This window comes from Streptomyces sp. NPDC001348 (genome assembly GCF_053597535.1).
In genome coordinates this window covers 14,900-72,295 of sequence record NZ_JBSFIK010000048.1, presented here as the reverse complement: position 1 = coordinate 72,295, position 57,396 = coordinate 14,900, and the positions used below count along the sequence as shown (strand labels likewise).

The 57,396-nt window shown below is 71.9% G+C and carries 47 protein-coding genes and 1 pseudogene; 27 read left to right on the top strand and 21 right to left on the bottom strand.

The annotated features are described in order from the left end of the window. Positions 1-130 precede the first annotated feature (130 nt). Complete coding sequence (locus ACWC21_RS35380; RefSeq protein ID WP_450888023.1) at positions 131-991, bottom strand: GntR family transcriptional regulator; 861 nt, start codon at positions 989-991, stop codon at positions 131-133. Positions 992-1,541: 550 nt separating this feature from the next. Between ACWC21_RS35380 and ACWC21_RS35375 the strand changes: the two genes are divergently transcribed. Continuing rightward, a complete protein-coding gene (locus tag ACWC21_RS35375) occupies positions 1,542-2,588 on the top strand; it encodes a DUF2637 domain-containing protein (protein ID WP_450888013.1) in 1,047 nt (348 codons plus the stop codon). 78 nt (positions 2,589-2,666) lie between these two features. Here ACWC21_RS35375 and ACWC21_RS35370 read toward each other — a convergent pair whose 3' ends face one another. The 3 genes from ACWC21_RS35370 to ACWC21_RS35360 form a co-directional block, all read right to left on the bottom strand. Further along, complete coding sequence (locus tag ACWC21_RS35370; protein WP_450888011.1) at positions 2,667-3,116, bottom strand: ATP-binding protein; 450 nt, start codon at positions 3,114-3,116, stop codon at positions 2,667-2,669. A gap of 345 nt (positions 3,117-3,461) precedes the next feature. Next, positions 3,462-4,979 carry a protein phosphatase 2C domain-containing protein gene (locus ACWC21_RS35365; RefSeq protein WP_450888009.1) on the bottom strand — a complete coding sequence of 506 codons (1,518 nt, stop codon included), beginning with the start codon at positions 4,977-4,979 and terminating at the stop codon, positions 3,462-3,464. A 169-nt stretch (positions 4,980-5,148) separates the two neighbouring features. Further along, entirely contained in the window at positions 5,149-6,402 is a 1,254-nt protein-coding gene (locus ACWC21_RS35360) for an SGNH/GDSL hydrolase family protein (RefSeq protein WP_450888007.1), read from the bottom strand. Between the two features lie 171 nt (positions 6,403-6,573). On the opposite strand from ACWC21_RS35360, the pseudogene ACWC21_RS35355 reads away from it, so the two are divergent. Beyond that, positions 6,574-6,939 (top strand): annotated as a pseudogene (locus ACWC21_RS35355) (PPOX class F420-dependent oxidoreductase); the annotation flags it as partial. Positions 6,940-6,999: 60 nt separating this feature from the next. Here the strand turns inward: ACWC21_RS35355 and ACWC21_RS35350 are convergent. Next, entirely contained in the window at positions 7,000-8,403 is a 1,404-nt protein-coding gene (locus ACWC21_RS35350) for a DNA-3-methyladenine glycosylase 2 family protein (protein ID WP_450888005.1), read from the bottom strand. Between the two features lie 174 nt (positions 8,404-8,577). Beyond that, a complete protein-coding gene (gene rsgA, locus ACWC21_RS35345; RefSeq protein ID WP_450888003.1) occupies positions 8,578-9,669 on the bottom strand; it encodes a ribosome small subunit-dependent GTPase A in 1,092 nt (363 codons plus the stop codon). 485 nt (positions 9,670-10,154) lie between these two features. Here rsgA and ACWC21_RS35340 point away from each other — a divergent pair, with 485 nt between their 5' ends. The 7 genes from ACWC21_RS35340 (at position 10,155) to ACWC21_RS35310 (ending at position 17,081) form a co-directional block, all read left to right on the top strand. Beyond that, a complete protein-coding gene (locus ACWC21_RS35340; protein WP_450888001.1) occupies positions 10,155-11,474 on the top strand; it encodes an acyltransferase family protein in 1,320 nt (439 codons plus the stop codon). Between the two features lie 216 nt (positions 11,475-11,690). Beyond that, a complete protein-coding gene (locus tag ACWC21_RS35335; protein WP_450887999.1) occupies positions 11,691-11,894 on the top strand; it encodes a hypothetical protein in 204 nt (67 codons plus the stop codon). Beyond that, entirely contained in the window at positions 11,894-13,618 is a 1,725-nt protein-coding gene (locus tag ACWC21_RS35330; protein WP_450887997.1) for a SulP family inorganic anion transporter, read from the top strand. Before ACWC21_RS35335 ends, ACWC21_RS35330 begins: the two co-directional genes overlap by 1 nt. Further along, positions 13,615-13,806: a hypothetical protein gene (locus ACWC21_RS35325; RefSeq protein WP_450887995.1), complete on the top strand. Its 192-nt coding sequence runs from the start codon at positions 13,615-13,617 to the stop codon at positions 13,804-13,806. Before ACWC21_RS35330 ends, ACWC21_RS35325 begins: the two co-directional genes overlap by 4 nt. Then, entirely contained in the window at positions 13,806-14,231 is a 426-nt protein-coding gene (locus ACWC21_RS35320; protein WP_450887993.1) for an ATP-binding protein, read from the top strand. The genes ACWC21_RS35325 and ACWC21_RS35320 overlap by 1 nt, the downstream gene beginning before the upstream one ends. Before the next feature lie 195 nt (positions 14,232-14,426). Then, a complete protein-coding gene (locus ACWC21_RS35315; RefSeq protein WP_450887991.1) occupies positions 14,427-14,777 on the top strand; it encodes an ArsR/SmtB family transcription factor in 351 nt (116 codons plus the stop codon). Positions 14,778-14,912: 135 nt separating this feature from the next. Continuing rightward, positions 14,913-17,081: a SpoIIE family protein phosphatase gene (locus tag ACWC21_RS35310; protein ID WP_450887989.1), complete on the top strand. Its 2,169-nt coding sequence runs from the start codon at positions 14,913-14,915 to the stop codon at positions 17,079-17,081. Positions 17,082-17,153: 72 nt separating this feature from the next. Here the strand turns inward: ACWC21_RS35310 and ACWC21_RS35305 are convergent, their stop codons facing one another. The 4 genes from ACWC21_RS35305 to ACWC21_RS35290 all read right to left on the bottom strand — a co-directional run bounded on the left by ACWC21_RS35305 (position 17,154) and on the right by ACWC21_RS35290 (position 22,573). After that, positions 17,154-18,635, bottom strand: coding sequence for a cellulose-binding domain-containing protein (locus ACWC21_RS35305; RefSeq protein WP_450887987.1), 1,482 nt, complete (start codon positions 18,633-18,635; stop codon positions 17,154-17,156). 393 nt (positions 18,636-19,028) lie between these two features. Beyond that, positions 19,029-20,348, bottom strand: coding sequence for a radical SAM protein (locus tag ACWC21_RS35300; RefSeq protein ID WP_450887986.1), 1,320 nt, complete (start codon positions 20,346-20,348; stop codon positions 19,029-19,031). 159 nt (positions 20,349-20,507) lie between these two features. After that, a complete protein-coding gene (locus ACWC21_RS35295; RefSeq protein ID WP_450887985.1) occupies positions 20,508-21,569 on the bottom strand; it encodes a LacI family DNA-binding transcriptional regulator in 1,062 nt (353 codons plus the stop codon). Next, positions 21,566-22,573: a hydroxyacid dehydrogenase gene (locus ACWC21_RS35290; protein ID WP_450887984.1), complete on the bottom strand. Its 1,008-nt coding sequence runs from the start codon at positions 22,571-22,573 to the stop codon at positions 21,566-21,568. The genes ACWC21_RS35295 and ACWC21_RS35290 overlap by 4 nt, the downstream gene beginning before the upstream one ends. A 106-nt stretch (positions 22,574-22,679) precedes the next feature. Between ACWC21_RS35290 and ACWC21_RS35285 the strand changes: the two genes are divergently transcribed. The 14 genes from ACWC21_RS35285 (at position 22,680) to ACWC21_RS35220 (ending at position 39,521) form a co-directional block, all read left to right on the top strand. Further along, positions 22,680-23,924: an FAD-binding protein gene (locus ACWC21_RS35285; RefSeq protein WP_450887982.1), complete on the top strand. Its 1,245-nt coding sequence runs from the start codon at positions 22,680-22,682 to the stop codon at positions 23,922-23,924. 114 nt (positions 23,925-24,038) lie between these two features. Next, positions 24,039-25,304 (top strand): ROK family transcriptional regulator, encoded by a 1,266-nt coding sequence (locus ACWC21_RS35280; protein ID WP_450887980.1) that lies wholly within the window; start codon positions 24,039-24,041, stop codon positions 25,302-25,304. Between the two features lie 11 nt (positions 25,305-25,315). Continuing rightward, positions 25,316-27,175: a glycoside hydrolase gene (locus tag ACWC21_RS35275; protein WP_450887978.1), complete on the top strand. Its 1,860-nt coding sequence runs from the start codon at positions 25,316-25,318 to the stop codon at positions 27,173-27,175. A 247-nt stretch (positions 27,176-27,422) separates the two neighbouring features. Next, entirely contained in the window at positions 27,423-28,688 is a 1,266-nt protein-coding gene (locus tag ACWC21_RS35270) for an ABC transporter substrate-binding protein (protein WP_450887976.1), read from the top strand. Positions 28,689-28,708: 20 nt separating this feature from the next. Continuing rightward, positions 28,709-29,677, top strand: a complete 969-nt coding sequence (locus tag ACWC21_RS35265) for a carbohydrate ABC transporter permease (RefSeq protein WP_450887974.1) — start codon at positions 28,709-28,711, stop codon at positions 29,675-29,677. Continuing rightward, on the top strand, positions 29,674-30,540 hold the full coding sequence (locus tag ACWC21_RS35260) for a carbohydrate ABC transporter permease (RefSeq protein ID WP_450887972.1): 867 nt from the start codon (positions 29,674-29,676) through the stop codon (positions 30,538-30,540). Before ACWC21_RS35265 ends, ACWC21_RS35260 begins: the two co-directional genes overlap by 4 nt. Positions 30,541-30,552: 12 nt before the next feature. Then, complete coding sequence (locus ACWC21_RS35255; RefSeq protein ID WP_450887970.1) at positions 30,553-33,432, top strand: glycoside hydrolase family 2 TIM barrel-domain containing protein; 2,880 nt, start codon at positions 30,553-30,555, stop codon at positions 33,430-33,432. Between the two features lie 150 nt (positions 33,433-33,582). Beyond that, positions 33,583-34,587, top strand: a complete 1,005-nt coding sequence (locus ACWC21_RS35250) for an ABC transporter ATP-binding protein (protein ID WP_450888021.1) — start codon at positions 33,583-33,585, stop codon at positions 34,585-34,587. 1 nt (position 34,588) lies between these two features. Further along, entirely contained in the window at positions 34,589-35,392 is an 804-nt protein-coding gene (locus ACWC21_RS35245; protein WP_450887968.1) for an ABC transporter permease, read from the top strand. Then, complete coding sequence (locus ACWC21_RS35240) at positions 35,392-36,198, top strand: ABC transporter permease (RefSeq protein WP_450887966.1); 807 nt, start codon at positions 35,392-35,394, stop codon at positions 36,196-36,198. Before ACWC21_RS35245 ends, ACWC21_RS35240 begins: the two co-directional genes overlap by 1 nt. After that, positions 36,195-36,836 carry a hypothetical protein gene (locus ACWC21_RS35235; RefSeq protein WP_450887964.1) on the top strand — a complete coding sequence of 214 codons (642 nt, stop codon included), beginning with the start codon at positions 36,195-36,197 and terminating at the stop codon, positions 36,834-36,836. The genes ACWC21_RS35240 and ACWC21_RS35235 overlap by 4 nt, the downstream gene beginning before the upstream one ends. A 20-nt stretch (positions 36,837-36,856) precedes the next feature. Further along, positions 36,857-38,182 carry a jacalin-like lectin gene (locus tag ACWC21_RS35230; protein WP_450887962.1) on the top strand — a complete coding sequence of 442 codons (1,326 nt, stop codon included), beginning with the start codon at positions 36,857-36,859 and terminating at the stop codon, positions 38,180-38,182. A 75-nt stretch (positions 38,183-38,257) separates the two neighbouring features. Further along, positions 38,258-38,842, top strand: coding sequence for a TetR/AcrR family transcriptional regulator (locus tag ACWC21_RS35225; RefSeq protein WP_450887960.1), 585 nt, complete (start codon positions 38,258-38,260; stop codon positions 38,840-38,842). Continuing rightward, the gene (locus ACWC21_RS35220; protein WP_450887958.1) at positions 38,835-39,521 is read left to right on the top strand and encodes an alpha/beta fold hydrolase; all 687 of its coding nucleotides are present in this window, start codon (positions 38,835-38,837) and stop codon (positions 39,519-39,521) included. The genes ACWC21_RS35225 and ACWC21_RS35220 overlap by 8 nt, the downstream gene beginning before the upstream one ends. A gap of 8 nt (positions 39,522-39,529) precedes the next feature. On the opposite strand, the gene ACWC21_RS35215 is transcribed toward ACWC21_RS35220, so the two are convergent. From ACWC21_RS35215 to ACWC21_RS35195, 5 genes are all read right to left on the bottom strand, one after another. Then, the gene (locus ACWC21_RS35215; RefSeq protein WP_450887956.1) at positions 39,530-40,285 is read right to left on the bottom strand and encodes an isocitrate lyase/PEP mutase family protein; all 756 of its coding nucleotides are present in this window, start codon (positions 40,283-40,285) and stop codon (positions 39,530-39,532) included. Then, complete coding sequence (locus tag ACWC21_RS35210; protein ID WP_450887954.1) at positions 40,282-40,764, bottom strand: hypothetical protein; 483 nt, start codon at positions 40,762-40,764, stop codon at positions 40,282-40,284. Before ACWC21_RS35210 ends, ACWC21_RS35215 begins: the two co-directional genes overlap by 4 nt. Positions 40,765-40,824: 60 nt before the next feature. After that, entirely contained in the window at positions 40,825-41,193 is a 369-nt protein-coding gene (locus ACWC21_RS35205; RefSeq protein ID WP_450887952.1) for a VOC family protein, read from the bottom strand. 103 nt (positions 41,194-41,296) lie between these two features. Next, positions 41,297-43,006, bottom strand: coding sequence for a DUF2264 domain-containing protein (locus ACWC21_RS35200; RefSeq protein ID WP_450887951.1), 1,710 nt, complete (start codon positions 43,004-43,006; stop codon positions 41,297-41,299). A gap of 68 nt (positions 43,007-43,074) precedes the next feature. Continuing rightward, complete coding sequence (locus tag ACWC21_RS35195; RefSeq protein WP_450887949.1) at positions 43,075-44,130, bottom strand: rhamnogalacturonan acetylesterase; 1,056 nt, start codon at positions 44,128-44,130, stop codon at positions 43,075-43,077. A gap of 189 nt (positions 44,131-44,319) precedes the next feature. On the opposite strand from ACWC21_RS35195, the gene ACWC21_RS35190 reads away from it, so the two are divergent. Next, positions 44,320-46,008: a rhamnogalacturonan lyase B N-terminal domain-containing protein gene (locus ACWC21_RS35190; protein ID WP_450887947.1), complete on the top strand. Its 1,689-nt coding sequence runs from the start codon at positions 44,320-44,322 to the stop codon at positions 46,006-46,008. A gap of 10 nt (positions 46,009-46,018) precedes the next feature. Here the strand turns inward: ACWC21_RS35190 and ACWC21_RS35185 are convergent, their stop codons facing one another. Both ACWC21_RS35185 and ACWC21_RS35180 read right to left on the bottom strand, forming a co-directional pair. Beyond that, complete coding sequence (locus ACWC21_RS35185) at positions 46,019-47,431, bottom strand: RICIN domain-containing protein (RefSeq protein ID WP_450887945.1); 1,413 nt, start codon at positions 47,429-47,431, stop codon at positions 46,019-46,021. A gap of 7 nt (positions 47,432-47,438) precedes the next feature. Then, positions 47,439-48,506, bottom strand: a complete 1,068-nt coding sequence (locus ACWC21_RS35180; protein WP_450887943.1) for a glycoside hydrolase family 43 protein — start codon at positions 48,504-48,506, stop codon at positions 47,439-47,441. 268 nt (positions 48,507-48,774) lie between these two features. Here ACWC21_RS35180 and ACWC21_RS35175 point away from each other — a divergent pair, with 268 nt between their 5' ends. After that, positions 48,775-50,814, top strand: coding sequence for an autotransporter (locus ACWC21_RS35175; protein WP_450888019.1), 2,040 nt, complete (start codon positions 48,775-48,777; stop codon positions 50,812-50,814). Between the two features lie 60 nt (positions 50,815-50,874). On the opposite strand, the gene ACWC21_RS35170 is transcribed toward ACWC21_RS35175, so the two are convergent. Further along, a complete protein-coding gene (locus tag ACWC21_RS35170) occupies positions 50,875-52,245 on the bottom strand; it encodes an amino acid permease (RefSeq protein WP_450887941.1) in 1,371 nt (456 codons plus the stop codon). 125 nt (positions 52,246-52,370) lie between these two features. Here ACWC21_RS35170 and mmuM point away from each other — a divergent pair, with 125 nt between their 5' ends. Continuing rightward, positions 52,371-53,297: a homocysteine S-methyltransferase gene (gene mmuM / locus ACWC21_RS35165; RefSeq protein ID WP_450887939.1), complete on the top strand. Its 927-nt coding sequence runs from the start codon at positions 52,371-52,373 to the stop codon at positions 53,295-53,297. Positions 53,298-53,418: 121 nt separating this feature from the next. On the opposite strand, the gene ACWC21_RS35160 is transcribed toward mmuM, so the two are convergent. Next, positions 53,419-54,984, bottom strand: coding sequence for a carboxylesterase/lipase family protein (locus tag ACWC21_RS35160; RefSeq protein WP_450887937.1), 1,566 nt, complete (start codon positions 54,982-54,984; stop codon positions 53,419-53,421). 335 nt (positions 54,985-55,319) lie between these two features. Between ACWC21_RS35160 and ACWC21_RS35155 the strand changes: the two genes are divergently transcribed. After that, positions 55,320-56,369, top strand: coding sequence for a LacI family DNA-binding transcriptional regulator (locus ACWC21_RS35155; protein WP_450888017.1), 1,050 nt, complete (start codon positions 55,320-55,322; stop codon positions 56,367-56,369). A gap of 66 nt (positions 56,370-56,435) precedes the next feature. Here ACWC21_RS35155 and ACWC21_RS35150 read toward each other — a convergent pair whose 3' ends face one another. Then, positions 56,436-56,693, bottom strand: coding sequence for a hypothetical protein (locus ACWC21_RS35150; protein ID WP_450887935.1), 258 nt, complete (start codon positions 56,691-56,693; stop codon positions 56,436-56,438). Beyond that, positions 56,690-57,396, bottom strand: a 707-nt coding sequence (locus ACWC21_RS35145; RefSeq protein ID WP_450887934.1) for an isocitrate lyase/PEP mutase family protein, incomplete at its 5' end; no start/stop codon positions are given. The genes ACWC21_RS35150 and ACWC21_RS35145, both read right to left, overlap by 4 nt.

The following is a 57,396-nucleotide window of genomic DNA, read 5'->3' as shown; positions in this document are numbered from 1 at the left end:
CGAGTACATCCAGTACGCGGGTGATGCTCCGCCTTGCGAGGCACCGCACCGGACGCCGCGAGCTTCCCGGCAAACCTTTCCGGTCGCAGCACTAGGCCGAGCCCCTGGACCCCCGCGGGGCTCCGCCCCCTCACCCCGCCGGGGGCTGCGCCGCTTGACCCCGCTCGGCCCCGAACGGGCCATGTGCTCCTCGGGTCGCGCCCGCGAAGTGCTCCCCCACCAGGGCCCGCACCGTCGCCAGGTCCTCCGCGATCAGCGCGTCCAGCAAGGCCGTGTGCTCGGCCGCGTCCGCGACGAGGTCGGCGGGGCCCTGCCGCACGGGACCGCCGACGAGGGGCCACTGCGCCCGCCGGTGCAGGTCCTCCGCGATCTGCACGAGCTGCTCGTTCCCGGACAGGCCCAGTACCGCCCGGTGGAAGGCCCGGTCGGACTCGGCGTACGTCGCCGGGCACCCCGAGGAGGCCGCGCGGGCCGTCTCCTCGGCCAGCGGCCTGAGCTCGGCCCAGCGTTCGGCGGGCACCGTGCGGGCGAGCCGCATCATCACCGGCACCTCGATCAGTGCCCGTACCTCGGCCAGTTCGGCCAGTTCCCGCGCGCCCCGCACCGCCACCCGGAAACCGCGGTTGGGCACGACCTCCACCGCGCCCTCCAGGGTCAGCTGCTGCATGGCCTCCCGCACGGGCGTCGCGGAGACCCCGAACCGCTCCCCGAGCGCCGGCGCGGAGTACACCTCGCCGGGCTTCAGGTCTCCCGCCACCAGCGCGTGGCGCAGGGCGTCGAGGATCTGGCCGCGCACCGAGGACCGCTGCACCACCGAGCGGGACCGCGGGAGGGACGGTTCACCTTGCGTGTGCCCGCCGCGCGCGACCGGGGGACGCGGGTTCTCGCGCTGCCGGTCCACGTCCCGCGCCCGGGGCTGCCGGGGCACCCGGGCCCCGGACCGAAGGTCGGGCACGCCCGGGTCGCCGGAGCCCTGCGCGCCCTGCTCCACGGGGTCCTCCTCCGGCTTGTCGGCACTTGTGGTCATTACGGCGGGTTGTTACTCGTCCGTCAAGCACCTTAGGCGCACGGAGCGACAGTTCAAACTTCCACACCGACCCGGTGAGGTGAGCCTTCCCTGACGGCGGCGCTGCGACTGCGGTACGTCGCCCACCTGCTCGGCGAGGGAGCGGGCCGTGCGGGAGCCGGAACCGCCGCTGCCCGGCGTCACCGCTCGAGGCACCCTCGGAGCGGGGGCGGCAGCGCTCTGCACTAGGATCACCGCGGTCGGAGCACCCACCGGGATCCGGCGCACGCCCCGCACACGGACAGGTGATTCACACATTCCTCACCCGTCGCGGGAACTTTCCGCGGAACCATCCGTACGGGTACTCTTATTCGAACTCAACTCCCGCCCCTCAAGCGGCAGTTCGAGCAGAACGCCGTCCTGGGCATCCCCTTGCGCTTCCTTGGCGGCCTCTTGCCCCGAAACCCCCTGAGGGCCGGTGGGGTTGGGCCACTATGGCGGGCGTTACGCCCTATCCCAATGCAAGGGACCCCAGATGAGACTGACCGACATATCGCTGAACTGGCTGCTACCCGGCGCCGTACTGCTCCTGGGCATGCTGGCGGCGGTGGCGGTGCTCGCGCGCGGCAAGCGCTCCTCCGGGGAGAACGCGAGCGCGGACGACTCGTGGGAGCGCAGCGAGGAGCGCCGCAGGCGCAAGGAAGCCATATACGGCACGGCTTCCTACGTCCTTCTGTTCTGCTGTGCGGCGGTCGCCGCCGCCCTCTCCTTCCACGGCCTGGTGGGCTTCGGCCAGCAGAACCTCGGCCTGACCGGCGGCTGGGAGTACCTGGTCCCGTTCGGCCTGGACGGCGCGGCGATGTTCTGCTCCGTGCTCGCGGTGCGCGAGGCCAGCCACGGTGACGCGGCACTCGGCTCCCGCATACTCGTATGGACCTTCGCCGGCGCCGCCGCCTGGTTCAACTGGGTGCACGCCCCCAGGGGCGTCGGCCACGCGGGCGCCCCGCAGTTCTTCTCCGGTATGTCGCTGTCGGCGGCGGTGCTCTTCGACCGCGCCCTGAAGCAGACCCGCCGGGCCGCGCTGCGCGAGCAGGGTCTCGTGCCCCGTCCGCTGCCGCAGATCCGTGTCGTCCGCTGGATGCGGGCACCCCGTGAGACCTACAGGGCCTGGTCGCTGATGCTCCTGGAGGGCGTGCGCAGCCTGGACGAGGCGGTCGAGGAGGTGCGCGAGGACAAGCGCCAGAAGGAGGAGACGCGCCGTCGCCGCCGCGACCAGCAGCGGGTCGAGCGCGCCCAGCTCAAGGCGATCAGCCGCGGCCACCGGGGCTTCGCCGGCCGCGGGGGCGGCCGTCAGGTGGAGACCCAGGCCACGCTGGAGCGCACCGACGTCCAGGTCACCGCGGAGCCTGCCATATCCACGCCGGAGCCGCTGCCCGTACGCTCACGGCCGTCCCTCCAGCCGGTCCGCAAAGGGGCTGACGCCCTGACGGTGGACCTGACCGCGGAGGACGACACCATGGCCCTGCCCCGCCTCGACTCCCTGGAGCGCAAGCTCAAGGACCTCGAGCAGCAGTTCGGCTAGCCACCAGGAGCCGGACACCCGGGGCGGGGGCGTGACCTTCAGGGTCACGCCCCCGCCCCGTTCAGGACCCGGTGCCGTTCACGCGGCCTCCGCGTCGAGTTCGAACCACACCGCCTTCCCCACCCCGTGGGCCCGTACGCCCCACGCGTCCGCGAGGGACTGCACCAGGAGCAGGCCCCGGCCATGCGTGCCGTCGTCGGCGTCCGGCATGCACAGGCGGGGCCTGCGGGCGACGAAGTCCCGTACCTCCACACGCAGTCCGTGCGGTCCGACCACGGCCGTCAGCACGGCCTCGTGGTCGGTGTGCACGAGCGCGTTGGTGACGAGTTCGCTGGTGAGCAGTTCGGCCACCTCGGAGCGCCCCGGCTTCCCCCAGTGGGTGAGGAGTTCGCGCAACGCCCTGCGGACCTCGGGCACCGCCCGCAGATCCGCCCGTCCCAGTCTCCGCCTCAGTTGGGGCGGTCGCGTCCGTTCCGTGTCGTCGGCATCTTCCCCCGCCTGCCTCGCCGAGGAGGCCCCGATGGTCACGGGACCGCCCCCTCGTGCCTGACTCTTCATGTCCCCCGCCCGCACGCCGTTGCCGTTGCCCCTCCTGGTCGAACACGTTCACGGGGATCCATGCCCCATGAGCGGATGGGCAGTCATGTCGTGTCCCTGACGACCAGCGGTTCAGCCACGGGTGCACCGCGGCTCAGGCGCGGCTCGAGCACCGGGGCGAACGCGTTCCGGGCGAACGTGCCCCTCCAGTACGTCACGGGCGCCCCGGCACGCCGGAGTCGGGCACCCGCTTCCCGTCCCGGTGACCGCGGCCGGCCCGCCGAATCTGGCCGGAATCCACCGCTCGCCGGGGTGCCCGGTCCGGGACGGCGCCGGTCACGCCTCCCACACCGCGGCCACCGTGCGGTCGTCGGCGTAGCCCTTCACCCGTACCTGGGTGTCCGCGAGGAACGCCGCGAGGCCGGGCGCGGCGTTCCCGGACCAGCGTCGTGCCAGATAGGCGCAGAGGGCGGCCTCGCCGCGCAGTGGGTCGGCGAGGCCCTCGGTGCACATCAGCAGCGCGTCACCCGGCCGGGCGACGGAGGCGCGGAACCGGAAGGGTTCGCGGGGCGGCTGCGGGGCCGGTTCGAAGGGGCTCGGCGGTGTCGGTATGCCGAGGTCCATGGTGAGCCGGTCGCCCTCCGGCGTCTCGGCCGGTGGCGAGCCGAAACCGACGACGGGCTCGCCGGCCTCGGCGGCGGCGGAGACCTGCGGCTCCATGTCCTGCCATTGGCCGTCGCGCAGCCGGAACAGGCCGCCCCCGCCGACGCCGAAGAACACGCGCGTACAGCAGTCGGGATGGGCGGGCAGCAGCAGACAGCGCAGCGTGGCCGCGTACTCCTCCGGGTCGACGCCCTGCTCCGTGGCGCTGGCGCGGAGTCTGCCGAGACTGCGGTCGGTGAGCCGGTGCAGACCGGACTTGAGGTCACCGCGCCGGCCGGCCCGGATGTCCTCGGCCAGCCGTGCGTGACTGCGTCCCACGGCCCGCCCGATCCACCGGCAGACCTCGGCCGCCGCCCGGTGCGCGCCCGGCGTGGCGCGTGCCCCGGTCGCCATCGCCACCAGGACCAGGGCCTGTTCCCCACTGCCGAAGCGCGCGGTCAGCAGCGAGTCGCGGCGCGGCTCGCCCCGGAAGCGCGCGGAGTCCCCGCGCACGGACGCGGCCCGCAGCGTGCAGGCCCCGTGGCGCGCACCGTCCAGCACGGTGTCCGCGACCAGTTCGGCCAGTTCCTCCGGGTCGGCGGCGGGCAGCGCGGTGGGTTCCGGGTCGTAGGTCGGCGGCCCCGAGCCGACGTAGTCGACGCCGGCGGGGGGCGGCGGCTGGGCGGGGAGACCGACGGGGGTCGCGGGGTGAAGGCCCCCGGGGACTTCCACTGTGCCCCCCGGGGCGGAGGGGAGCACGGCGGGCTCCGGTGGCGCCGAGGGCGGTGGCGGCGGTTCGACGGGGGCGCGGGACCCGGTCGCCGCCGGGCCTTCCTCGTGCGGTGCCTCCGTGAACCCGGGAGGCTTCGGGCCGGGCGGCGGACTCGCGGGGGCGGGTGGTGCGGCGGGGGGCGGGTCCCACGAGGGGCGCTGCGGTGGGACCGCGTTCTCGTGGAGTGCCTCCGGTGGCGCGGTCGCCGCCGCGGGCCGGGCACCGGGGTTCTCGTCGAGTCCGCCGGGACCTCCGTCCGTGCGCTCCCCCTGGAGACCGGTTCCGCCCGGCGGGCCGCCGACCGTTCCGGCCGCCGAGGCGAACCGGTCGTCCAGGGAATCGGCCGCGGCCGTGGGACCCGTGTCCGGGGTGGACTCGTCGTACAACTGCCGCCACCAGTCGTCCTCGTGACGGATCGGCCTGCCCCCCTGCTGGTTCATGCCCCCAATTGTCCACCGCCCGGCCCGTATGAAAACGGGGCATCCGGAAAATCCGGTACGGCTTCCAGCCTTGAACGATGCCTCGGGTGAACCATCGAACGGCCGTACGCGGGGCGGGAGTTGATGAAGGGAGGGGCGATGGACCGCCGGCGCCGGAAGCGCCGTGCGACTACGAACGGGACCTGCTCGCGGGCCGTCGCACCAGGCCCGCGAGGTCGACCGTGCCGGCCAGCACCCGTGCGCCCGCGTCGTCGAAGTGGAGGTGGTCCCCGGAGTCGTAGGCGGGCAGGATCCGATGCGGCCGGCCCGGATCGCGGACGGCCGCGTCGAAGTCGGCCACGGCGTCGAAGGCGCCGCTCGTCCGGATGAAGGCGTTGACCTGCTCCCGTACCGCCTCCCGCGCCGCGCTGAAGGCCGGATGACCGCCGTACGGAGTGAGGGTGGCCCCCACCACCCGGATCCCGCGGGCGTGCGCGCGGGCCACGATCGTCCGGTAGGCCTCCTCGAAGGCCCGGACGTCACCGGCGCCGGGGGTGCCTCTGATGATGTCGTTGATGCCCTCCAGCAGGATCAGCGTCCGCGCCCCGGCCCGCGACAGGGCATCGGCGTCCAGCCGGGCCAGGGCGCTCGGCCCCGTGCCGTCGAGCAGCAGCCGGTTGCCGGCGATCCCGGCGTTGAGGACTCCCGGGCGGCGGGACGGGGGCAGCGCGCGGAGGCGCCCGGCGAGCAGGTCGGGCCAGCGGTGGTTGGTGTCGGGGGTGGTGCCGGTGCCGTCGGTGAGGGAGTCGCCGAACGCGACGACGCTGCCGGCGGCCGGGCCGCGGACGTCGACGCCGGTGACGTAGTACCAGTGGCCGGTGGTGACGGTGTACGCGCTGCCGTCCTCGTCGGCGGCCACGCCGTCGTCGTCGCCGTCACCGCCGGGAGCGATGTAGCCGGTCTGCAGGGCGGTGCGGTGGTAGGTGGCGGGGCCCGTGGCGGTGGGGCGGACGGTGACGAGCAGGTCGGCGGCGGCCGGTACGGTCAGCCGTACCGGGTCGGTGACCAGGTCCAGGCCCGGCGGGACGGTGACCGCGCGGGCGCCGTGGAAGGTGGCGGTGCGCATCGAGCCGGGTACGGCGTCCGGGCCCTCCGCCCGCCGCAGGGCGACCGTGACCGCGCCGAGCGTCAGCGCGGCGGTGCCGAGCCGGTTGCTCACCCGGACCCGCAGAACCCGCCCGCCGACGCTGACGTGCACCACGTTGCGGATCGCGGCACCGGGCAGCGCGGCCCCGGTGCCGGTGGGCGCCGCCTCCCAGCTGCCGGTCCAGGCGCGCCGGACGGCGAGGTCCCGGGGAGGGACGGAACCGGTCCCGGCCGCCGCGCTCGCCGTGCCCATCAGCGTGACGACAGCCGCCGCGAGGACCCGCCCGCCCTTGACCATGCCCGCGCCCGCCCTTCCCACCGTTGTGCCGGAGGCGACCGTGCCACACGCGGTACACGTACTGACGGAGCATCACCGCGACCCCACCCGCACGGCCGAGCGCCGAGGGGCACCGCGGTCCTGGGCCGGAGAACCGGTGCGACGGGCCGGCCGGCGTGTTCGGCCGGCGGCATGACCGGATTCAGCGCGGCCGAGCGCGCCTGTCTCCGATCACGGCGGCTGGGGCGGCCGGCCACCGTCGACCCCCACGGTCAACCGCAGGCGAACCCCGTGGGCTTCTTCCCGCAGGACGACGGCACGATCCTGATCGGCGCTCACGCGACGGGCCGCAGCAACACGTGGCGCGACCTGCAGCGGAACCCCGAGGTCGCCCTCGTCGTCGACATCGTCAGCCTCGGCCCCTGGCGGGTCCGCGGCGTCGACATCCGCGGCGAAGCCGAACTCCTCAGCCGCCCCCACGACTTGGGCCCTCGGTTCAGCGAGGAGGTGATCCGCATCCATCCGCTGCGGATCCACGGCCGGGGGCTGGAGGAGCAGACGTGTCGTCCGGTCCCACCGGATGATCCAGATGAACCGGATGAGAACGGCGGTGCCTGTCTAGGGCCCCCGCTCCCCCGCCACGGCCAGGTGCCGGACGGCGTACGACCGCCAGGGCCGCCAGTCGTCGGGGAGGGCGGTGCCGGGCGGGGACACGTCGGGGTCGCCCAGCGCGCGGGCGCGGATGGTGGCGACGACCGCCGGGTCCATGCCGGGCAGGGCGAGCAGCGCTGCCGCGGTGGCCTCCCGGTCGGCGCCCGGGTCCAGCCGCAGGCTGCCGTCGGCGAGCGCGGCGGTCAGCGCGCCCAGGGTGCCGCGCGGCTCGGCCTCGGCGAGTACGCCGGGCTCGGGGAAGAGATGGGTGAGGCTGCCGCAGGGGGCGTCCAGCGCCTTGCCGTACCGCAGGACCAGACGCTCGGCCTCCGCCCGCCCGACCAGCGCCCGCACGGCGAGCTCGGCCGGGTCGGCGGTGCCGGGCGAGCGCAGGCCCGGCCGGGCGGCGACCAGCGGGGCGAGCCCCGGGTCGGCGCCGAGCCGCTCGTCGACCGCGTACGGGTCGGCGTCCAGGTCGAACAGCCGCCGCAGCCGCTGCACGGCGGTCGTCAGGTCCCGCAGGTCGGTGAGGTGCAGCCGGACGTCGAGCCAGCCGCCCGGGTGGGCGGCCGGTGCCGTCCTCGGTGCGCCGGTGCGCTCCTCCACGGCGGCGATGCCGGTGCCGTACGGCAGCCGCAGCGTGCGCCGGTGGGTGCGGCGGCCGGGCGGGCCGCTCACCTCCTCGACACCGGGTACGGCCTCGCTCTGCAGCAGGTCGAAGACGGCACCGGACCGGTACGGCCCCCGGTAGGCGAGCCGCAGCGGGATCCCGGCGCCGGGGGTGGCGGTCCGGCGGCCCCGGGCCGGTCCCCCGGGCGCGGCGGCCCGCAGTTCGCTCGGTGTGGCGGCGTACACCGCGCGGATCGTGTCGTTGAACTGCCGCACACTGGCGAAACCGGCCGCGAACGCGATCTCGGTGACCGGCAGCCCGGTGGTCTGCAGCAGCACGCGCGCGGTGTGCGCCCGTTGGGCGCGGGCCAGGGCGACCGGGCCGGCGCCCAGCTCGGCGGTGAGTTGCCGTTGGACCTGCCGGGCGCTGTACCCCAGCCGCGCGGCGAGCCCTGCGACGCCCTCCCGGTCGACGACTCCGTCACCGATCAGCCGCACCGCCCGGCCCACGACGTCGGCGCGCACGTTCCACTCGGCGGACCCGGGCACGGCGTCCGGCCGACACCGCCGGCAGGCCCGGAACCCGGCTCCCTGCGCGGCGGCGGCCGTGGCGAAGAACCGCACGTTGCGCCGTTTCGGCGTCACCGCCGGGCAGCTGGGACGGCAGTAGATCCCGGTCGTCTCGACGGCGAAGAAGAACTCGCCGTCGAACCGCGCGTCCCGGCTGCGGACGGCTTCGTACCTGGTGTCCTCGTCCCTCATGCCGTTCAGTGTGGGCGAGGTCCGGGGCCGCGGCTGGCGGAAAACGGACATGAGCCTGACGCCCCCGGCCGGACGAGGCTCGGCCCGTCCGGAGATCGAGGGCGAGACCGTTCAGGCCGAAGCGCGGGCCCGGGGGCGGCAGCCCTCAGGCCCGGCGACGACAGCTCCGGCCCCTTACCGCCACCCCCTCCGCTTGGCCTCCATCGCGGCCTTGCCGGCGGCGCCCTTCAGTTTCCAGTCCCGCCGAAGCTCCGCACGGACCCGCGCATCGCTCTTGGCGACGATCCACTGGTTCTCCCGCATCAGCTTGCGGTAGCTCTCCAGCCGACGCACCGGCAGTTCCCCGGAGTCGACGGCGGCCAGCACCGCACACCCCGGTTCGCTCTCGTGCGCGCAGTCCTGGAACCGGCATCCCCCGGCCAGGTCCTGGATCTCGGTGAACACCTGTCCGACGCCCGCCTCGGCGTCGAACAGCCCCACTCCCCGCAGTCCCGGGGTGTCGATCAGCACGCCCCCGCCGGGCAGCGCGAGCAGGTTGCGCGTGGTGGTGGTGTGGCGCCCCTTGCCGTCCACGTCCCGCGCGGCCCGGACGTCCATGACGTCCTCGCCGAGCAGCGCGTTGGCCAGCGTCGACTTGCCGGCGCCGGACTGGCCGAGCAGCACGGACGTACCGCCGCCGACCGTGGCGACGAGTACGTCGAGCCCCTCGCCGTGCAGCGCGCTGACGGTGAGCACCGGTACGCCCGGCGCCGTCGTCTCCACGTCCTGCACGAGATACGACAGCGCCACCGGATCCGGCACCAGATCGGCCTTGGTCAGCACGACCACGGGCTGGGCGCCGGACTCCCAGGCGAGGGCCAGGAACCGCTCGACGCGGCCGAGGTCGAGTTCGACGGCCAGTGAGACGGCGATCACCGCGTGGTCGACGTTGGCGGCGAGGATCTGCCCCTCGGACCGCTTGGAGCTGGTGGAGCGTACGAAGGCGGTGCGGCGCGGCAGATACGTCCGTACGTAACGCGGGTTGCCGCCGGGGTCGACGGCGACCCAGTCGCCGGTGCACACGACCCGCAGCGGGTCGTGCGGGGTGACGAAGGCGGTGTCGGCCCGCACCGGCCCGTCGGCGGTGACGACGTCGCACTGGCCGCGGTCGACCCGGATGACGCGGCCGGGCAGCAGGCCCTCGGACGCGTGGGGCGCGAAATCGTCGGACCAGGCCTCGTCCCAGCCGTAGGGAACGAGGGAGGCGAAAGCTGAGCTGGAGATCAAGGGTGACCCTTCACAAGGGTGGCCCCGGCTTCCGCGTACGCGCGCGGAGAAGAAAGGTGTCGGATCAGCCGTGGACCACGGAGGTGTACTTGACGAACGTCCGGATGCGGGCAGCGCCCATCACAGAGACAGCCATCGGTCACACCTCCTCGACCATGCCGAACACCCGCGACAACTCGACCAGTTGCCGCGCGAACACTGATGACCTTAGACGTGACGGGCAGCCTTCGCCAGCGAATTACTTCCCGAGCGCCGCCTCGCGCGGGGATCGCTCCGCGATCCGGGCAGCCGCTGCCGCGGGCGACGGGCGCACGGGCGTACGGGCGGGCCCACGCCTGACCGGCCCCCACCGGCCTCCGCCGGCCTCCGGCTCACGGTGCCGTGCGGACGGTGCCGGTGCGGACGGTGCCGTACCGGGCACGGAATGGTTGCGGCATGGGCTTCTCGCCGCGACGGCGCCGGGAGCCGGGGCAGCATGGTGGCCCATGAGCAGAGACCGCTACGTCGACTTCCTGCGCGCATGGGCGATCGTGCTGGTGGTGCTCGGCCACTGGATGATCACCGCCCTGGTCCGGGAGCCCGGTGGGCGGATCACCGCTCCGGAGCTGCTGGCGACCGTTCCCTGGACCCAGTGGTTGACCCTCCTCTTCCAGATCATGCCGCTGTTCTTCCTGGCCGGGGGCCATGCCGCGAGCGGTTCCTGGTCGCGTGCCCGGGCTGCGGGGGCCACGGCCTCCGGGTGGCTGGGACGGCGGGCGCTACGGCTGCTGCTTCCGACGGGTGTCTACAGCGGCTCGGTGCTGCTCGCCACCGGTGTGTGTTCGGTGGCCGGCGTCGACGCGGACACGCTTGCGCTGGTGGGGTGGGCGATGGCGATGCAGTTCTGGTTCCTGCCCGTGTATCTGCTGCTCAGCGCCCTGACGCCGGCCCTGCACGCGGCCCACCGACGCCGGGGGCTCCTCGTCCCCGTGACGGTGGGGGGTGTCGCCCTGGCGGTCGACGCACTCGTGGTGACGGTGCACGCGCCGTACGTCGGACTGCTCGACCACGTGCTCGTGTGGGGTGTGGCCTACCAGTTGGGCTTCTGCTGGCGTGACGGACTGCTCACCGGGCGGCGGCTCGTGCCGCTCACCATGGCGGCGGGCGGCGGACTGGCCTTCGCCGCGCTCGTGACCCTCGGGCCGTTCCCGGTCAGCCTGATCCTGGTGACCGGGCAGAACCCCAGCAACACCAACCCGCCGTCGGCGGCGATGCTGGCGTGGGTGGTGGCCCAGGTCGGCCTGTGCCTCCTCGTGGCCCCGCCGGTACGACGGCTGCTCGGCCGGGAGCGGGTGTGGCGGCTGGTGCGCCCCGTGGGGGTGGCCAGCATGACGCTGTACCTGTGGCACATGCTGCCCGTGCCGGCGGTCGCCGCCGCGTTCTACCTGACCGGCCTCGCACCCGAGCCGACGCTCGGTTCCGCGGCCTGGTGGGGGTTGCGGGTGCCGTGGCTGATGGTGCTCGGCGTCGTGCTGGCCGGTGTCGTGTACGCGCTGAGGCCGTTGGAACGCGGGCTGGCCATGCTGTACGAGCGGACCAGCCCGGATGCCGGTCTGCGCCGTGCCTGGCCGCTGTGGCTCGGCCTCGCCATGAACACCGCCGCTCTGGGCCGCTTCGCCGTGCGCGGCTTCGCACCCGACGGCCGGTTCCCCGTACTGCCGGCCACCGGCCTGGCGCTGGGCACGGCACTGGTGATGCTCACCCGGTGGGAGGCGGCACGCCGGCTCGGGCAGCCCGGGGCGGAGCAGGCTCCGAGCCGTGTGTGAGAGCGGCGGCCGGTGCGAACCTCACGATCGTCGAGAGGCCCTGCGGGCCCCGGCAAGAAGGCTGACGAAGGAGGACCGGGGGCCCGGTCACATCGCCTGCGGAATTGCCAAATTTAGCAATTGCATGGATGCTTTGCACGTTGCGTCTGCGGTCGGCCGCGGCCACAGCCTTGCGCGCCCGCCCCGAAGGGGGCTTGCAGAAGAAGTCGAGGGATCGTGTCCGTTCCGCCGTACCAGGCCGTAGGGATCGCCACGTCGGCCCGCGACGGCTGCGCCGCCGTCCACGAACCGGCCGGCGATGTCGCCGACGTCAGCGACGTCACCGACGTCATCGAGGCCGCTCGGCGCATCCCGACCGGGATGCCCGCGGGACGCAGTGAGCCGCCGTCCGAACCACGGGAAGCCGAGGCCGTCACGTGATGACCACACCGTCCAGCCGGGTGTGGGCCCGGATCGCGTCGCTGCTGCCAGGTCGCGCCGACCTGGCCGCGGCCCGGTGCGCCCCGCGCCGGGACCTGCTCGCCGGTCTCACCGTGGCGGTCGTCGCTCTGCCGCTCGCCCTCGGCTTCGGCGTCTCCTCCGGCCTCGGGGCCGAAGCGGGACTGGCGACCGCGGTGGTCGCGGGTGCGCTCGCCGCGGTGTTCGGCGGGTCCGAGCTGCAGGTGTCCGGCCCGACCGGCGCCATGACCGTCGTCCTGGTCCCGATCGTCGGCCGTTACGGGCCCACCGGGGTGCTCACCGTGGGACTGATGGCAGGCGTCATGCTCGTCGGCCTGGCCGCGCTGCGGGCCGGCACGTACGTGCGGTACCTGCCCGCCCCCGTCGTCGAGGGCTTCACCCTCGGCATCGCCTGTGTGATCGGCCTGCAGCAGATCCCGAACGCGCTCGGCGTCCCCAAGCCCGAGGGCGACCGCGTGCTGGTGGTGACCTGGCGTGCCGTCCAGGAGTTCACGAAGCACCCGAACTGGACGGCGGTCGGCTTCGCGGTGGCAGTGGCCGCGGTCATGCTGCTGGGCGCCCGGTGGCGGCCAGCCGTGCCGTCCTCGATCCTCGCCGTGATCGCGGCGACGGTCGTCGCCAGGTCCGCCCACCTGGACGCGGCGAAGCCGATCGGCGACCTGCCGACGGGGCTGCCCGCGCCGTCGCTGTCCTTCCTCGACCCCGGTTCGCTCGACACCCTCCTCGCCCCCGCCGTGGCGGTCGCGGCGCTGGCCGCGCTGGAGTCCCTGCTGTCCGCCTCGGTCGCCGACGGCATGACGGTCGGGCGCAGGCACGACCCCGACCGGGAGCTGTTCGGCCAGGGCCTCGCGAACATCGCCGCCCCGCTGTTCGGAGGGGTGCCGGCCACCGGCGCGATCGCCCGCACCGCGGTCAACGTCCGCACCGGCGCCGGTTCCCGGCTCGCCGCCCTCACCCACTCCGCCGTCCTCGCCGTGATCGTCTTCGCGGCGGCACCCCTCGTCTCGAAGATCCCGCTGGCCGCCCTCGCCGGCGTTCTGCTGGCCACCGCGATCCGCATGGTGGAGGTCGGCTCGCTGAGGGCCATGGCGAAGGCCACCCGTTCCGACACCCTCATACTCGGCCTCACCGCCGCGGCGACGCTGGCCCTGGATCTCGTGTACGCCGTGCTCCTCGGTCTCCTCGTCGCGGGCGCCCTGGCCCTGCGCGCCGTCGCCAAGCAGGCCCGTTTCGACCAGGTCCCCCTCGACGACGGTGACCACAGCGCCGAGGAACACGCACTGCTCGCCGAGCACATCGTCGCCTACCGCATCGACGGACCGGTGTTCTTCGCCGCCGCCCACCGCTTCCTGCTGGAACTGACCGGCGTCGCCGACGTACGCGTCGTCATCCTGCGGATGTCGCGTGTGTCGATGATGGACTCCACCGGCGCGCTCATGCTGAAAGACGCGGTGGAGAAGCTGCGGCGTCGCGGCATCGTCGTCGTCGCCTCCGGGATACGCCCCGACCAGCGCAAGATGCTGGACTCCGTAGGCGCGCTGGACCTGCTGCGCCAGGAAGGCGGGGAGTACGCCACCACCCCGGAGGCGATCCGCGCCGCCCGCGATCATCTGGAGGCGGCCGGCCTCCTGAGCGCCCTTCCCGCGCAGAAACCCCGGAGCTCCAGCGAGGAAGCACTGCGATGAGCGACCCCTCCGCCTCCCCGCCCGTGCCCTGGATCCCCGGCGCGGAAGCCCGGTGGCTGCCGGAAGCCGGCCCGCCCGGCCGGCCGGCGCCGACGCGGCGGGGCCTGGCCCTGCCCCGTCCCGCCCGGCACCTGCGGGAGCAGGTACATGCGGTCGTCGGTTTCCGCGTCGCCGGACGGGAGACGTGATGTCCGCACGGCTCTCGGCCCTGCCCCACCGGCACGTGCTCACCCTGCCCGCCGAACCGGCTGCCGTACGCGTCGCCCGCGAGACGGCCGAGCAGGCCTGGGCCGAGTGGGGCGTCGCTCTGCGTCACCCGGCGGTGGACCCGGCCCTGCTGATCCTCGCCGAACTGATCACCAACAGCGTCCGGCATGCCGCCGTCAGCTCCCCCACGGTGACCGTGATCTACGCGGCCGGCCCGGACTGCCTGGTCCTCGGCGTCCATGACCGCCATCCCTACCAGCCGATGCTGTACGGGGCGGTCACCGGCACCGGGAAAGGCGGCCTGGCCACCGTCATGGAACTCACGCTCGCCCGGGGCGGCACAGCGGTGGTCCGCGGCGACGCCGACGGCGGCGGCAAGGGCATCTGGATCACCCTTCCCCTCTGAAACGGGACGACCGGGGCCGACCCCCGTCCCGCGGGCCGGCCGGCGCGCTCGCCGCCCGGGGTGCGGAGGTGTGGATTCGGCGTGGCCGGTGCGACACGCGAGGATGGGGCACATGTTGTCGATGAGTGGGCGCACGCGAGGGGCACAGGCCCGGCCGGTGGGGCCGTGCTGCTGCGCCGGGGAGGGGACGGCACGGTGAGTACGCCGCTGTACCGGTTGAAGGCCGAGTTCTTCAAGACCCTCGGTCACCCGGCCCGCATCCGCGTCCTGGAGTTGCTGAGCGAGCGCGAGCACGCGGTGGCGGAGATGCTCCCCGAGGTGGGCATCGAGCCGGCGCACCTGTCCCAGCAACTGGCCGTGCTGCGGCGGGCGAACCTGGTGCGGACGCGGAAGGAGGGGTCGAACGTGTACTACTCGCTGGCCAGCCCGGAAGTGGCAGAGCTGCTGCGGGTGGCGCGCTCGATCCTGTCGGGCGTGCTGGCCGGGCAGGCGGAGTTGCTCGCCGACCTGAAGGCGGCCCAGTCGGAGGGGAAGCCGCCGTCGTAGCGACGCCCATCGGGCGGTGATCGCACGCCGGGCGACGGGACACCGCACACTCCCCGCACCGGAACGCATCCGAAAGGTCAAAACAACTGAAATATGTGTCAAAGTGGATGAATGAGACAGGAGAGGGTGCCTGTCATGTCCTCACGTTCCGAAGCCCGCATTTCCGCCACGGCCGACTCCCTCACCATCCACCTGGGGAGCGAGGAGTACGCGGACCTGTTCGACCAGGCCCCGGTGATCTTCGCTGCCCTGCGTGGCCCCGGACACCTGCTGGAGGCGGCGAACCCGGCGTTCTTCGAGACCGTCGGCTGCGACCGCGACCGCGTCGGCGAGCCGATCGCGGAGGTGGCTCCGGAACTCGCCGCGCAGGGCGTCATCGACCGGCTCGACGAGGTCTACCGCAGCGGTGTCGTCCACCGGGCCCGAGACGGGCGGCTGCTGCTGGGCGGACCGGGCAGGCGGCGGGAAGGGTTCTTCGACTGCACCTACGAGCCCCGCCGGGACGCGACGGGCCGCACGGACGGGGTGGTGGTGATCGGGGTCGAGACCACCGCGTACCACCACGCGCGCCTGCTGGCCGCCGAGCAACGTGTACTGCTGGAGCAGATCGCGGGCGACGCCCCGCTGGACGAGACCCTCTCCCGCATGGCCACGGCGATCGAGGCGCTCTCCCCGGACCTGATCGTCTCGGTACTGCTCGTCGACCCGGACGGACAGCGGCTGCGGCACGGCACCGCCCCGCGCCTGCCCGACTTCTACAACGAGGCGATCGACGGGACACCCATCGCCGAAGGCGCCGGCTCGTGCGGCACGGCCGCCCACCGGCGCCGACCGGTGATCGTCACCGACATCGCCACCGATCCGCTGTGGCAGGACTACCGCGAACTGGCGTCGCGGGCCGGGGTCGCGGCGTGCTGGTCCACCCCGATCCAGGGCACGGACGGCCGGCTGCTGGGCACTTTCGCGATGTACCACCGCACTCCCAAGGTGCCCGCGGACAAGGACGTGGCGCTCAGCGCGGCGTTCGCCCGCATCGCCGCGCTGGCCGTCGAACGCCACTCCGCGCTGGAGGCGAGCCGGGCCGCCCAGGAGCGCGAGAGGGAAGCCCGGGAGGATCTGGCCTTCCTGCTGGAAGCCAGCACCGCCATCGCGAGCGAGACGCACTATTCCGACAGTCTGCAGCGCATGGCGCGGCTGACCGTCCCGGCTCTGGCGCCGCTGTGCTGCGTCCATGTGGTCGAACGCGCCCAGCCGCAGCGCATCGCCGTCGCCACGTCGACCCGGGGCGGGGAAGAGCTGCTCACGTCCCCCGCACTGGGTGCCGAGGTGGACGCCGCGGTCGCCCGTGTGCTGGCCTCGGGCGCCACCGAGACCGTGCGCACCGGGGACCGCTGCGCCCAGCTCGGCGTCACGGGTTACGTGTGCGTGCCCCTGGCCACCCGGGGCCGCGCCTTCGGAGTGCTGACTCTCCTGGCCACCGGCCCGCCCCTGGACCGTCGCACGATCGCCCTGGCGCAGGAGCTCGCCCGCCGGACCGCGTCGAGCGCCGACAACGCCCACCAGTTCACCGACCGCGTCCGGCTGGCACGCGATCTGCAGGCGGGCCTGTTGCCTCCCGAGCTGCCCGCGATTCCGGGCGCCGCCCTGGCGGCCTCGTACCATCCGGCGGGTGAAGGGCTCGACGTCGGCGGCGACTTCTACGACGTCTTCCCGCTGCCCGGCGACCGGTGGGCGCTCATGATCGGCGATGTGTCCGGGCGCGGCGCGCTGGCCGCCGCGACCACCGGAATCGTCCGCCACACCGCACGCGCCGCCGCTCGTCTCCTGGACGACCCGGTGGCCGTGGTCGCCGCCATCAACGACGCGTTGGCCCAGACCACCGATGAGGACCAGTTCGTCACACTGGTGTACGGCGAGTTGCGGCGCACCGCCTCCCACCTCGCGCTACGGCTGATCCGCGCGGGTCACGTCCCGCCGCTCGTGCGCCGCGCCGACGGTACGGTCGTGGAGTTCGCCGAACCGGGCCGGCTGCTGGGCATCGGTCCCGACACCGGCTTCCGTCCGTGCGACGTCGAACTGCACCAGGGCGACAGCCTGGTCCTGGTCACCGACGGCCTCACCGAGGCACGCGCGGCCGGTGGCGAGTTCTTCGGCGAGGAGCGTCTGGCCGATGCGCTCGCCGGCGTCCGGGCCGGCAGGCCCACCGCCGCCGACCTCATCGAGTCCGTCACCGCCGCGGTCACCGCTTTCGCGGGCAGTCCCACCGTCGATGACCAGGCCATACTCGTCGTCACCGCGACCTGACGGTCCGGGGCGGTCACCGCGGCCGGGTGGACCCCGTTCCCCGGCCCGTCCGGCGGGGTCCGCCCCAGCAGGTCAGTCCGCGCAACTGCTCCCGTTGAGCGTGAAGTTGTACGGTGCCGCGTTCTTGCCGTGCCAGGAGGCGAGGAAACCGAAGGACAGGCTGCCGTCCGCGGCGACGGACTTGTTGTAGTCGGCGGCCTCGGCGGTGACGCGTGAGCCGTGCTGGCTGAAGCTCGCATCCCACATCTGACCGACCGTCTGGCCGTTGTGGAAGGACCACGCGACGCGCCAGCCGGACAGGGCCTCGCTGGTGGTGATGGTGACGGTGGCCTGGAAACCGTCGGGCCACTGGTTGACGAGGTCGTACTGGACCCGGCAGACGGGCGCGGCGCCGGAGGGGTGCGCGCTGGGAGTGGCGTGGGCGGTGGAGGAGGAGGTGCCCTGCGGTTCCGGGTCGGAGTCGGCGGGGTCGGATTTCGTGGCCGGGCCGCGTGTGGTGGGGGCGGCGGAGTGGGATGCGGAGGCCGAGGGCAACGGGCCGGCGGTCGGCAGGGAGGGGCCGGGGTCGGCGACCGGCTGACGGTCGTCGTGGCCGGCCGCGCTCGTGTCGTCGGAGGAGCCGAACGGCATCATCGACACGCCGAGCGCCAGCAGCGACAGCAGCACCGCGGCGCCGAGCAGGCCGTGGCGCATCACCCGGCTGCGCTCGGTGCCGTCGGCGGGCTCCCTGGCCGCCCGGTCCTGCTTCTTGGGGCGGTCCGCGCCCTGGCGCACCTCCGCCGCGCGACGCCTGCGCTCCAGATAGGCGAGGCCGCCCCAGCCGATCACCCCGCCGGCCAGGGCCGCGGGCGCGCCGCCGCCGTGCAGCCGCAGGCAGGCGGCGGCCTCCGCGCACTGGACGCAGGTGGCGAGGTGCCGGGAGAGGTCGCCCGGCGTCTCGGCGGCGGGTGAACGGGTGACCGCGTCGAGGAGACGCGCGTAGCTGCGGCACTGCGCGTCCATCGGCGAGTCGACGTGGGCGCGGTGGCAGCGGTCCCGGAACAGGCCGCGGACCTGGTCCAGTTCGCGGGCCGCGGCGGCAGGGTCGAGTTCCAGGCGGCGGGCGACGTCGGGCAGCGGCATCGCCTCCACCTCGGCAAGCCACAGCAGCGACGCGTCCGCCTCTTGCATGTCCTTCAGACCGCGCAGGGCGACCGGACGCATCAGGGGCGGTCCGGTGTACCGGGCCGCCTTGTCGGAGTTGAGCCACAGCCTGAGGTCGGGGTCGAGCCGGTGGCCGAGGCCGCCGGCCTCCCAGGCCGCCGCCGTGGTGCGTACGGCGGTGAGCAGCAGGGGGATCATGGGCAGCCGGGCCGTCCTGCGACCGGCGCCCCGCCCGGCCGCGGTCTCGGCGGCCCGGGCCTCCTGTATGCCGAGCGTGAAGGCATCGGTGGCCAGCTGGTTGGCCGAGGTGGCCCCGGAAGTGCACAGATCGGCGTAGGAGAGCACCGCGTCCCAGTACTCGGAGAACAGCGCGGCCTCGGCGGGGTCCTGAGGCTTCGGCAGGTCGGGCATGGGTCTCCTGCATCCACGAGCGAGGTCAACTCACCATGTTTTTAACGGAGTTGGGGGAACCTCACGGCAGGGCCCGAGCTTTTCACGTCCTCGACACAACTGACAAGCGGCATATTCAAATCCGGTTGCAGGTGACTTCGCGACAGGTTTTTCCCCTACGTTCCGTCACCGGCCGTCCTCCGGCCCGTCAGCCGCGGTGACCGGTCGCCGGCACGCTCCACGATCTCCGCCCCCGCGTGTCAGCCGATGATACGGACACCGACGGCCTGTGCGGGCGCGGGGTCGTGGATCGCGGTCCGGTCACCGGAACGCCGCCGAGTCCGCCGTGACCCACATCTCCGGCCTCTTGTACGGACGCGACTGCGTTTCGACTCACCGTCCGACCCGGAAGAGTCAGACGTCCACCGGTTCCTGCGCCGGAAGGCTGTCCATGAAGGAGCTGACGGAGAACACGGCGCGGCCGGGGCCGGGCGGGCCGTAGCCGGGCGGGGAGGACAGGCCGAAGTCGTCCATCGTCTGCCGGTAGGCCTGCAGCAGCCGGATGTGGTATTCCAGCGGGGCGCCCTGCGGGTTGGCCTTGCCGAGCGGGGTGGTGGGCTCCGGGCACCAGGTGGTGAAGCGGGGCGTGATGCCGTGCGACATGAAGAAGCGCAGGCCCTCGGTCGTCGACGCGATCGCCTCGTCGACGGTGGTGAAGCCGAAGGGCTCGGCCATCTCCACGCCCGCGACGAAGTTGGGGATGACGTTGCGCGCGCCGAAGACCTCCGCGGAGTCCAGGATCCGCTTGTGCCACTCGTCGCGGCCGACGTAGCGCTCCTTGCCCGGGCAGTACAGCTCGAACAGACGGCGGTCCCAGACCTCGTAGTTCGGGTGGTAGATCTGCACGCCGTAGTCCTTGAACCGCTGCACGTCGTCGCGCGGCAGCGCCTGGGCCACCACCTTGCCGATCCAGCGGCCCGGGAAGCGCTCCTCGATGGCCTTGGCGTAGTGGCCGTAGAAGTCGGCCTCGTCGCGCCCGGCGACCGTCTTGGTGATGGCGCCGCCGGTGAGGGTGTACGCGGTGGACGCCTTCTGCGTGTCGTAGCGGTCGATGATCTCCAGGGCCTCGAGGACCTCCTCGACGTCCTTGACTCCCGTGTACGGTCGACCGGCCGCCTTGTGCTGGCGCCAGTTGTGGTTGATGTCGCAGTACTGGCACTCCTCCTTGGCGCCGAAGTACTGGCAGACCCGGAAGACGGTGAGGTAGATCAGATAGCCCCACTGGATGGTCGGCGCGACCTCCATCACGGACTTCCCGTTGGACAGGGTGTGCCGGTAGTACTCCGGCATCGGGGGCACGCCGACGTCCGCGATCCGCCGGCCGTCCAGGTACAGCCCGAGCATCCCCTCGTCGTCGGCGGCGACCCGGTAGGGGGAGGCCGGGTTGACGCGTACGGAGACGACGGTGCGGCGCAGGTCGTACGGGCCTCCGGTGAGGATGATCTCCTCGGGGGGCCGCCTGAGCGCGGCCTCGCCGAGCTCGGGCAGGGTGCCGTGGTCGAAGGAGAAGATGAAGTACGACTTCGGCTTGACCTCCCCGCTCTCGTTGTCCGACAGCGCGGAGGCGTCGAAGGCGACCCCGCCCCGGAGCAGGTCCTCCTTGAAGACGGCTTCCCGCGGCACGTGCGGGAACCGCTCCATCAGATCCTCGACCAGCGCGGTGCGGCTGCGCATCCGTATCTCCTCCCGACTCACGCGTTCGACTCCTCACGGTATGCCCCTGCCTGTGCGGCGGCCCGGGCGGGTCCCTCGTGGCGCGCGATGTGTCCCACGACGGAGGGCCGGGGGCGGGCCGGGCGAGGGCGGACCGGCGGGCGGGGCGGACGGGCGGGGTCACCGCCGGCGGGTCGAGTCCCGCAGCACCACGTGCGTGCCCAGCACCAGGTGCTGACCGTCGGGCAGCTCGTCGCGGTGCAGGGCCAGGCGGACCGCGGCGCGGCCCAGCTCCTCCTGGGGGACGTGGACGGTGGTGAGGGCGGGGTACACGTCGCGGGCGACCGGGATGTCGTCGTACCCGGCGACCGCGATGTCCTCGGGGATGCGGCGGCCCGCCTCGCGGAGGGCCTGGATCACCCCGGTGGCGATCATGTCGGTGGCGGCGAAGACCGCGGTGAAGCCGCTGCCGGAGGTGAGGAGTTCCCGGGTCGCCCGGTAGCCGTACGAACGGGAGAAGGCGCCGTCGACGATCAGTGCGGGATCCGGGGCCAGACCGAGGAGTTCGTGGGCACGGGTGAAGCCGCGGATGCGCTGGCCGCTGGTGGACAGGCCGGGGACCCGGCCGAGGTAGGCGATGCGCCGGTGACCGGCCGACAGCAGATGGGTGGTCAGGGCGAAGGCGCCGCCCTCGTTGTCGTAGTCCACGACCGTGGCGGGCACGCCCGGCCCGAGCGGCGGCCGGCCGACCAGGACCAGCCGCGAGCCCACCCGGTCCAGGGCGTGCGCGAAGTGGGTCATGCGGTCCTGGTACGCCTTGTCCTCCCAGGCTCCGCCGACCACGATCACCGCGTCGGCCCGCTGCTCGCGCATGGTCTCGACGACGGCGAGGATACGGCGCGGGTCGCCGTGCGTGGTGCACAGCATGCACAGGCGGCCCTCCTCGGAGGCCTGCTCCTCGACCCCGCGGGCGATGTGGGCGTAGAAGGGGCCGGTGACGTCGTCGACGACGAACGCGACCGTCTTGTTGGTGGCGCCGCCCAGGGCACGGGCGTGCGCGTTGACCACGTAGTCCAGTTCGCGCATGGCCTTGAGGACCCGGGCGCGGGTGGCCTCGGCCACCGGGTAGGTGCCGCCGAGGACGCGGGAGACGGTCGACGCGGAGACCCCGGCGCGCGCGGCGACGTCCCGCACGGTCGAGGCGTCCCCGGCCGCCGTCTGTGTCCGCTTCGCCGTCGTCACGCCGTCCGCTCCAGCACGGTGTGGTCGATCGCGTGGACCAGCTCGTCGCCGTTGACCAGCCGTGCGGCCTCGTCCACGACCGTCTGTCCGAGGCGGGCCACCTCGTTGCCCTGTGAACCGGCGAGATGGGGCGTGACGAAGGCGTTGGGCAGGTCGAACAGCGGTGAGTCGGCGGGCAGCGGCTCGGGGTCGGTGACGTCGAGGACGGCGCTCAGCCGTCCGGCGCGCAGCTCCGTTACCAGGGCGTCGTGGTCGACGAGCGCACCCCGGGCGGTGTTGATCAGAACCGAACCGGTGGGCATCAGGGCGAGCTCGCGGGCGCCGAGGAGATGCCGGGTCTCCGGGGTCTGCGGGGCGTGCACGGTGACGATGTCCGAGGTGTGCAGCAGCTCGTGCAGCGGAACGAGGGGGACGCCGAGCCGCGCGGCCTCCGCCTCGTCGACGTAGGGGTCGCAGAGGCTCACCCTGAGGTCGTGGGGGCGCAGCAGCTCGATCAGCCGGCGGCCGATGCGCGAGGCGCCCACGACGCCGACACGGCGGCCGTAGTTGCCGATGCCGGGGAGGATGTCGCCGTAGGGGAACTCGCGGCGGGTGCGGAGCTGGTCCCGGTAGCCGAAGACGTCCTTCCCGGCGAGGAGGATCATGGCGAGGGTGTACTCGGCGACGGGCAGCGCGTTGGCGGCGGCGGCCGAGGAGACCGCGATGCCCCGCTGCCAGACCTCCGGGGTGGTGAAGCCCTTGACCGAGCCGGCCGCGTGCAGCACCGCGCGGAGCCCCGGAGCCGCGTCCAAGGCGGCCGCGTCCAGCCGGGGGCAGCCCCAGCCGGTGATGAGCACCTCGGTGCGGGCCAGCGTCTCCCGGATCCTCGGATCGGTGAAATCCTGCGCCACCAGAGTGGGATCGATTTCTACGCACTCGCGCAGCCGCGCGAGCACCTCCGGCGGGAAGATGTGCGGCACGTTCTGGTCCGTCATGGCGAACAGTGCCTGTGGGCGCTCGGGCAAGGAAGTGGCCTTCCGGCTCGGTGACGCATGGATAGCAACCGGTCTCTACGGTAGGCGGCGGCGAATGAGAGGGTCAATGGAAACGCACTCACCGGGAGGGGCAGGGATGACTCAGTCGGTCACCAACTGGGCGCGCAACATCACCTACACGGCCAAGGTGTTCCACCGTCCGCACTCGGAGGCCGAGCTCGCGGCCCTGGTCGCGGGCAGCGCGAAGGCGCGGGTGCTGGGCAGCGGGCACTCCTTCAACATGATCGTCGACCCGGGCGCCGACGGGATCCTGCTGTCGATCGCCGGCCTGCCGCCGGTGATCGACGTGGACACCGCGGCCCGTACGGTACGGGTCGCGGGCGGCGTCCGGTACGCGGAGCTGGCCCGCGCCGTCCACGCGCACGGCCTCGCCCTGCCCAACATGGCGTCCCTGCCGCACATCTCGGTGGCCGGTTCGGTGGCGACCGGCACCCATGGCTCCGGCGTCGCGAACGGGCCGCTGGCCTCGGCGGTACGGGAGGTGGAACTGGTCGTCGCGGACGGCTCCACGGTGCGGTTCGCGCGCGGCGAGGACGGCTTCGACGGGGCGGTGACCTCCCTCGGGGCGCTGGGCGTGGTCACCGCGCTGACCCTGGACCTGGAACCCGCCTACGAGGTCGAGCAGCGGGTCTTCACCGAGCTGCCCCTGGAGGGCCTGGACTTCGCGGCGGTGGCGGGGTCCGCGTACAGCGTGAGCCTGTTCACCGACGCGCGGGCGGCGGGCTTCCGGCAGGTCTGGGTGAAGCGGCGTACCGACCAGGCGCCGGTGGACTTCCCGTGGGCCGCGCCGGCCACCGAGGCGCTGCATCCGGTACCGGGGATGCCGGCGGTGAACTGCACCGAACAGTTCGGGGTGCCGGGGCCGTGGCACGAGCGGCTGCCGCACTTCCGCGCGGAGTTCACGCCGAGCAGCGGGGCGGAGCTGCAGTCGGAGTATCTGCTGCCGCGGTCGGCCGCACTCGATGTGCTGTATGCGATCGACGGGATCCGGGAGACCGTGGCGCCCGTACTGCAGACCTGTGAGGTGCGGACGGTCGCCGCCGACCGGCAGTGGCTGAGCCCGGCGCACGGGCGGGACTCGGTGGCCGTGCACTTCACCTGGATCGAGGACGCGGCGGCGGTGCTGCCGGTGGTGCGGCGGGTGGAGGAGGTGCTGGCCGGCTTCGATCCGCGGCCGCACTGGGGGAAGGTGTATGCCATGTCCGCGGACGATCTCCGTCGACGGTACACACGTCTCGGCGACTTCCTGGCGCTCGCGAAGTCCCTCGACCCGAGCGGCAAGTTCACCAACGCCTTCGTCCGGGACGCCCTGGGTGCCTGACCGGCGAGGGGTGACTTTATAAAGCCCCTTTCCTAACCCCTTGTCGAAAGTCCTCGGCAACCCATAGCCTTGCGCCGCGCCGGTGCCGATGCCGCCCGGCACGGCCTGGCAGCGATGGGAGGGGCAGCCTTCGTGAAGCGCACATCTCGGGACATCCGCACCGCGAACCGCTACGAGGTGTTGCGCCAGATCATCGCCGAGTCTCCCACCTCCCGCCAGGAGCTGGCGGCCGCCACCGGACTGAGCCTGGCCACGGTAGCCACCCTCGTCGGCGAGCTGCTCGACCTCAGGATGATCACCGAGGTCGGGTTCGAGGACTCGGCGGGGGGCCGTCCCCGGGGACTCGTGGCCGTCAACGCGTCGGGGGGCGCGTTGATCGGCGTGGACATCGCCGAGACGTACGTCCATGTGGAGCTGTTCGACCTCGCGCTGAACGTGCTGGCCCGCGCCGAGGAGGACATGCGCCCCGGCGAGAGCCGCCCGGAGCAGGTGGTCGGCCATGTCGCCGCCGCGGTCGGCTCGGTGGTCGCGCAGGCCGGGGTGGAGGCGGCCCGCGTGCTCGGGGTCGGGGTGAGCGTGCCGGGGCAGGTGGACCGGGACACCGGCATCGCCGAGTACGCGCCCAACTGGGACTGGCACGACGTACCGCTGCTCGACCTGCTCGCCGAGCACATCGCCTACCCCCTCCACCTGGACAATCCGCTGCGCGCCTGCGCGGTGGCCGAGCTGTGGTTCGGGGCCGCGCGCGGGCGCGGGGACGCCGTGGTGGTGAACCTCGGCACCGGAGTCGGCGCCGGTCTCGCACTCGGCGGCGGACTGCACCGGGGCGTCAGCAACAGCGCCGGCGAATGGGGCCACACCACGCTCGTGCTGGACGGGCGGCTGTGCCACTGCGGCAACCACGGCTGTGTGGAGACGTACGTGGGCGCGCCCGGCATCATGCAGAACCTGCGCGAGCTCAGCCCGCAGAGCACGCTGCTGCACCCCGAGGACCAGACGGCCACCGTCGACGCCCTGGCCCGGGGGGTCGCCGCGCACGACCCGGTGGCCGTCAAGGTCGTCAGGGACACCGCCCGCTATCTCGGTGCCGGCATCGCCGACCTGGTCAACCTGCTCAACCCCGAAGTGGTCGTGCTCAGCAGCTGGGTCGCCGCCCGGCTCGGTGAGCCGCTGCTCGACGAAGTGCGCGAGGCCGTCGCCCGGCACGCGCTCAGGCGGCCGCTGGCCGCCACCGAGATCGTCCTCTCCCCGATCCCCACCGATCCGGTGTGCCTGGGCGCGGCGACGTTCGCGCTGGAGGGCGCCCTGCAGTCCGTCGGGCAGAGGACCAACGCAAAGCGCACCACCCCCGCAAGGAGCCGTACCGCCCCACCTTCATGACGACGGAAGGGATGCACGTGCCTCACCCCCGCACCAAACCCGCCCGCGCGAGGAGACCGCTCCTCCTGACGGCCGCAGCCGCACTCGCCGTCACCGGACCCCTGGTGTCCGCTCCCGCCGCCTCGGCCGCCACCCCCACGGCGGCCGAGGTCTCCCCCCACGCCGCCCAGACCATCGACGACATCGGTGTCTCCGGCGCCTGGTGGGTCAACGACCTGCAGCACTTCTCGCCCAAGGTCCAGGCCCGGGTCGCGAAGCTGCTGTTCTCCGCCAAGGGCCTGGCCCTGAGTTCGTACCGCTACAACATCGGCGGTGGCGGCGTCGCCGTCACCACGCCGGCCCGGGCCGCCGAGGACTTCCTGAGGCCCGACGGCAGCTACGACTGGAGCAGGGACAAGGGCGGCCGGACGTTCCTGCGGTACGCCGCGAAGTACGGCGTCAAGGACCTGATCGGGTTCGTCAACAGCGCGCCCGCCCGGTGGACGACCAACGGGCAGAGCTGCGGCGGCCAGTTGAAGGCGGAGAACGAGCCGGACTTCGCCAAGTACGTAGCCGACGTCACCGACCACTTCGCCCGCACGGGCGTCCGGCTGGACTACATCAGCCCCTTCAACGAGCCGGACAACAGCTTCGCGGACTGCGGCCAGGAGGGCATGCCGGTACCGGTCGACCAGCGTGACGACATCGTGCGCGCGCTGGGTGCCGAGCAGAGGGCACGGCACCAGAAGACCGGCATCATCGCGGACGAGTCCAGCAAGACGACGCAGTTCACCTCCGAACTGCCGCAGTGGATATCGCAGCCGGGCACCGCGCAGTACGTGTCCGCGCTCGCGCACCACACGTACAACAACCCGGACGACGGCCAGCTCGGCAATGTCTACGAGACGGCGAAGACGGTCGGCAGGAAGTCCTGGGCCACCGAGATCTGCTGCTTCGGCAAGGGCTCGACGGGCTGGAACCAGGAGTACGACCCGACCATCGACAACGCCCTGCTGATGTCCCGGATCATCTACAAGGACTTCGCGAGCTCCCACGACTCGGCGTTCCAGTGGTGGGTGGCGCTCGCCAGCGGGTACGGCAGCGACCCGAACACCAGGAACGACGAGGGCTGGAACGACGGCCTGATCTACTACGACCCCGACTACGCGACGAACGGCAACCAGAGCCTGTACTTCACCAAGCGGTACTACGCGCTCGGCCAGTACAGCAGGTTCGTGACACCGGGATCGGTGGCACACAACGTGACCGGGGCGCCGGCCGGGGTCGAGGTGTCCTCGTACGACCGGGACGGCAAGTGGGTGGTGGTGGTCAACAACCACAACACCACGGACACGCCGCTGAGTCTGCACTTCAACAGCAGGACGCCGGTTCGGGCCAGGGAGGCCGTCCGCACGTCGGCCACCGAGAACTGGGCGGACGTCGCCAAGCCGGCCGTCCAGGGCGGCACGGCGTCCACCACGCTCGCCGCACGGTCCGTGACGACGTACGTCTTCGACCAGAAGGGGCACGGCAGCTCCGACGTGACCGGCGCCTGGCAGGGCAAGCAGTCGGGCAAGTGTCTGACGGCGGACGGCTCCGGGGCCACGATCAGCACCTGCGACGGCCAGCCCGGGCAGTCGTGGTCGTACGACGCCAAGGGCGCCCTGAAGGGCCCGAACGGGTATCTCACGGCCGGGGCCTCCGGTCCGGCGACAGCGGCCGCCTACACCGGTGACGCGGACCAGAAATGGCTGCTCAACGCCAACGGGCAGCTCGTCAGCGAGGCGTCCGGCAAGTGCCTGGACGTCAGCGGGCAGTCGACCGCCGACGGCGGCAAGGTGATCCTCTACAGCTGCAACGGTGGCAGCAACGAGGTGTGGACCAGGCAGTAGTCCCCGCCCCTCTCCCATGACCGAGGGCCGCCGGCCAGACCCCTGGTCCGGCGGTCCTCAACCCCTTGGGCTTTTCGTCTTGTTCGTGATTCCGAACCGCACACAACGCTTCGAGCAGACTTCGTCCAACCCCTTGCCGAAGCCTTAGCCGAAGGTTAACGTCCGGCACCGCAGCTACAGCAATTCCAGCCATCCGGCGCTGAAGCAAAGAGCCGCAGCACCACGCGACAAAGACAAGGACGTCAGCATGTCGGCAATGAGCAGCAACAACTGGTCCCGTCGATCGATCTTCCGGGCCGCCGCGGGCATGGCCGCCGCCGGCACGCTGGCCGCCTGCGGGAGCAACAACGGGCGCGGTGGCGGGTCCGGTTCGGGCACACAGCTCACCCAGTACTTCCACGCCTACGGCGAGGCCGGTACGGAGCAGGCCCTCAAGCGGTACGCGGCGGCCTACAAGAAGGCCAACGTGAACACCAACTGGATCACGGGCAACAACTTCGAGTCCGCGCTCTTCGCGGCCCTGCTCACCAAGAAGGCACCCGACGTCTTCGAGTTCCACCCGCAGCTGCAGCTCGTCAAGAGCGGCCAGGTTGCCGACCTGAGCGACATCATCGATCCGGTCAAGGACGACTTCAACCCGAACGACATCAAGTCCCACACGGTCGACGGGAAGGTCTACGGGATACGGATGATCGACGACCCGCAGTTCTTCTACTACCGCAAGTCCATGCTGGAGAAGGCGAAGGTCGACGTCCCGACCACGCTGGACGAGCTGATCGAGGCGGCCGCGAAGCTCACCACCAACAAGGTCAAGGGTATCTTCCTCGGCAACGACTTCAGCGCGATCCAGAACCCCATCATCTGGTCCGCCGGCGCCGACACCATCAACGAGAAGAACGAGATCGCCTACCACACGGACGGCGTGATCGAGGGCCTGAAGAAGCTTCGTACGCTGTTCACCAGCGGCAACGTGCTCCTCGACGCCCCGACGGACTTCTGGGACCCGTCCTCGCTCAACCAGGGCCTGTGCGCCATCCAGTGGGGCGGCATGTGGTCCATGCCGGCCATGCAGAAGGCGCTCGGCGACGACCTCGGCATCTTCCCGTTCCCGAAGATCGGCAGCGCCGGCAAGCCGTCCGTCTACAACGGCGGCTGGTCGATCTTCGTCAACGCCAAGGGCAAGAACGTCGACGCGGCCAAGGAGTACGTGAAGTGGCTGTGGATCGACCAGAAGCAGTACCAGGAGGACTGGGCCACCTCGTACGGCTTCCACATCCCGCCGCGCACCTCGATCGCCCAGAAGGCCACCAAGCTCAAGTCGGGCCTGCCCGCCGAGGGCGTTAAGCTCTTCACCGACTACGGCCACTTCGACAACATCGCCTACGACCAGACCATGCAGACCGCGTTCGCCGACGTGATCGCGTCCTCCGTCCGTAAGAACGGCGACCCGGAGAAGGCGCTCGACACCTGCGACAAGAAGGTCAACGTCGAGCTCAAGAAGCTGTTCGGATAGGCCGCCGGGACAACCACGCCATGTCGACCACCACCACACGCGGGGTCGCCCAGCCCGCCCCGGCCAAGGCCTCCCAGGCCCGGCCGCGGCGGGGCCTGAGGGGCAACCCGACCGTCAACTTCTGGCTCTTCACCGGGCCGTTCCTCATCGGCCTGGTGATCTTCGTCTTCGTGCCGATCGTCTGGAGCGTCTGGCTCAGCTTCTTCGACGCCCGGTACACCGTCACGCCGAGCCATTTCATCGGCTTCGACAACTACAAGCAGATCCTGACCAACAGCGGATTCCCCGACTCGCTGCTGACGTTCACCGTGTTCGCCGCGTTCATCGTGCCGACCACCTGGGCGCTGTCGTTGGGCCTCGCGCTGCTGGTCAACCGGCTGCGGTTCATGCGGGCGTTCTTCCGCTCGGTGTTCTTCCTGCCGACCGCCGTCTCCTACGTGGCCGCGGCCCTGATCTGGAAGATGTCCATCTTCAGCGGCGTCCGCTTCGGACTCGCGAACACGGTCATCGGCTGGTTCGGCGCGGACACCATCGCATGGATGTCCAACCCCACCCCGCCCTGGTACTGGCTGGTCATCGTGACCCTGCGGCTGTGGATCCAGTCCGGTTTCTACATGATCCTCTTCCTGGCGGCGCTGCAGAACATCCCGCAGGAGCTGTACGAGGCCGCAGCCATCGACGGTGCGAAGAAGGGCTGGCAGACCTTCCGGCACATCACGCTGCCCCAGTTGCGCGCCACCTCGACCGCGGTGATCCTGCTGCTGCTCATCGCCGCCTACCAGGCGTTCGACGAGTTCTTCAACATCATCGGGCAGAAGGCGACCTGGGCCCAGACACCGCTCATGGTGCTCTACAAATCGGCCCTCGGCACCAGCCAGGACTACGGCGCCGGCAGCGCGGGCGCGGTCATCCTGTCGCTGCTCATCTGCCTCGTCACCCTGATCCAGGGCAAGTTCATGGGCTTCGGAAGGGGGGATGAGTCCAAGTGACCACCACCGCACCCCAGATCGGCAAGCAGCGCAAGAAGGGCCGGGGCGCCTTCGGCAACACGGGGCTGTACATCGCCGTCGGCGTCGCCGCCCTGCTCTTCCTCATCCCCTTCTATCTGATCGTCCGCAACGCCCTCTCCACGGACCTGGAGATCACGGGCGAGAACTGGAAGCTGTTGCCCTCCTTCCAGTGGGGCAACATCTCCGAGCTGTTCGACGACCCCACGGTCGACTTCGGCCGCTCCATGATCAACTCACTGGTGGTCGCCGTCCTGACCACGTTCGGCACCCTCCTGGTCTGCTCGCTGGCCGGCTACGGCCTGGCCCGCATCCCGTACCGGCACGCCGACAAGGTCTTCTACGCGGTCCTGGCGACCCTGATGGTCCCCACGGCCGTCACCTTCGTACCAAGCTTCGTGCTGGTCTCGTCCCTCGGCTGGGTGGACACCTACCGCGGTCTGATCATCCCCGGCCTGTTCAGCGGTTTCACCTGCTTCCTGTTCCGGCAGTACTTCCTGGGGTTCCCGAAGGAGCTGGAGGAGGCGGCACGCGTGGACGGGCTCGGCTACTGGGGCGCGTACTGGCGAATCGTCGTACCCAACTCGCTGAACTTCTTCGCAGCGATCGCCACGATCACCTTCATCAGCGCCTGGAACTCCTTCCTGTGGCCACTGGTCATCGGTCAGGACCCGAGCTCCTGGACCGTCCAGATCGCACTGTCCTCCTTCATGACCAACCAGACCGTCAACTTCCATCTGATCTTCATGGCCACCGCCATTTCCATCCTCCCCCTGGTGTTCGTCTTCCTCTTCCTCCAGCGCTGGCTGGTCCAGGGGATCGCACAGACCGGTATCAAGGGCTGAGCTAGGAGACCGATGTCTTTCCGTACCGCCACCGACTATGTCGAGGACGTCTCGCCGGGCAGCGGAAGCCTGCCGCCGCGGGCCTGGTACGCGTCCTCGGACGCCGATTCCCTGTCGCTGAACGGCAACTGGCGTTTCAGACTGTCCGCGACGGTCGACGCCGAGGACGACTCCTTCGCGGCACAGGGGTACGACGCCGGTGACTGGGCGGAGGTGTCGGTCCCCGGTCACTGGGTCCTCCAGGGGCACGGCTCACCCATCTACACCAACCACCTCTACCCCTTCCCGGTCGACCCGCCCCGGGTCCCGACCGAGAACCCGACCGGCGACCACCTGCGGTTCTTCGACCTCCCCGAGGGCTGGGACCTCGAGAACGGCGGGGCGGTGCTCCGTTTCGACGGTGTCGAGTCCTGCGCCCGAGTCTGGCTGAACGGCACGGACATCGGCGAGTTCAAGGGCTCGCGGCTGCCGCACGAGTTCGCGGTCGGCCATCTGCTGAAGCCCGCCGGCAACGTGCTGGCCGTCCGCGTCCACCAGTGGTCGGCGGGCTCCTACCTGGAGGACCAGGACCAGTGGTGGCTGCCGGGCATCTTCCGTGACGTGACGCTGCTGCACCGCCCGGCCGGTGCCGTCCTCGACTTCTTCGTGCACGCCTCCTACGACCACGTCACGGGCGAGGGCACCCTGCGCGTCGACTCCGACGTCGACGGGCGGGTGACCGTGCCCGCCCTGGACATCGATGTCGCGACCGGCGAGTCCGTGACGGTGCCGGTCGATGCGTGGACCGCGGAGACGCCGAAGCTGTACGACGGCGTGCTGGCGACCGGGGGCGAGCGGGTGCCCCTGCGCATCGGCTTCCGCACGGTCGCCCTCGAGGACGGCCTCATCAAGGTCAACGGAAAAGCCGTCCTGTTCAAGGGCGTCAACCGTCACGAGTGGCACCCCGAGAAGGGCCGCGCGCTGGACCTGGAGACCATGCGCGAGGACGTGCTGCTGATGAAGCGGCACAACGTCAACGCCGTCCGCACCTCCCACTACCCGCCGCACCCGGCCTTCCTCGACCTGTGCGACGAGTACGGGCTGTGGGTGATCGACGAGTGCGACCTGGAGACCCACGGCTTCACGGAGCAGGCCTGGCGGGACAACCCCGTCGACGACGACCGCTGGACCCCGGCCCTGCTGGACCGCGCCGCCCGCATGGTGGAGCGCGACAAGAACCATCCGTCCGTCGTGGTCTGGTCCCTCGGCAACGAGGCGGGCACCGGCCGTGGCCTGACCGCCATGGCCGAGTGGATCCACGGCCGGGACTCCTCGCGGCTGGTGCACTACGAGGGCGACATCGACTGCCGTGACACGGACATGTACTCACGCATGTACGCGAGCCACACCGAGGTCGAGGCGATCGGCAAGGAGCTGGACGGCGGTACGCACAAGCGCCGTCAACTGCCCTTCATCCTCTGCGAGTACGGGCACGCCATGGGCAACGGCCCCGGTGGCATCGCCGACTACCAGCGGATCTTCGAGTCGTACGACCGGCTCCAGGGCGGCTTCATCTGGGAGTGGATCGACCACGGCATCAAGGACGAGCGATACGGCTTCGCGTACGGCGGTGACTTCGGCGAGGAGCTGCACGACGGCAACTTCGTCTGTGACGGGCTGCTCTTCCCCGACCGGCGGCCCTCCCCCGGTCTGGCCGAGTTCAAGAAGGTGATCGAGCCGGTCCGCATCGAGGGCGACCTCGCCGACGGGATCGTGCGGATCACCAACAGGCACGACTTCGCCGACCTGTCCGCGCTGGCGTTCGAGTGGTCGTACCAGGTGGACGGCGAGACGGTCGAGTCCGGCCCGCTGTCCGTGCCGGTGCTCGCCGCCGGCGAGTCGGCCGACGTGAAGCTGCCTCAGCCGCCCGCGGCGGGGGCCGGTGAGACGCAGTGGACGGTACGGGCGCTGCTCGCCGCCGACACGGCGTGGGGGCCGAAGGGCCATGTGGTCGGGTGGGGGCAGTTCGCCGTCTCCGCACGGCACGTGCCGTCCGTCGCGGCGACCGCCGGGCCCGTGACCGGGGAGGGGCTGATCACCCTGGGCCCGGCCTCCTTCGACGCCCGCACCGGGGCGCTCCGGACGATCGGCTCCGTCGAGGTCACCGGGCTGCGTCTCGACGTGTGGCGGGCGACCACCGACAACGACGACGGCGCGGCCTGGCAGACCGACGTCCGCCACGCCGAGCTGTGGCGCAAGTTCGGCCTGCACCGCATGCGGCACCGCCTCGACGGGGTGGAGGCCGGCGAGGACGCCCTCACCGTGCGGACGCGGGTGGCGCCGGCCGCCTGGGAGGTCGGGCTGTCGACGGTGTACCGGTGGACGTCGGACGGAGATCGTCTACAGCTGACCGTATCCGTGACGCCCGAGGGCGACTGGACCCAGCTGCCGCTGCCCCGGCTCGGCATCCGCTTCGGGCTGTCCGGCGCCGGCACCGACGCGGTGAGCTGGTTCGGCGGCGGTCCCGGCGAGGCGTATCCGGACACCCGGGCGGCGTCGATGGTCGGCCGCTGGCAGTCGACGGTGGACGGTATGCAGACTCCGTACGTCCGTCCGCAGGAGAACGGCGCCCGCGCCGACGTCCGCTGGGCGGAGCTCGGCGGGCTGCGCGTCGAGGGCGACCCGGAGTTCTGGTTCAGCGCCCGGCGCTGGACCACCGAGCAACTGGACGCCGCCGCCCACCGCACCGACCTCACCCCGGGCGAGACGGTCTGGGTCCACCTCGACCACGGCCAGCACGGTATTGGCACCGCCTCCTGCGGCCCCGGCCCGCTGCCGCAGTACCACCTGATCGCCGAGCCCGCCGAGTTCTCGTTCGTCTTCTCGAAGGCCGACGCACCGACGGGTTCCTGAGACACCGGCAGGACCCTCCGGGCCATCGCCCCACGCCCGCGTACGACCACGCGCCCGTAAAACCAGTGGCGCATGTGACGTACGCGGGTGTGGGCTTGTTCCGTCCCCCACCGCTCCCCGCTGCCGAAGGAGACCCGTCTGGCCATGAATGTGACCGGTAACATAGAGGTCCGGGGGCTCTCCCGCACCTTCCACACCACCGTCCGCCGCCCCGGCTTCACGGGTGCGCTCAGGTCCCTGGTCAACCCCGAGCGGGTCGCCAAGCACGCCGTCTCCGACATCTCCTTCGACGTCGCCCCGGGAGAGCTCCTCGCCCTGCTCGGCCCGAACGGCGCGGGCAAGTCCACCACCATCAAGATGCTGACCGGCATCCTCACCCCCACCGCCGGCGAGGCCCGCGTCGCGGGCGTGGTGCCGTACGAGGAACGCGAACGCAACGCCCGCAACATCGGGGCGGTGTTCGGGCAGCGCACCCAGCTGTGGTGGGACCTGCCGGTGCGGGAGTCGTTCGCGATCCTGCGGGACATCTACGAAGTACCCAAGAAGGAACACGCAGCACGGCTCGCGGAGTTCGACGAGCTGCTGGACCTGTCCTCGTTCTGGGACACCCGGGTACGGCACCTCTCCCTGGGCCAGCGGGTGCGCTGCGATCTGGCCGCCGCCCTGCTGCACGACCCACCGGTCGTCTTCCTCGACGAGCCCACCATCGGCATGGACGTGGTGGTCAAGGAACAGGTCCGCGAGTTCCTCCGGTACCAGGTCGCCGAGCGCGGCCGTACCGTGCTGCTGACCACGCACGACATGACCGAGGTGGAACGGCTCGCCGAACGCGTCGTGCTGGTCAACCACGGGCGGCTGGTGCTGGACGGCACACTGGACGAGATCCGCAGGAAGTTCGGTTCGACGTGGCAGGTGCGGGTGACGCTCGCCGATCCGCACGCCGAGATCGTGCCGCTGCCCGGTGTCGCGGTGGTGCGGCGCGAGGGCCCGCAGGTGGTGTTCGGCCCCGAGGGCCCCGACGGCTCCGCCGCGCCGACGGTCCACCAGGCGCTGAAGCTGGTCGTCGAGCGGTACGAGGTGGCGGACATCGCCCTGGACGAGGCCGACCTGGAGGACGTCATGCGGGCCGCCTACGCGCACGCCGAGGCGGTGTGACATGGCCGTCCCCGTCGCCTGGCGCGCCGCGCGCGTCACCCCGCTCGGCGAGCTGTACACCCCGCCCCGCGTCACCGCCGCACTACTCAGGCTCACCGTCCAGGTGGTGCTGGTGGCGTCCCTGTGGCGGGGCCTGTACGCGCACACCGGTACGACGGCCGGGCTCACCCGCGACCAGGCGGTCACCTACGCCGTGCTGGCCGTACTCGCCTCCCGGCTGCGTGAGCTGGACCAGTACTCGGCCCGGGACACGGTGGTCCAGCACCTGCACTACGGCACGATCGTGTACTGGTACATGCGTCCGCTGTCGCCCCAGCGCTACTACGCGCTGCGTGCGCTGGGCGAGCAACTGTACGGCTTCGTCTGGGCCTTTGCCGGATACCTGGTGTGTCTCGCCGTGGGCGTGGTCCAGCCTCCCCCGTCGGCCGCCGTGGCGGGGGTGTTCGCGCTGAGCCTGCTGCTCGGGCAGTGGGTGCTGCACTACATCATGCTGCTCATCGACCAGTTGTGCTTCTGGACGCTGCGCAACGAAGCCGCCATCCTCATCCTGCTCTTCGCGCAGAACCTGCTGTCCGGCGTGTACGCGCCGCTGTGGTTCTTCCCGCACTGGTTCGTGGTGCTGAGCGGTTTCCTGCCGTTCCAGGCCACGCTGAGCGTGCCGCTGTCGCTGTACGTGGGCCGCATCCCGCTGGCGGACGCGGGCGCCCAGCTCGCCGTCCAGGCCGGCTGGGTGGTGGCCCTGCGGTTCCTGACCCGGTTCCTGTGGCGGCGGGCGGCCCGCCGTGTCGTCTCGCAGGGAGGCTGATGCCGGTGAACGCCGTCCGGATCGCCTGGCGCGTCACGCGTCTCAACTTCCGCGCCCAGCTGGAGTACCGCACCGAGTTCCTGATGATGATCGCGATCGGCGCGATCTGGCAGGTGTCGGTGATCGTCTTCGCCACGGTGCTGCTGTCCCGGTTCACCGGCATGGGCGGCTGGGACAGCTCCGACGTCCTGCTCATCCCCGCCACCCGCATGCTGGCGCACGGCCTGTTCGTGCTGTTCCTGGGCCGGGTGCACGGGCTCGGCCGGCACATCCAGGAGGGGAAGATCGACGGGTACCTGCTGCGGCCGATGCCGGTCCACCGCCAGATCCAGCTGCAGTTCTTCCCGACGAACGCCATCGGCGACCTGACGGTCGCCGCGGGCCTGATGGTGGGCGCCCTCGGCCGCAGCCATCTGGACTGGACGGCCGGCCGGACCACCTACCTGATCGCGGCCGTCCTCGGCGGCATGCTCATGGAGGCGGCCCTGTTCACGGTGGTCGCCGCCGCCTCGCTGCGCTTCCCGGCGGCCGGTTACTGGGGCTTCTGGCTGGAGGAACTGCTCGGCACCTTCGGCAGCTACCCGCTGAACGTCCTGCCGCGGGCGGTGGGCGGCTTCCTGACGTACGGACTGCCGCTCGCGTTCGTCGCCTACTTCCCGGCGGCGGTGCTCACGGGCCACGGCCACCAGACCGGGGCCCCGTACTGGCTGGCCGCCGCGTCACCGCTGCTGGGCGCCGTCGCCTACCTGCTGTCCCGGCTGCTGTGGCGGTGGAGCCTCGGCCACTACACGGGGGTGAACGGATGACGCGCTTGCCGCCGCCGTACGCCGACGAGGCCGCCCTGTGGAGCGGACTGGCCGCCCTGCTGCCCGATCCGGTGGATGTGGACCTGGTGCAGGGCTGCTGGGACATCGGTGAGCAGGAGGGCGGGCTCACGGTACTGGTCGGGAAGATCCGCGAACAGGGCCTGGCCGTGGACGAGTCGGCGCGGGCCGAGCTGGCGGTGATGGCCGGGCGGTGGGGAGTGTGGGACCGGCTCGGGCCGGACATCGCCCGGTGCGGACCGGCGGCGGACGCCGCCCGGCTGCGGGTGTTCCCGGACGACGGCGGGCAGCCTTTCCCCGCCGGGTCCGTCCTGGAGAGCCCTCCGGCGCCGGACCTGTTCCTGGTGCCGTGGATCGGCTGCGCCCGCTGCGGCCGGGTCCTGGCCCGGGGCCACCGGCTGGAGGAGTGGGGAGAGTTGTCGCACCTTCCGCTCTGCTACGTCGTGTCGGCGCCCGGCGGCTCCCCCGCACCGACGGTGTACGACCCCGAGGAACGCGGCGCCGCCTGGGCGGCCCTCGCGGCCGTGACGGCGGACTGCCCGGCGGCGGCACCGGGACGTCACGCACAAATGTTGAACAGTTTTCTCAACCAGCCTTCAAAAACCGCGCCGTTGACATGAACATGGGCCTCATGCGACCCATGGGACAACTCCTAGGCACCTTCGCGGCGGGCGCGCTCGCCCTGGCCGGACTCACCGCGTCGGCGGGCACTGCGCACGCGGACACCGCTGCCGCCTCCGGCACCTTCAACGTGCTGACCTACAACGTGGCCGGCCTCCCCGAAGGCCTCAGCTCCAGCCACCCGGCGACCAACACGCCCCTGATCTCGCCCCGGCTGGCGCCCTACGACATCGTGAACGTCCAGGAGGACTTCAACTACCACGCGGCCCTGTACGCGGGCGACAACCACCCCTACCGCACCGCGACCAGTGGCGGCGCGGCCTTCGGCGACGGCCTCAACACCCTGTCCCGCTACCCCCTCGACGACTTCCAGCGCGTCAAGTGGAACGACTGCACGGGCACCAACTGCCTGACCCCGAAGGGCTTCACACTGGCCCGGGTGCGGCTGGCCGAGGGCGTCTACGTCGACCTCTACAACGCCCACCCCAACGCGGACGACACCGACGACGCCCTCGCCGCCCGCCGGGCCAACATCGCGCAGCTGTCCGCCTTCATCCAGGCCAACTCCGCGGGCAACGCCGTCATCGTCATGGGTGACACCAACACCCGCTACACCCGCGCCGGCGACAACATCCGCACGCTGGTGAACGACAACGGGCTCACGGACGCGTGGGTGAAACTGGTCAAGGGCGGTACGGCACCGGCGCAGGGCGCCGACCCGCTGATGTGCCCGACCTCGGCGCCGTCGAACGACTGCGAGGTGGTCGACAAGGTCCTGTACCGCGGCAGCGCCCTCGTCTCCCTCTCCGCCACCCGCTACAACGACGAATGGGCGTCCTTCCTGGACTCCTCGGGCGGCAACCTCTCCGACCACTTCCCGCACACCGTCGGCTTCTCCTACACCCTCGACTCCCGGCTGCGGGCGAGCGACTTCTTCGGCGGCCCGCACGGCACGGCCTTCAACGACGCCGACGACCTGCCCGCCGTGCCCTCCCCGCGTACACTCACCCTGCGCGGCGACGCCCGTCTCGACGCCGTGTCACTGACGCACGACGGCGGTACGGTCCTCTCCCACGGCGGTACGGGCGGCACGGCGACCTCGCTGACCCTCTCCTCCGGGGAGCACCTCACGTCCGTGAAGCTGACGGAGGGCCAGAAGGACGGCCGTACCCGGCTCTTCTCCGCCGCCTTCACGACCGACAAGGGCCGCACGCTGTCGGCCGGTACGGCGACCACGGACACCACCACCTTCACGGCCCCGTCCGGCTGGCAGATCGTGGGCTTCACGGGCCGCGCGGGGGATGAGGTCGACAAGCTGGGCGTGCTGTACGCACCGATCGGCTGAGGCCCGCAGGGAGGGGCGGCCACCAAACCTAGATACCCTAGGATCTAACCTAGGCATCCAAGGAGGTGGTGGCCCATGGTCCGGGCCGGAGTCACCGTCGACCGTCTTGTCGCGGCGGCGGCCGAACTCGCCGACGAGGTCGGCTTCGAGAACGTCACCCTGTCCGCGCTGGCCCGCCGCTTCGGGGTGAAGGACGCGAGCCTGTACTCGCACGTGAAGAACCTGCAGGACCTGCGGACCCGGCTCGCGCTGTACGCGGGCGCCGAGATGGTCGAGCGGATCGCGGCGGCCGTGGCCGGCCGGGCCGGGAAGGACGCGCTGGTCGCCTTCGCGGGGGCGTACCGGGAGTACGCCCTCGAGCGGCCCGGCCGGTACGCGGCCACCCAGATCCGCATCGACCAGGAGCTCATCGCCGGCACCCCGGCCCTGCGCCGCACCGCCGAGGTCACCTACGGCATGCTCCGCGCCTACGGTCTCGACGAGCCGGACCTCACCGACGCCGTACGCCTGTTGCGCAGCACCTTCCACGGCTACTGCGTCCTGGAGTCCACCGGCGGCTTCGGCGCCTCCCGTGACGTGCAGGCCTCCTGGGAGCGGGCTGTCGACGCCCTGCACATCGCCCTCGCGCACTGGCCCCGGGAGAAGGACCGCCATGACTGAGCCGCACTACGACGTCGCCGGCAACGGCCCCGTCCTGCTGGTCGTCCCCGGCGGGGCCGGGCATCCGATGGGACTCGGTCCGGTCACCGAGCGGCTGGCCGAGCGGTTCACGGTGGTGACGTACGACCCGCTCGGTCTGGCCCACGGGCGGCTCGGCCGGCCGGTCGCGGACCAGCGCGTGGCGGACTGGAGCGAGGGGGCGCACGCCGTGCTGGAGGAGGTGCTCGCGGCGAACGAGTCCGCGTACGTCCTCGGGATGAGCTCGGGCGGGATCGCGGTCCTCGACCTGCTCGCCCGGCACCCCGGGCGGCTGCGGCACGTGGTCGCGCACGAACCGCCGTGCGTGACACTGCTGCCGGACGGGACGGAGCAGCGTACCCGGCTGGTCGAGGGGATGCGGGCGGGACAGGCGTCGGCCGAGGGGCCCATGGCCGTGTTCCTCGCCCACGTACTGGAGCCGTTCTCCGCGTACGCGCCGGCCTTCACCGCCTCCCCCGGCCGCCTCACCGTGGCCGCCGGGGCCGGATCCCGGGGCCAGGTCCTGTACGACACCGCCGCGTCGGTGGCCGAGCGCACCCGCGGGACCTTCACCGAGTTCCCCGGCGGGCACCTCGGCGCACTCACCCATCCCGTGGCGTTCGCCGACCGGGTCACCGGGACGCTCGTCCCGTCCTGCTGAGGGCGCGGTCAGCGCGGCCGGCGCCCCAGCGCCTGTACGTCTTCGTACGAGGGTGCCGTGCCGTTCGGTGCCCGGCCGCCGCGGATGTCGGCCATCGCGTCCAGCGCGGCGCCCAGTGCCCGGCGGTAGAGCAGGGAACCGAGGCTGACGCGGCTCACTCCCAGGTCGGCGAGGTGGGCGACGGTGGGCCCGGCCGGGGAGTAGAGGATGTTGAGGGGGACGTCGAGGTGCCGGACCAGCTCGGTGATCGCCCGCGGGTCGGTCAGTCCGGGGACGAACACCCCGTCGGCACCGGCTTGCCGGTAGGCGTCCAGGCGGGGCAGTGTCCCTTCCCCCTCGCCCAGCCAGTACGTGTCCGTGCGCGCGTTCACGAAGAGACCGGGGGCGGCCGACTTCACGGCCGCGATCTTCGCCGCGTGCCGGTCGGACGGACCGTCGCCGTCCTCGAGGTTGATGCCGACGGCGCCCACGGCCCACAGCTCGCGTGCCAGTTCCCCCACCTCGTCGGGGTCGTCGCTGAAACCGCCCTCGGCGTCCACGGACAGCAGGAACGGCTCGGCGCCGAGGGCCAGGGCGAGCCGCAGGGTCTCCTCTCGGGTCGCGGCGGCGCCGTCGGGCAGTCCCGCCGCCGCCGCGACACCGAGGCTGGTGGTGCCGATCGCGGGGAAGCCCCGGGCCGCGAGGGCCACCGCCGAGGCGTGGTCCCAGGCGTTCGGCACAAGCAGGGGTTCGCCCGGGCGGTGGAGTGCGGCGAACGCCGTCACGACAGGTCGCCCACGGCGTCGGCGTAGTACGTGGACCCGGAGAGGTGGCGGGCGAGTTCGCGGAAGCTCCAGCCCTCTCCGGGCGAGGCGTCGAGCTGCTCGACGGTCAGTGCGTCCAGGCGGTGCGCCCAGATCCTGGCGAGGCGGGTGAGGCGGCTGCGGGCCTCGTCGAGGTCCTCGGCCGTGAAGGGCGCGAGGTCGGCCGCGGTGGTGACGGCGGAGGCGTGCCAGTGGTCGGGCTGCGGCTCGGCGCCCGCCAGCCGGGACTCCAGTTCGGCCAGGTGGTCGACCAGGTGGTCGGCCACCCGGCGGATCGCCTTGTGCGGGGTGTAGACGCGGTCGTCGATGTGGGCGAGCGTGCCGTCCCACGCGGTCCAGGTGGCGGCCAGCGCGAGCACGTGGTCGACCATGGCGGTGACGGACCGCGCGGGGGTGTCGGGTGTCGCGTCGGGTGTCGTGTCGGGTGCGGTGTCGGTCATGCCCCGAACGCTAGGCACACATCTCTTCGGTTCCCGCCGAAGTGTGCGCGCCGACGGGGCCTACTGCGCGCGCTCCCCCGCGCTGCGCTCCACGCAGAACTCGTTCCCCTCGGGATCGACCAGGACCGCCCAGCCGCTGCCGTCCGGCTTGCGGTGGTCGTCGACCAGCTTGGCGCCGAGGGCGAGCAGCCGTTCGACCTCCGCGTCACGGGTGCGGTCCTGCGGCTGGACGTCGAGGTGGACCCGGCTCTTGACGTTCTCGGCGTCAGGCACGGTGACGAAGAGCATCCCCGCGCCCTCGATCAATGCCTCCTCGTCACCCGGGTGGTCGTCCTCGTGCAGGGGCAGTTCGAGCACCTGGGACCAGAAGGTGGCGAGCGCGTAGGCGTCGGCGCAGTGGACCGTGATGTGACGGATTCTGGAAGTCATGGGCCCGGATTCTCGCGGAAGTCCGGGAAAAGGCAGAACGATTTTCGCAAGGCCTCCCGGCCCGGCGGCCACCGAAGGCCAAGACATCCGTACACCGCCGGGCTCACCGGGGCGTGACCGACCATGCCGGCCCTGCGGATCGCCCGTCCGGCGCACGGAAGCGGAAGGCCCTGGACGGGCCCGCCGCCCAGTGGACCACCACCCCGTGATCCTGCCGCGTCTCCACGGTCACCAGTTCCGTGAGGGGCCGGGGATCCGGCTCGGCGGTGAGACGGGCGAGGGCGACGAAGAGCGTGGCCCCCTCGCCCGTCACGCCCTCGAGCTCCTCCGACAGCCCGGCGGCGGCGGTGAGTTCGGCCCGTACGCCCTCCGGAGCCGCCCAGCCCGTCATCCGCACCGGCGTGCCGGGAGCCGCCCCCGCCACCAGATGCGCCCGCACCTCGACCGCTCCCTCGGCCACCACCAGACTGGTGACCGTGATCCCGTCCCGGACGGTGTGCCGGGACGCCGCCCAGCCGTCACCGACGCCCAGTGGCACGATGTCCGTACGGCCCGGATCACCGTCGACGATCACGCTGTTGTCGTACGAGGCCGCGGGCGCCGTCGCCGTCGAGTACGCCAGCCGCGTGTAGTACGGGTCGTAACGGACGTCCTCGCTGCCGTGGTTGTGAAGGCGCACCAGACCGTCGGAACGCGTCGACTGGAGCAGCCAGTTGGGGGCGGCGAGCGGGGTCACCTCGTCCGCACGCTCCGCCGGCCCCGGTTCCTCGGCCACCGTCCACACCGGGTGCTCGGGCGGCAGGAGCAGGCCGAGGAAGCCCTTGCTCGCCCAGTAGGGGGAGGCGGGGCCGGAATAGCCCTGCAGCACCGCCTCGTCGGGGCCGTGCCAGCCGAGGGTCAGCAGGCCCCGCTCGTCGACCGCGCCCCGTTCGAGGAAGTACTTCAGCGCGCCCGAGGCCAGCCGTCGCGTCTCCCCCGGCGTCAGCGGCGTACGCCCGGTCAGCGCGCCCAGCCACAGCGGGGCCGTCGTCGCGAAACGGTAGGTCAGGGAGCGGCCCTGGTGCATCGGGGCGCCGTCGGCGCCGAACAGGCGGGCGTAGTCGGCGAGATGGGTCTCGAGCCGGCCGCCGTAGAGGTCGAGCAGGCCGGGGTCGCCGGCGAGCCAGGCGTGCAGCACCGGGTAGAGGTGCATCGCCCAGCCGTTGTAGTAGTCGAACTTGCGGCCGTCGCCGTCGGTGTACCAGCCGTCGCCGACGTACCACTGCTCGATGCGTTCCAGGCCGTGGTCGATCGCCTTGCGCGCGGCGTCGGCCTCGTGGCCGATGTCCGCGAGGAAGCCGCCGACGGTGACCGGGAACAGCTCCCAGTTGCACGGCCAGGGTTCGGCGGTGAGCGCGTCGGCGAGCCAGGCCGCCGCCCGCTGCCGTACGGCGTCGTCCAGCCGGTCCCACAGCAGGGGACGGGTCAGGCGCAGCGCGAGCGCGATCGAGGCGGCCTCGACCAGGGGCTGGCCGCGGTCCTCGATGCGGGGCCAGATGCCCGCGGTGCCCGCGGCGAGCCCGTCGGCGTAGCGGCCGAGCGCGTTCTCGTCGCGGCGGAAGGCCGCCAGCAGGAGGGTGCGGGCGTAGCCCTCCAGACCGTCGGAGAGGCGTCCGGACCAGCTCGCGCGCTCGCCGGGCAGGTGGTACAGCGCGCGGTCGGCGGTGGCGTACGGCTGCACCGCGGCGAGCAGGGCGTCGGCGGCGGCCTCCCAGTGCGCGCGGCCGTAGCCGGTGCGGGGGCTGAGGGAGCGGTCGTCGGCGGGCAGGTGCATCAGGTTCCTTCCAGGGGCCCGAGGGGCTGGGCCTGGGACGCGCCGGTTGCGGTCGGGGCGTCCCAGGGTCACTGTCCCACCCGCACCCTGTCCTTGGGGACCAGGTGCTGGGCGAGGAGTTCGTCGCGGACCAGGCCGGCGTAGAGCGTGGCACCGTGCACGGAGGTGTGCGTGTTGTCCTTCTTCTCGTTGTACAGGTACAGCGCCTTGGAGCCCTCCACGCCCAGTGACTCCACCAGCGCCTTGGTCTTCGCGGTGAGGTCGACCAGCGGGACGTGCTCGGCGGCGGCGACCTGGCGGATCACCTCGGGGTGGTTGACGCCGAGGCCGTTGACGAGGAGCGCGGTGTCGTTGTTCAGGGTGCCGTCGGAGTTGAACCAGCGGCGCACGATCGGGGTGACCAGGACCGGCCGGCCGCCCTTCTCGCGCACGCCCGACACCAGTGTCTCCAGGTTCGCCCGGTAGGTCGCCTCGTCCGTCGTCTTGTCGTTGTGGGCGAGTTGGACCAGGACCAGGTCGCCGGGGCGGATCAGCGGCTGGACCGCGCCCCACAGCCGGGGGTTCTGCAGATAGGTGACCGTGCTTTCCCCGGAGTCGGCGTAATTGGCGACGGACAGGCCCTTGCCGAGGTACTGCGGGAGCTGCTGGCCCCAGCCGGAGTACGGGTCGGCGGGCTGGTCGCAGACGGTGGAGTCGCCGATGAGGAGGATCTGGCGGGGGTGCCTGGCGGGGGTCACCCGGATACCGGCGAGCGCGGGTGCCGAGCCGCCGAACGCGAGGTCGAGGCCGGGGGTGCCGTCGGCGCCGGTCGGCTCGCCCTCCGGGGTGCGGACGTCGACGGTGAAGGCGCGGGTGACGCGTTCCCCGGCGGCGACGGAGGTCTCGGGCAGCAGAGCGCGCCGGGTCTCGCCGCTGATCGCCGTGCTGGAGGCGGTCTCGCCACCGAGGACGACCCTCACGTCGTAGTCGCCGGGCGGGACGTCGAAGTGGCAGGCGGTGGCGGTGCAGTTGGCGATGCCGAGGGGCGGCTGCCGGTCATGGGCGTGGGCGGGCGTGGCCGACAGCACGGCCGTCAGGGTCGTCGCCGCGAGCGCGGCCGTACGCACACCGGTGAAACGTCTCACTCCTGGCTCCTCCGTCACGGCGACTTACCTGGCGGCTGGACCGTACCGCTCCTCGCAAGCGCTTTCTAGACCCCCGGCGATTTTCCCGAGACAGCCGACTGCCTCTCGGTGAAAGCCCTTTCGCGAAATCGATTCAACTGTCACTCTGCCAGACACCCGCACCCCCACACCTGTGAAGGAGGCACCCCCATGTCCGGATCCGTGCACAGACCGGTCGGACGCCGTACCTTCGTACTCGGCACGGCGGTGGCCGCCGGTTCGGCCGCCCTCGCCGGTCCGCTCGCGCCCTCCGCGTCGGCCGCGTCGGCCGCGAGTTTCGGCTACCGCGACGACGGCTCCGACTACGTCGTCGACACCGGCGCCAACCTGGTCTTCAAGGTCAGCAAGACCAACGGCGACCTGACGTCGCTGGTCTACCGCGGCACGGAGTACCAGGGCTACGGCGGCAAGAACTCGCACGTGGAGTCCGGCCTCGGCACCTCCACGGTGACCGTCAGGCAGTCGGCGACGACGATCCTCATCTCGGTCGCCCACGGCACGCTCAAGCACTACTACGCCGCCCGCAGCGGCGAGAACAACATCTACCTGTGGACCAACAAGGCCGACTCCTCGGTCAGCGCCACCCGGTACATCGTGCGCGTCAAGGCCGGCCTGTTCCCCAACGACCAGCCCGACTCGTACACGTACACCACCAGCACCGTCGAAGCCTCGGACGTGTTCGCGAAGTCCGACGGACAGACCCGCTCGAAGCACTACTCGAAGCTGCGGGTGATGGACTACGACTACATCGGCTGGGCCGGCGGCGGCGTCGGCCTGTGGATGGTGCGCAGCAACCACGAGAAGGCTTCCGGCGGCCCGTTCTACCGCTCGCTGCTGCGCCACCAGAGCGCGGACGGAGGCGGCCTGTACGAGATCCTGTACTACGGCGAGAACCAGACGGAGGCCGAGCGCTACGGTCTCCAGGGCCCCTACGTCATCGCCTTCACAGACGGCGGGGCGCCCTCCTCCGCGCTGTTCCCGGGGACTCTGACCACCTCCTGGGCGGACTCGCTGGGCATCTCCGGATACGTGCCGGCGAGCGGCCGGGGCCGGGTGGCCGGTGTCGGCATCTCCGGGCGGAACACGGCGTACCCGTACACCGTGGGGCTCGCGAACTCGGCGGCGCAGTACTGGGGGTCGGCGCGGGCGTCGGACGGCTACTTCTCGGTCGGCGGTGTACTGCCGGGTGTATACACGCTGACTGTCTACAAAGGCGAGCTGGCGGTGTACAGCACATCGGTGACGGTGTCCGCCGGTGCGACGACGACCCTGAACACCATCACCGTCCCGTCGTCCAACGACCCGGGCAACGCGAGCGCGATCTGGCGGATCGGCGACTGGAACGGCACACCGAGCGGCTTCAAGAACGCGGACCTGATGACGTACGCGCATCCGTCCGACGTGCGCGCCGCGCCCTGGACCGGCAACGTGGTGATCGGCAGCGGCACGGAGACCTCGGCGTTCCCCTGCTACCTGTGGAAGGACGTCAACAGCGGCATCATCGTCTACTTCAAGCTGACGGCCGCGCAGGCCGCCGCCGCGCACACCCTGCGCATCGGCGTGACGACGGCCTACGCCAACGGGCGCCCCCAGGTCGTCGTCAACGACACCTGGACGTCGGCCGTCCCCTCGCCGCCCGCCCAGCCGAGCACCCGGTCGCTGACCGTGGGCTCGTACCGGGGCAACAACCACACGTATCTCTACAGCGTCCCGGCATCCGCCTGGCTGACGGACACCGGCGCGTACAACACACTGAAGATCCACGTGGCGAGCGGCTCGGGGTCGACGTCCTACCTCAGCGCGGGCACGTCGATCGACGCGATCGACCTGCTGGCCTGAGCCGCCGGTGTCATGACCCGCGCGTCCACTGCTGGTTGGTGCCGCCGTTGCAGGTGTACGTGATGATCGCGGCGGAGTTGGCGGTGGACGCGCCGGACACGTCCAGGCACGCGCCGGTCGCACGCGACCTGACGTTCACGTAGGAGCCGGAGGTGGTCAGCGACCACTGCTGGCCGGTGGCCGTGCCGCTGCAGTCCTCCTGGGTGACGGCAGCGGCGTTCTCCTGCACACACAGGGAACTGCTCCTGACCACGAGCTGGTAGTAGCCGCTGCCCGACGACTTGAACCAGTACTTCTGGTTGTTGCCGCCGTTGCAGTCGTACTGCTTGATCTGGGCGCCCCGCCACAGCGACTGACCGGTCACGTCGGCGCACCTGCCGCTGTGCCGTGCGATCAGCGTGTTGTAGGTGGCGCTGGTCCCGCCGACCGTACCGGCGGCCGTGTCGACGGTGACCTCCGGGTACCAGGACATGGTCATCGAGGTGGAGGTCGGGAAGGTCAGCGGCAGCCACACGTAGCGGGAGTCGTCGACCGTGCCGCCGAAGGAGTCACCCCAGCGGTCACCCATGTAGAGGTACGACGTGCCGGACGTCCCCTGTACGGGAAGAACGTATGCGGTCTGCGATCCGTAGGCCGTCGAGTCGCCGACGTTCCTCATCGAGGTCCACGGGCCGGCGAGGGAGGTGGCGGTGGCGTACTGCTGCTGGTTGGGACTCCACCCGGTGGCGCCCGAAGTGACCATGAAGTAGACGCCGTCCCGTTTGAACAGGGCGGGTGCCTCGCGGTGTCCGCCCGGCCACGGGTTGGCCACCAGGCTCGCGATGCCGGTGTAGTCGGCGGTCAGTCTGTAGATGTGCAGGTCGTAGTTCTCGTTGGCGGCGGAGACCATGTAGGCCGTGCCGTCCGTGTCGACGAAGGTGGTGATGTCCCGGGACATGTAGGAGCCGAGCGGACGGAAGCTGCCCTTGTAGGTGTACGTCCCGTCGACCGTGTCGGAGACGGCGACGGCCGCGCGGGCCTCGCTGTAGTCGGTGCCGTTCTCCTTGTGCATCCACATCACGAACTTGCCGGTCGACGCGTTGTAGACGACCTTCGGCCGCTCGATGTAGGCGGTGCCCAGCTCCGAGGCGCTGGACCGGCTCAGGACGTGGTTCCTGAACTCCCAGTTCTTCAGGTCGGTGGAGCGGTAGGCGTCCACGTACCTGAAGGTGTTGTCGGAGTTGCGGTCCTCGCCGAACCAGTAGTAGTAGGAGCCGACCTTGATGACTCCGCCGCCGTGGGCGTGCACGGCGTTGCCCGAAGTGTCCGTGAACTGCGTGCCGTTGGTGATCGTCTGGGGCGCGGCCTGGGCGGGCCCGGCGGTCGCCAGTGCCGTGGCGAGGGCGCAGCACAGGACAAGGAGGATCGCGTAAGCGCGTCTCATCTCGGGATCACTCCTTCACGCCGTCGGCGACGGGCACCCCGAAGTCCGGGGTGCCGTCCGGCTTCCAGCCGAACTTCTGGATCCGGGTGTGGCGGTTGGGGTCGTTCAGCGGGTCGCCGGTGATCTCCTTGTACTGGCGGGCGTGGTAGACGAGGACGTCGGTGTGCCCGTCCTCGGCGACCGTGAAGCAGTTGTGGCCGGGGCCGTACTGCTTGGTGGTGTCGTTGCTGGTGAAGACCGGGTGAGGCGACTTGGACCAGCTCGAAGGGTCCATCAGGTCACTGTCGGCGTCTGCGGTGAGCATGCCGACGCAGTAGTGGTAGTCGGTGGCGCTGGCGGAGTAGGTGAGGAACAGGCGGCCGTTGCGCGCCAGGACGTACGGGCCCTCGTTGACCCTGTAGCCGACGCACTCCCAGTCGTACTCCGGGGTGGAGAGCCGGATCTGGGGACCGGTGAGGGTCCAGGGGTCGGACATCTCCGACAGCCACAGCGCGGTGTTGTTGTCCATGCCGGGCTCGTGCTGGGCCCAGGCGAGGTAACGGCTGCCGCGGTGGGTGAAGGTGGTGGCGTCCAGGGAGAAGGTCTCCCATGCCGTCTTGATCTGACCCCTCTCCACCCAGGTGCCCTTGAACGGGTCGCGGTTCGCGTTCTCCAGGACCCAGATGCGGATGGCCCACACGTCCTCGGCGGGCGCGGAGGCGAAGTAGACGTACCACTTGCCGTCGATGCGGTGCAGTTCCGGCGCCCAGATGTGGGCGCTCATCGGGCCGGTGGTGTGTGCCCGCCAGATCACCGACTCGGCGGCGGTGGAGAGGCCGCCCAGGGTGCGCGAGCGACGCAGGACGATGCGGTCGTACTCGGGCACGGTGGCCGTGAAGTAGTAGGAGCCGTCGGTGTGGCGGGTGATGTGCGGGTCCGCGCGCTGCGGGACGAGGGGGTTGACGTACGGGGCCGCCTTGCGGTGGGCGGCAGCGGCGGGCGCGCCGGACGCGGCGGCCAGGAAGGCGCCGGCTGCGGCGCCCTTCAGCACCACCCTGCGGCTGGGCACTCGGGGCAGGTCGTGATCGCGGCTCATGCGGACTGCCTCTCTCGGTGGGGGACGGAGGGGACGGTGACGAACTGTTCGACATGGCGAACGGCATTTGTCATTACGAACGCCGAAAAGGTAAGGGTGAGTCACCGGGAGGTCAACGGGTCCGACGGGACTGGGTGGTAAGCGATTTCTGCGGGTGGTGCGCAGCGAATTTCTGTTATCCCTCCACGGCCATGGGCGTCTCCGCAGCGTGCACAGCCATCTCCACACCACAGCAGCGGCCGCCGGCGCCCTGGCGGCCGTCGTCCTCATGGTCGGCGCTCCCCCGGCCGCGGCCGGCCCCCGGGACGCCACAGCCGACGTCCTCGCGGACCGGGACGTCACGCTCGGCGGCGACACGGTGGTCACCGTGCCCGCCGGGACCACGACGTACCACGGCGTCTTCCGCGGCGAGGGCACCCTCACCGTGCGCGGCAGCGGAACGCTGATCCTCACCAGGGACAGCGACTTCACACTGCCCGGGTCCCGGCAGCGGCAGACCGTGCGCACGCAGGGCGGCAACCACCCGTACGTCACGGTCAGCCGTCCCGACCCGCCGGCGATCACGGTCGAGCGCGGTGCGACCCTGCAGTACGGCGACGGCGGCACGACCGGGCTGATCGGCCACTTTCCCTACAACACCCCGGCGTTCCGCCTCAACCAGGACAACATCCGGGTCGACGGCACCCTGCGGCTGTCCCTCACGAGCGCCTACAACCTGGGCACCATCAGCGGCTCCGGGCTGATCACCCAGCCGAGGTTCCTCTGGGGCACCTGGGACCTCTCCGGCGCCCACCCCTTCTCCGGAGTGATCGACAACGGCACGCAGCTGAACGCCGGACGACCGGAGTACGCGACCTCGCTGCCGAACGTGCGCAAGGTCCTCAACCAGGGCACCTGGACCGTGGACACCCCGCTGGGCCAGACCGTCACCATGGGGATGGACTTCTACCAGCGCGAGTACGGCAGCGACATCAACGTGCAGTCCCGGCCGGGCAGCAAGGTCGTCCTCACCGGCCAGTACAGCTGGTCGGACCGGGGCGGCGACACCGACCCCGCGCTGAGCGACCCGGCCCTGAACTGGACGCCCGCACGGAAGAACGTCAACAAGCGCGGCACCAACATCAAGGGTGCGAACGTCCAGTGGGGCGACGGCACCACGAACAAGATCTTCATGCCGGGCACCGCCGAGACCGTCTACATCAATCTGCTGGCCGCCCGGTCCCGTTCACTGCTGACGTTCGACTACAACGGGCCCGTGACGCTGGGCGCCCCCATCGGCGGGGGCAGGTTCCACGACACGCTGGCCGCCCCCGGCGCCGGCGACATCGTCGTCAAGGGCACGAAGGGCAACGACGTCACCTTCGCAGCCGTCCAGTACTACAACGGTTCGACGACCGTCGAGAAGAACGCCGTGCTGCGACTGGGCAACGGCAGGTCCGGCGGCGACGGTGGACTGTACACGAAGGGCGACCTGTACAAGATCGTCGACAATGGTGCACTGGTACTGAACAACAGGAGCAGGGCTCTGGCGCTGTCCCGGATCAGCGGCAGCGGCTCCCTCACCCAGTCCGGCACCGCGACCACCACGCTCATGGGCCGCGCGGTGACGTACACGGGCCCCACGACCGTCACCAGGGGCACCCTGGCGCTGCGCTCCGGAGCGACCCTCACGCACAGCAGGGCCGTCAAGCTGGCGTCGGGCGCACGGCTGGACCCGGGCGCCCCGGGCCTGCGGGTGGCGACCGCGCTCACCGGCAAGGGCACGGTGAAGGGTTCGGTGACCAACGACGGACTGGTGGTCGGCGGACTGACGGTGACCGGGGACTACACCCAGCATGCGAAGGCCGAACTGGTCGTCCGGGGCGAGCCGTTGAAGGTGGCGGGCAGCCTGCGGCTGGCCGGGGCCCTCGACATGGCAGCTGCCGGAACCTCCCCCGCCCGGAAGATCACCCTGATCGACCACACGGGTCACGCACGGACCAGCGGCACCTTCGACGGGCTGGGTGAAGGGGACCGGCTCAAACTCGCCGACACCGTCTACCGGATCAGCTACCGGGGCGGCGACGGCAACGACGTCGTCCTGACGGCCGCCTCCGCCGGTTCCGGCCCGTCCGTCCGTCCCGAGGCGGCGAAGCCCGCCGGCGGCCCGGCCGCGGTCGGCACCCGCGACACGAGCGCCACCGCCGAGGGTTTCGGCTGGTGGCCGTACGTCCTCGCGCTCGGCCTGCTGGGCGGGCTGGTGTTCCCGGCGGGCCTGCGCGCCCGGCGCGGTGGCCGACGCGGCGGCGGACGGCACGCGGCACACTGAGGCTCGGCGCCGGGCTGTGCGGGCCGCTCCCGCCGGGCTGTGCGGGCCGCTCCCGCCGGGCTATGCGGGCCGCTCCGCCGGCTCGCGGCGGCCGCGCAGCCACACGTACACCGGGATGCCCGCGAAGAGGAACAGCACGCCCTGGTAGACGGCGGCGTAACCGGCACCCGCGATCAGCCAGAAGGAGAAGGCGAAGGACAGGGCGGCGACGATCAGGTCCCGGGTGAGACCGGCCGGACGAACCCGGTCGCGGGTGCCGCGGGCCAGCCAGTACAACTGGGCCGCCGCCGACAGCAGGTACGGCACGCAGCCGGTGAAGGTGGTGATGAGGACGAGGACGCGGAAGGTGGTGTCCGGGCCCGCCGTGTAGTTGAGGGCGATCAGGAGCGTGCCGAGGACCGCGCAGGCCCACACGCCGAAACCGGGCACCCCGCCCCTGCCGATCCTGGCGAAGGAGGCCGGGAAGAGACCGTCGCGGGCGGCGGCGTACGGCATCTGCGCCGCCATCAGGATCCAGCCGTTGAGGCAGCCGGTGATGGAGACGACCGCCACCACGGCGATCGCGGTGCCGCCCCAGTGGCCGCCCGTGATCGCGTTCACGGCGTCGGCGAAGGGCGCTCCCGAGTTCACCAGCCGGTCGTGCGGGACCAGGCCGAAGACGGCGACCGTGCCGAGCAGGTAGACGAGGGCGGAGCCGAGGGTGCCGAGGACGCTCGCGCGGCCGACCGTGCGCTCCGGGTCGTCGACCTCGCCCGCGCTGACCGCGGCCGACTCCACACCGAGGAAGCTGTAGAGCAGCAGCGCGGCGGAGGCGGCGACGGCACCCGGGACGCTGTCACCGGAGGCGTTGAACGGGCCGAAGTTGTCGGTGTCGACGAAGAACAGGCCGACGGTGGCGACCAGCAGCAGGGGTACGAACTTCAGGATGGTGGATACGATCTGCACCGCGCCGACCCAGCGGGTCCCGGCGAAGTTCGCCGCCGCCGGGAGCCAGAGCGCGGCGAGGGCGACGAGGCCCTCCGCCAGGTGGTTGCCGTGCAGGGGTACGAGGACGTCGACATAGCCGACCACGGCGACCGCGAGGGCGGCGATGCTGACCCAGCACATCGTCCAGTACGACCACGCCGACAGGAAGCCCGCGAACGGGCCGAAGGCGTCGCGTGGATACACGTACAGCCCTCCGGTGACCGGGCTGCGCCGGGCCAGCCTGCCGAAGAGCAGGGCGAGCAGCACGGCCGCGACGGACAGGACGAGGAAGGCGAGCAGGCTGACCGTGCCGTACGGGGCGACGGTCGCGGGCAGCGCGAAGATGCCGCCGCCGATGATGTTGCCCATGACGAGGGCGGTGGCGGCGGTCAGGCCGAAGGCGCGACGGCGCGGAGCCGGGGAGAGCTCCGGCCGGGTGGTCCCGGTGGGACTGGGGGAAGTCATGGCGGTTCCGGGGTGGCAGGTGCGGGGAGGTGCGTGATCGTAACCCGGCATCCCACATGGTGGGCCATCTGTTCACGTAGTGGACACACTCGGCTGTGCGGGTCCTGGTGGACTAGCGTCGGGGCATGACCAGCGACACCCCTCCCCCGCTCGCCGAAGGACTCGCCGCCGGCACCGTCGTGCTCGACGGCGGCATGTCCAACCAACTCGAGTCCGCCGGGCACGACCTGAGCGACGAGCTGTGGTCGGCACGGCTGCTCGCCGAACGGCCCGAGGCGGTCACCGAGGCGCACCTCGCCTACTTCGAGGCGGGCGCGAACGTGGCGATCACCGCGAGCTACCAGGCGACCTTCGAGGGCTTCGCGAAGCGCGGGACCGGCCGGGAGGAGGCGGCCCGGCTGCTCGCGCTGAGCGTGGAACTGGCCCGGGAGGCGGCCCGGCGAGCCCACGCCGAGGGAGTCGGGCGCCCGCTGTGGGTGGCGGCTTCCGTCGGCCCGTACGGGGCGATGCTCGCGGACGGCTCCGAGTACCGGGGCCGGTACGGGCTGAGCGTGGCGGAACTGGAGCGCTTCCACCGGCCCCGCCTGGAGGTGCTGGCGGCGGCCGGCCCCGATGTACTGGCCCTGGAGACGGTTCCGGACGCGGACGAGGCGGCGGCGCTGCTGCGGGCGGTACGCGGACTGGATACACCCGCCTGGCTTTCGTACACCGTCGACGGTGGTCGTACCCGAGCCGGACAGCCCCTGGAGGAGGCGTTCGCCCTGGCCGCCGACGCCGACGAGGTGATCGCGGTCGGCGTCAACTGCTGCGCGCCCGAGGATGTGGAGCACGCGATCGAGACCGCCGTCCGGGTGACCGGCAAGCCGGTGGTGGTGTACCCCAACAGCGGCGAGGCCTGGGACGCCGGGGCCCGGGCGTGGAACGGCCGCGCCAGCTTCACCGCCGAGCAGGTCGAAGCGTGGCGGGGGGCGGGCGCGCGGCTGATCGGCGGCTGCTGCCGGGTGGGTCCGCAGGCGATCACGTCGATCGCGCGGGCGGTGCACGCGGCCTGACCGGGCCTGTCGTACGATCCCACGCACCCGCGGGGTGCCGGACCCGGCGTGGAACCGTGGTGGCGAAGCCGGCGGGCGCGGCGGACCGCTGACGGCCCGACCGCGGCGGTCCGCCGGCGGGTCAGTGCAGGCGGGCGCCGATCGACCGGCGCAGTCGGCGCACCGTCGCCGCGAGTTCCGCGCTGCGGGCGGCGTGTGCGCCGTCGACGGGATCCGGTGCGCGGTCGGCGATCGACCAGAGACCGACCTCGGAATCCAGTGGACCGTATGCGGTATACGGTTCGCCGTCGCCGAGGATCCGGACCGGACGGGCGGCGTCCCAGGCCTCCCACCCCGGGTCCCCGTCGGTCACGAACCGCACCCATGCCGCGTGCATCGTGTCGCACAGCTCCTGCGGCGCGCCCTCGCCGGCGAGCCGCGCGGACTCGGGCACGTCCCCGGTGTCGAAGACGAAGCCGAGCTCCAGCCCGTGGCAGGCGCCGAGCCCGGGCAGGTTGGAGGGCCAGGCGAACTCGTAGACGTACGAGGACGCGGGGCGGGCGTCGGCCAGGCGGTGCAACGGGGCACGCAGGAGGTGGTCGGTGACCATCTGGCCGACGAGCTCGGCGGGCGAGGCCTCCGGGTGCAGGGCTCGGTATCCGCGCGGCACCTCGTGGCCGCAGTGGCAGCGGGCCATGGCACCGGCCAGGGCGACCGCGCCCAGCCGGTCGACGTGCTCCACGAGCCCGCCCGGCACCAGCCACAGCCGGTACTCGTCGCGGGTCCAGCCCATGAGGAGGTCGACGCCCCGCGCGGTGTCGCCGTCGACGAGGGCCCGCAGCGGATCGCGGGGAACGAGGTCGCCGTCGACGACGATGCCGAAGGCCGGGCCGCCCAGCACCGGGCTGCTGAGCCGTCCCACCTCGGCCTGGGTGCGCAGCAGCAGCTCCCGGTCGACGGCGGCGAAGGCCTCGGCCGTGGCGGGGATCTTCAGCCGGTTCGCCATCCGGCGCACCATGCGCCGCACCTTGTCGCGTTCGGAGGCCTCCGGGGCCCCGCTCTGCAGCACGGCCCGTCGCACCAGCCCCTGCGCCTGTGGTGCGGCGAGCAGGGCGCCGGCGCTGATGGCCCCGGCCGACTGCCCGGCCAGGGTCACCCGTCCGGGGTCCCCGCCGAAGGCCTCGATCGCGGCGTGCACCCAGCGCAGGGCGGCCAGCTGGTCGCGCAGCCCGGGGTTCGGGGGCGCGTCCGGGAACAGACCGTAGCCCTCCACTCCCAGTCGGTAGTTGACCGAGACGAGGACGACGCCGTCGCGCGCGAAGGCACGCCCGTCGTACACCGGAACGGCCGACGATCCCCTGGTCAGGGCGCCGCCGTGCAGCCACACCAGCACGGGGAGCCGGGCCCCGGGGCCCGGCTCGGGGGTCCACACGTTGAGGTTGAGGCAGTCGTCGCCGGGTACGACCGGGTCGGACAGGTACTTCGCGAACGCTTCCGAGTACGGCGGTTTCGGCGCCGTGGGACCGAACGCGACCGCCTCGCGCACCCCGTCCCAGGAGTCGGGCGGCCGGGGCGGGCGGAACCGGCGGGGGCCGAAGGGCGGGGCGGCGTACGGGATGCCGCGGAAGACGGCGATCCCGTGTTCGTACGTGCCGCGCACCGCTCCGTACGGTGTTGTGACCACGGGGCCCGTCCGGTCAGCCGTCATGTGCCACCAGCCCTTCGCGGCGCTCCTGCACCGGTAACACCACAGCACCACATCAGTGCCGGGTATTCCGCTGCACGAGCCGGTGAGGGGGCTGTTCGGCGTACATCGGCGTGCCGAAGCCGACTGATCGTGAACCCCGCCGGTCGAGTCGCCCGCTGTTCGAAGTTTCGAAAGTTCCGCCCGCTGTGATCCCGTGAATTCCCATGTCTTCCCGCCGTGTTGACACGCACCTAAGGTAGGAAGCGCTTTCTGCCCGGTCGGTGCCCGGGCCTCGGAAGCAGCGTTGGTCGCAACTTTCGATGGCCCTCGGGCGGGCCGGGGAGGCGGGTTCGACGATGGTCCGTACGGGGAGCGCGAGCGTGGCGGCCGGTCCGACGCTGGCCGTGGTGGCCCGCGAGGCGGGAGTGTCGGTGCCGACCGCGTCGAAGGTGGTCAACGGCCGGGAGGACGTGGCGCCGGAGACCCGCCGCCGGGTCACCGAGGCGCTGGACCGGCTCGGCTACGTCCGCAGGCCCCGCTTCGACGCGGCGAAGGTACCCGGCCTGGTCGATCTGGTGGTGCACTCGCTGGACAGTTCCTGGTCGGGCGCGGTGCTGCACGGTGTGGAGGAGGCGGCGCACGAGGTGGGCCTCGAGGTGGTGGTCTCCGCCGGGCTGAACCGGACCCGGGGCGGCCGCCCGGAGCGGGGCTGGCTGGACAAGCTCACCGCACGTGGGTCGTCCGGGGTGCTGTTCAATCTGGCGGAGCTGTCGCCTGCGCAGTACGCCTGGCTCGACCAGCACCGCATTCCGTACGTGATGATCGACCCGGTGCACGAACTCCCGCCGGGTGTGGTCTCGGTGGGGGCGCAGAACTGGCAGGGCGGGGTGACGGCGACCGAGCATCTGCTGGGGCTCGGTCATGAGCGCGTCGCCGTGATCGCGGGGCACCGGCGCACGATGTGCAGCAGCGCGCGGGTGGCCGGGTACCGCTCGGCGCTGGCGTCGGCCGGGGTGCGGCAGCGTGCCGAGTACGTCCGTCACGCGGGCTTCGACGAGAGCACCGCCCGGCTGCACACGCATGAGCTGCTGGATCTGCCCGCACCGCCGACGGCCCTGTTCGTCTGCTCGGACCGGATGGCGCTCGGGGCGTACGCGGCGCTGGCCGAACGGGGTCTGCGGGTGCCGGACGACATCAGCGTGGTCGGCTTCGACGACCTGCCCGAGTCCCGCTGGGTCGCCCCGGCGCTGACCACGGTCCGCCAGCCGCTGTCGGAGATGGCGGCGGCGGCCCTCAGACTGCTGGTGCGGATGATGCACGGCGAACGCCCGGAGGGGACACGCACGGAGCTGTCGACACGGTTGGTGCTGCGGGAGAGCACGGCAGCGCCGTCCGGGGCGTCCTGAGCGCGGAGCGGAGACGGCCGGGCACCTCCCGCACGGGGTGCCCGGCCGTCGTCTGCCGTGGGCCGCTCAGTCGTGGCCGGGGCGGCGGCCGGCGCCGACGATGGCCTCCATGAGGTCGACGGCGCTGCCGTCGTGGTCGCTGCCGGCGGTGCCGCTGCCGGTCGAGACGTTGCCGGTGCGGTCGACCTCCAGGATCGAGTCGGCGTGCGAGTTGTCGATGACGGTGACCAGACCCCCGTTCGCGGCGGCGGACGGGGCGGCGGCCCCGAGGAGGGCCGCCGCGAGTGCCGTCGCCGTGCGGAGGCGGGATGCCGTGCGGCTCACACGCCCACGCCCTCGGGGGCCGGCCGGTGGCGGGCGATGTTCCGTTCCAGCAGGCGGGTGGCTGCCTCGACGCCGACCCCGCCGGCGGTGTCCACCTCGGGCAGCCGGCCGTCGGCCGCCTTCAGGCCGGCGAGTGCGGAGTCCATCGCCGCGTGTGCGGCGAACAGACACGGTGTGCTGTAGATCGCGACGTCGACGCCCAGGTCGGAGAGTTCGCTCAGCGACAGGCGCGGTGACTTGCCGCCGGCGATCTGGTTGAACAGCAGCGGCTTGTCGCCGACGACCTCGCGGATCCTGCGGATCCACGCCACGCTGCGCACCCCGTCGACCAGGACGACGTCGGCGTCGGTGGCGGCCAGCCGCTCGGCCCGGTGCAGGATGTCGTGCTCGTCGGTGGCGTCCGTACGGGCCACCACCACCAGGTCCTGCCGGGTGGCGAGGACCTTCTCCAGCTTCTCCAGGTACTCGTCCAGCGGCAGCACCTGCTTGCCGTCGGCGTGCCCGCAGCGGCGGGGGCGCTTCTGGTCCTCGAGGATGACACCGGAGGCGCCGATCCGTTCCAGGCCCTCGACCACGTGACAGGCCACCTCCGGATCGACGTACCCGTCGTCGATGTCGACCAGCAGGTGGTGGTGCGGGAACGCGCCCCGCAGCCGCTGGACGAACGCGAGCATGTCCGGCCAGGCGATGAACCCGATGTCCG

Bases quoted from the DNA above. Each gene is read 5' to 3' on its own strand.
- ACWC21_RS35205 (WP_450887952.1), bottom strand. From the start codon at position 41,193: ATGACTTCCAGAATCCGTCACATCACGGTCCACTGCGCCGACGCCTAC.
- ACWC21_RS35270 (WP_450887976.1), top strand. From the start codon at position 27,423: ATGTCGGCAATGAGCAGCAACAACTGGTCCCGTCGATCGATCTTCCGG.
- ACWC21_RS35230 (WP_450887962.1), top strand. From the start codon at position 36,857: ATGGGACAACTCCTAGGCACCTTCGCGGCGGGCGCGCTCGCCCTGGCC.
- ACWC21_RS35210 (WP_450887954.1), bottom strand. From the start codon at position 40,764: ATGACCGACACCGCACCCGACACGACACCCGACGCGACACCCGACACC.
- ACWC21_RS35220 (WP_450887958.1), top strand. From the start codon at position 38,835: ATGACTGAGCCGCACTACGACGTCGCCGGCAACGGCCCCGTCCTGCTG.
- ACWC21_RS35365 (WP_450888009.1), bottom strand. From the start codon at position 4,979: ATGAACCAGCAGGGGGGCAGGCCGATCCGTCACGAGGACGACTGGTGG.
- ACWC21_RS35225 (WP_450887960.1), top strand. From the start codon at position 38,258: ATGGTCCGGGCCGGAGTCACCGTCGACCGTCTTGTCGCGGCGGCGGCC.
- ACWC21_RS35185 (WP_450887945.1), bottom strand. From the start codon at position 47,431: ATGAGACGCGCTTACGCGATCCTCCTTGTCCTGTGCTGCGCCCTCGCC.
- ACWC21_RS35255 (WP_450887970.1), top strand. From the start codon at position 30,553: ATGTCTTTCCGTACCGCCACCGACTATGTCGAGGACGTCTCGCCGGGC.
- ACWC21_RS35350 (WP_450888005.1), bottom strand. From the start codon at position 8,403: ATGAGGGACGAGGACACCAGGTACGAAGCCGTCCGCAGCCGGGACGCG.
- ACWC21_RS35300 (WP_450887986.1), bottom strand. From the start codon at position 20,348: ATGCGCAGCCGCACCGCGCTGGTCGAGGATCTGATGGAGCGGTTCCCG.
- ACWC21_RS35170 (WP_450887941.1), bottom strand. From the start codon at position 52,245: ATGACTTCCCCCAGTCCCACCGGGACCACCCGGCCGGAGCTCTCCCCG.
- ACWC21_RS35360 (WP_450888007.1), bottom strand. From the start codon at position 6,402: ATGGTCAAGGGCGGGCGGGTCCTCGCGGCGGCTGTCGTCACGCTGATG.
- ACWC21_RS35190 (WP_450887947.1), top strand. From the start codon at position 44,320: ATGTCCGGATCCGTGCACAGACCGGTCGGACGCCGTACCTTCGTACTC.
- ACWC21_RS35375 (WP_450888013.1), top strand. From the start codon at position 1,542: ATGAGACTGACCGACATATCGCTGAACTGGCTGCTACCCGGCGCCGTA.
- ACWC21_RS35175 (WP_450888019.1), top strand. From the start codon at position 48,775: ATGGTCGGCGCTCCCCCGGCCGCGGCCGGCCCCCGGGACGCCACAGCC.
- mmuM (WP_450887939.1), top strand. From the start codon at position 52,371: ATGACCAGCGACACCCCTCCCCCGCTCGCCGAAGGACTCGCCGCCGGC.
- ACWC21_RS35325 (WP_450887995.1), top strand. From the start codon at position 13,615: ATGAGCGACCCCTCCGCCTCCCCGCCCGTGCCCTGGATCCCCGGCGCG.
- ACWC21_RS35285 (WP_450887982.1), top strand. From the start codon at position 22,680: ATGACTCAGTCGGTCACCAACTGGGCGCGCAACATCACCTACACGGCC.
- ACWC21_RS35235 (WP_450887964.1), top strand. From the start codon at position 36,195: ATGACGCGCTTGCCGCCGCCGTACGCCGACGAGGCCGCCCTGTGGAGC.
- ACWC21_RS35265 (WP_450887974.1), top strand. From the start codon at position 28,709: ATGTCGACCACCACCACACGCGGGGTCGCCCAGCCCGCCCCGGCCAAG.
- ACWC21_RS35340 (WP_450888001.1), top strand. From the start codon at position 10,155: ATGAGCAGAGACCGCTACGTCGACTTCCTGCGCGCATGGGCGATCGTG.
- ACWC21_RS35280 (WP_450887980.1), top strand. From the start codon at position 24,039: ATGGGAGGGGCAGCCTTCGTGAAGCGCACATCTCGGGACATCCGCACC.
- ACWC21_RS35330 (WP_450887997.1), top strand. From the start codon at position 11,894: ATGACCACACCGTCCAGCCGGGTGTGGGCCCGGATCGCGTCGCTGCTG.
- ACWC21_RS35160 (WP_450887937.1), bottom strand. From the start codon at position 54,984: ATGACGGCTGACCGGACGGGCCCCGTGGTCACAACACCGTACGGAGCG.
- ACWC21_RS35180 (WP_450887943.1), bottom strand. From the start codon at position 48,506: ATGAGCCGCGATCACGACCTGCCCCGAGTGCCCAGCCGCAGGGTGGTG.
- ACWC21_RS35320 (WP_450887993.1), top strand. From the start codon at position 13,806: ATGTCCGCACGGCTCTCGGCCCTGCCCCACCGGCACGTGCTCACCCTG.
- ACWC21_RS35305 (WP_450887987.1), bottom strand. From the start codon at position 18,635: ATGCCCGACCTGCCGAAGCCTCAGGACCCCGCCGAGGCCGCGCTGTTC.
- ACWC21_RS35240 (WP_450887966.1), top strand. From the start codon at position 35,392: ATGCCGGTGAACGCCGTCCGGATCGCCTGGCGCGTCACGCGTCTCAAC.
- ACWC21_RS35310 (WP_450887989.1), top strand. From the start codon at position 14,913: ATGTCCTCACGTTCCGAAGCCCGCATTTCCGCCACGGCCGACTCCCTC.
- ACWC21_RS35200 (WP_450887951.1), bottom strand. From the start codon at position 43,006: ATGCACCTGCCCGCCGACGACCGCTCCCTCAGCCCCCGCACCGGCTAC.
- ACWC21_RS35245 (WP_450887968.1), top strand. From the start codon at position 34,589: ATGGCCGTCCCCGTCGCCTGGCGCGCCGCGCGCGTCACCCCGCTCGGC.
- ACWC21_RS35155 (WP_450888017.1), top strand. From the start codon at position 55,320: ATGGTCCGTACGGGGAGCGCGAGCGTGGCGGCCGGTCCGACGCTGGCC.
- ACWC21_RS35275 (WP_450887978.1), top strand. From the start codon at position 25,316: ATGCACGTGCCTCACCCCCGCACCAAACCCGCCCGCGCGAGGAGACCG.